Here is a 42,852-nt window from a genome sequence, read left to right as displayed (position 1 = left end):
TTGCGCTCATCATCAACACCTGTAGATTTGCGTTTAGTGTAACGCTACCAGGCGTCTACCGTATCGGGGGCTTGCCAGTCTTTTTTCTTCCAATAAGTATTAATATGATAAAAACAATACCTAGCCCAAAAAGTGGCGCCAGTAAAAGTCCAATAATGTATCCACCAAGCTCGTTATAGTGGGATGGATTTCCTGTCCATACCGTTTGCTCAAACTCTTGCTCTACACGATTTGAAGGCTCTCGAAATTGATTCGTAGCTTGGCTCCCATCAAGAAACTCTCCGCAGTGCTTGCACTTGAGTGCAACCGCAAGAATCATCTCTCCACAAAATGGACACCTTTTTTGGTCCTCCATTAAAAACTCCCTACCGGCATCATATACATCGCTCTTGTACGCACCATTTTGTACTTTAGGAGAGTACGTAATGGCATGACTACCTCTATCTCAAATTGTTGTGTCATGCAAAGTGCTCAAATTGACTTGTAAAATGTCCGACTACCTGATTTCTTGAAGGCTATGGCACTTTTGTCTTCTAGGTGCCTAGCAAGCGTTGAAAATAGCCAGCCCGTTTTGTTGTCTATCCTGTTGCCCTTAGGGTAAGCCGATTTTTTCAGCTCAAGCTGTTCCTTGATAAAGGTAGCTGGAACCCATCCGTCGGAAAATTCGTTTTCTGACTCCCTGATAAACAGGAGTAACTCCTCCGCCATTGCGTCGAATAGCTCATGAATTCTAAATTTACGGTTCATAGATTTCTCAATTTGCATAACGCCAGCGCACAACGGCGCCCTTGTAATGGAGGCGCAGCCGCAATGAAAAGGGCGTCCGGCGGCCGTAGGCCGCGAATTGCTGCGCCTTGTTAGCTGAGTAGCACCGGCGGGCGACAAACCCCGATCTTTGGCAACCAGCATGACCGCCTGCTCCGTTGCTTTATGTACAGGCCTTGGCCGATGCACCCCAATTAAAAACACCGCCGACGATGCGGCGAATGAACCTGAACCTCAGAGTAGCAAGTAAGCAAGGAACCAGGTTTTGCTGGACAGCCCCGCAACCCAAACACCTACTTTTATACCAACACCGAAACCCTGTTGAGCTACCAGCAAAACGACGAATTTTGACGGCCTTGGCGGAACACCCGAACTGCCGGGTTTGCTACCAAGTAACGGCCAAGGCCCGATGCCACCGGGCCAACCAACAGGAACAACGAACTACCCAGCTAACGCCCAGGCTTTGCGGCGTGCCGGAGCGCCAGCGCAGGCGCGTCCGACAACAGCCATTGGTTAAGCTGCCTCAAAGTCCAGGGGATGGATTCCATCCAGGTTGACCGTGTGGCGGGCCACCCATAGATCGTACATATCTTGCATCGCCAACCAACTCTCAGGAGAACGTCCGAGAACCTTGGATAGCCGAAGCGACATTTCCGGGCTAATACCACTATCCCCTTTGAGCAGCCGAGACAAAGTCGAGGGAGAGACCCCCAGACTGGAAGCAAGCTGACGGGAACTGATACCGAAAGGCTCCAGGTACACCTCCCGAATGAATTCACCGGGATGCGGCGGATTATGCATAGTCATCAGTGATAATCCTCATAATCAAGAATGTAGGCGTTGCCGTCCTGAAATTCGAACGTCATGCGTCAATTTCCGTTAACACGAATCGACCACCGCCCTTTGTCTCGCCCCTTCAATGGGTGAAGCCGAAAACCAGGGATATCCATATCATCCACCGAAGTGGCGGCATCCAGAGCTGCTAACTGCATGCGCAGTTTCTCTGCATGATCGGGTTGTATGCCAGACGTGCTGCCGGTCGAGTAGAACCGCTTCAATCCTTTGTGACGGAATGATTTAATCATGAGGTAATTCTAGCATGTTGCGCACCACGCAACAACCAAGCTTAACGCCTTGTTTAGCGGCGGCTTTTGCGTATCGGCGCGAAGAAAAAGCCGTCCGGTGGAGGGCCATCGGCCCGGAACGTACTACAACTACTGGTTAAATGCGCCTTGCTATGAACTTGACGACCAGACCACTCAATACACTCGGTACAAAAAACATCGACACCACAACGAAGAAAATTCCCTCAAGGCCCTGCTCTGCACCAGGTTTTGCTAAGAGTGACATTCCAATCGTAACTATCAGTGGCAATACAACAGCCAGCACGAGAGCCATCGCCAAAGATAAAAAGAATGTCAGTACAAAACCAACGGCGCATAGGACACCGACCAGCAACCAAGGGTTGACGCTCTGATTAGGAAGCAGATGGTCCAGGAGCCCCAGCGTCAAGACCAACGCGACAGAGGAACCAAATACAATTAAGGCCTGCTTACTCAGAGGTATATGGCTTACCATTTAACGCTCGCCATCAATGGTGACAAAACCGCAGCGAAGCGGAGGTTTTGGCATCCGTTGCATGGCCTGGTTACACCTCACTCTGGTCAGTGAAGCTGATTGAAAACTTCCGGGTGTTGCTCAGCAATGCGCAGAAGCGCAACCGCAGGTCCCTGCGGCTCCCGCCGACCCTGCTCCCAATCCTGAAGGGTTCGCACACTCACGCCCATAAGACCGGCAAACGCAGATTGCGACATGTTCAACTTCAGCCTGATCACTTTAGGCGGTGAGGGCTCTGATAGCTCATGGGTTCGTAGAGCCAATTTGCCCTTCTTGAACTGCTTGATTTCATTGATGCCATCGAGGATTTCTGCCCCAAGGTCTCTGTCACCCATTTTTGATTGCCTCCGCTATCTGCTTGAGCGTATGGCCAGGAATGCTGGCGCGCTCTGATTTACTGTACAGCGTGAGCATCCATATCTCGTGGTCAGATTTCTTCCAGTAGTAAATAGCTCTGATACCACCGCTCTTTCCCGAACCCGCTGGTGCCCATCGAACTTTACGAACGCCACCCGAGCCCTTGATTAGATCCCCGACATCCGGCTTCTGCAAAAGGTAGGTTTGCAGCCCACGGTATTCCTCATCCGTGAGGTAGTTCGGCAATAGCTTGGTGAACGTTGAGGTTTCGATGAACAGCATTGCCAAAATATACGGCGTTGCCGTACATTCGTCAAGGCAGGATCAGTGAGGTGTAACGCTGGCATCAGCCGTGCGCTTTAGCGCGTCGGCTGCATGCCTTGGTTAAAAGATCCATTTCTCTCAAGCATAACAGCAGAAGCTGCCAACACTGCCATTAGGACCTCAGCTCCCAGGAGAAGATACATCATCGCATTCGCTGAGCCGTCTACGATGATCCCGAACAGCCTGGACAGAGATAGAAATATCATTAGCCCCAGCACTCCGCGAACGCCGATGTAAACAGCATGGCTACCCTTCGTACTGAGCCAGAATAGTGAGGCTAGGCCAAGGGCCATACCCCCGTAGGTGGCGCGCATATCGATAACTGCAGATGACGACGCTGGTTCTGAACCGGTCACAATTGAGGCCAAGAGTTCAGGCGCAAAGGTGAAGCCAAGCCCAAAAACAGCGAAAAGACCGCAATTAATCCAAACAAGGTACCTAGAAAATTGCATAGTTACTCCTCATCCATGGAGTGGATTTTTAACAGTTTATTCTACGACAAAACCGATGAATATCCGGTAGATATCCGAGAAAAACGTCAAAACCCGCCCACAAATGAGACACTAATCACGCGCTCTGCCTTGGCGGCTACTGTCCAAAACAAAAAACCCGGATAACCAAACGGCATCCGGGCAAAGGACTGTCACTGTGAACAGTGCAACCGAGGGGGGTTAATCAGCACACGGTAGTGCCGCCATCAATGGCGATGTTCTGGCCGGTGATGTGGCGGCCGGCTTCGGTGGCCAGCAGGGCGATCAGGCCCTTCATGTCTTCCTCGCCGCCGAAGCGATTCAGGGGGATGCGCTCGAGCATCTTCTCGCCCATGGCGTCCAGCAGGCCGTTGGCCATCTTGGAGGGGAAGAAGCCGGGGCAGATGCTGTTCACGTTGATGTTGTACTTGCCCCATTCGGAGGCCAGTGCCCGGGTGAAGTTGACGTTGGCGCCCTTGGAGGTGTTGTAGGCGATGGTGCTCATGCCTTCCGGGTTACCAGACAGGCCGGCGATGGAGGCAGTGGTGATCACCTTGCCGGACTTGCGGGGGATCATGCAGCGTTTGCCTACTTCCCGGGTGAGGAAGAAGGTGGCGTCCACGTTCAGGTTCATGACCTTGTCCCAGGCTTCGTCCGGATGATCTTCCGCCGGAGCGCCCCAGGTGGCGCCGGCGTTGTTGACCAGGATGTCGATGGTGCCGAAGCGCTCAATGACCTGGTCCACAAAGCCGGGGATCGTCTCCCGTTTGGACATGTCGGCGGCGATGGTCATCACTTCGATGCCCTGGCCTTCCAGGTGCTTCTGGGCGTCGTCCAGTTCGTGCTGTTTGCGGGCGCTGATCACCAGCTTGGCACCCAGCTCACCCAGGGCTTCGGCCATTTGCAGGCCCAGGCCGCGGGAACCGCCTGTAATAACGGCGACTTTTCCGGTCAGGTCGAACAGTTGTTTCAGACTCATTGGGGGCTCCTGTAGTTGTTGTGATCTGCCCGGCTGACTCGTTATTTAACGAGCAGGGCCGGGCATTGGCAGGGGGATCAGGCGATCTTTTGCAGCAGCGCGTCGCTGACCTTGCCCAGGTGGTAGTCGGCGTCGCCGAACAGCAGGTTGATCAGGGTCAGACGCTTGAAGATGTGGGCGGCCCACATCTCGTCGGTCACGCCCATGCCGCCGTGCAGCTGTACGCCGGCCTGGCCCACTTCCCGGGTGCCCTGGCCGATCAGCAGCTTGGCCTGGGAGATGGCTTCGCGACGGGCCTCACGGTCGTCGGAGTCGGCACTGTCTGCCGCCAGGATAGCCATGGAACGGCCCTGCTGGGCGTGAATGAACATGTCCGCCATGCGGTGCTGCAGCACCTGGAACTTGGAGATGGGCACGCCAAACTGCTTGCGGGTCTGGGTGTATTCCAGGGTGGCTTCGGTCATGGCATCCATGGCGCCCACGGCTTCGGCGCACAGGGCGGCAATGCCCTGGTCGATGGCCTTTTCCAGAGCCGGTAAGCCCTGGTTGGCTTCGCCAATGATGGCGTCGGCACCCACTTTCACATCCTTCAGGGTCACTTCGGCGGTGCGGAAACCGTCGTGGGTGGCGAAGTCGGTGACGGTGACACCACTGGCATCGGCATCCACCAGGAACAGGGTAATGCCGTCTTCACTACGGGCATCGCCGCTGGTGCGGGCGGATACGATCAGCTGGTTGGCCTGGCCGCCGTGGATAACGGCGGTCTTGCTGCCGTTGAGCACGTAGTCGCTGCCGTCGCCCTTGGCCACGGTGTTGATGTGGGCCAGGTTGTAGCGGGCGCCGTGCTCGTAGGTGGCAAGTGCCATCAGCTTCTCGCCGCTGGCGATGGCCGGCAGGATGGCCTGCTTCTGGGCGTCGGAGCCGGCGTCACGTACCAGCCCACCGGCCAGTACCACAGTGGCCAGGTAAGGCTCGGTCACCAGGGCGCGGCCGAAGGATTCCATTACCAGCATGGTGTCGATGCCGTTGCCGCCCAGGCCGTTGTAGTCCTCGGGGAAGGTGAAGGCCAGCAGGCCCATTTCCGCCAGGGCATTCCAGATACCTGCGTCGGTACCCTTGCCGGATTCGATGATCTCGCGGCGTTTCTCGAAAGTGTACTCGTTGGCCAGGAAGCGGCGCAGCGAGTCCTGCAGCATTTGCTGTTCTTCTGTCAGTTCGAAGTTCATGGTCCGCTCCTTACAGCCCCAGCACCAGTTTGGAAATGATGTTGCGCTGGATCTCGTTGGATCCGCCGAAGATGGACAGCTTGCGCATGTTGAAGTAGTCACCCGCCGCCGGCACGGCGTTCATGCCGCCAACCATGGGGCCGTTGTAGTCCGGCTCCAGGGCATCCGGGATGTGGGCGAGGGCGTCCTGGCCGGTGGCTTCCATGGCCAGTTCAAACAGACGCTGACCAATCTCGGTACCGCGGATCTTGAGGATGGAGGCCTCGGGCCCTGGGCCAGTGGCGTTGGTCAGTACCCGCAGCACGGTCAGTTCCAGCGCACGCAGCTCGGCGTCCAGCTGGGCCAGGCGGTCGCGGAAACGGGGGTTCTCGATGATGGCGTGGCCGTCATCCTGTTCTTCCCGGGCGATTTCCTTCAGCCGGCGCATCATGGCTTTCCACTGGCCGACGTTGGCCAGGCCGGTACGCTCGTGGCCCAGCAGGTACTTGGCGTAGGTCCAGCCCTTGTCCTCTTCGCCCACCAGGTTTTCCACCGGCACCTTGACGTTCTCGAAGAACACGTCGTTAATCTCGTGCTCACCATCCAGCATGATGATGGGCTTCACGTCGATGCCCGGGGTCTTCATGTCGATCAGCAGGAAGGAGATACCTTCCTGGGCCTTCACGTCCTTGTTGGTGCGGACCAGGCAGAAGATCCAGTCGCCGTGCTGACCCAGGGTGGTCCAGGTTTTCTGGCCGTTGACGATGTAGTAGTCACCGTCCCGCTCGGCGGTGGTGCGCAGGGAGGCCAGGTCGGAACCGGAGCCCGGCTCGGAATAACCCTGGGACCACCAGACGTCACCGCTGACGATACCGGGCAGGTGCTTGTCTTTCTGCTCCTGGTTGCCGAACTTCATGATCACCGGGGCCACCATGCGCAGACCGAAGTCCAGCTGGCGGGGTGCGCCGGCGAGGGCACACTCTTCCTCGAAGATCAGCTGTTCCACTTCGCTCCAGCCCGGGCCACCGAATTCCTTCGGCCAGGTGCTGGCGCCCCAGCCCTGCTTGTACAGAATCTGTTGCCAGCGGACGATCATGTCCTTGGTGAAGCGCAGGCGCTTCTGAACCCGCTCGCGGATGTCATCCGGCAGGTTGTCCTGCAGGAACTGGCGGACTTCCTGGCGGAAGGCCTCCTGTTCTGGGGTGTAGTTCAGATCCATGGTTGTCTCTCTTTATCGTCAGTTGCAACGGGGCCCCTGAGTCATTCCAGGGGCCCCGGTTTGTCATGCAATAGCGTTATTCGTAAGAAAGGTCCGATCAGGCCACTTCAAACAGGCCTGCAGCACCCATACCGGTACCCACGCACATGGTAACCACCACGTATTTCACGCCGCGGCGCTTGCCTTCGATCAGGGCGTGGCCCACCAGGCGGGAGCCGGTGGTGCCGTAGGGGTGGCCCACAGCAATGGCACCGCCGTTAACGTTCAGGCGGTCCATGGGGATGCCCAGCTCACGCTGACAGTACAGTACCTGGACGGCGAAGGCCTCGTTCAGTTCCCACAGGCCGATGTCGTCCACGGTCAGGCCGGCACGCTTGAGCAGCTTGGGTACCGCGTAGACCGGGCCGATGCCCATTTCGTCCGGCTCACAGCCGGCTACGGCGAAACCACGGAAGATGCCCAGCGGCTGCAGGCCACGCTGTTCGGCCAGCTTGCCATCCATCAGTACACAGGCGGAGGCGCCGTCGGAGAACTGGCTGGCGTTACCGGCGGTGACCACGCCGCCTTCCATGGCGGAGCGGATCTTGCTCACGCCTTCCAGGTTGGTGTCCGGGCGGATGCCTTCGTCCTGGGAGACAGTCACTTCCTTGCTCATCAGCTGGCCGGTGGCCTTGTCGGCAACGCCGGCGGTGGTGGTGATGGGCACGATCTCGTCGTCGAACTTGCCTTCCTCACGGGCCTTGGCGGCCAGGGTCTGGCTGCGTACGCCGTACTCGTCCATGTCCTCTTTCCTGATCTTGTAGCGCTGGGCTACGGTCTCGGCGGTCTGCAGCATGGACCAGTACAGCTCCGGCTTGTTCTGCATCAGCCAGGGCTCGGCCAGGTAGTTCTGGTTCACGGTAGCCTGTACGGTGGAGATGGACTCCACACCGCCGGCAACCATCACCGGCACCTTGTCCACGGCAATGTGCTGGGCGGCCATGGCGATGGCCTGCAGGCCGGAGGAGCAGAACCGGTTGATGGTGGCGCCGGCCACAGACACCGGCAGGCCGGCACGGATCGCACCCATGCGGGCGACGTCGTTACCGGTGGAACCTTCCGGCAGGGCACAGCCCATCAGTACGTCTTCAATCTCGGCGGGATCCACCTTTGAACGCTCAACCGCGTGCTGGATAGCGTGGCCGGCCAGGGTGGCGCCATGGGTCATGTTCAGGCCGCCGCGCCAGGACTTGGCCAGGGGCGTGCGGGCGGTGGATACGATGACAACATCATTCATAATCTTTCTCCTGTGTGCCGGAGCCCGCGCGGGCCCCGGCGATCGATTCGTTGGTGGCCTTACTGATCAAAACCCTTGCCTTCCTGCGCGCATTTCACGAGCAGGGGAGCCGGCTCCCAGAAGCCTGGCTGGGTGTTGGGGTTCTCGGCGAAGGGCTCCATGTCGCGGACCACGTTGGCCAGGCCAACCTGCTCGGCGTAGTGCATGGGGCCACCACGGAAGACCGGGAATCCGTAGCCGGTCAGGTACACCATGTCGATATCGGAGGCACGCTGGGCAATGCCTTCCTCCAGGATGCGGGCACCCTCATTCACCAGGGCGTAGACGCAACGCTGGACGATTTCCTGGTTGCTGATCTTGCGCGGGGTGATGCCCATTTCCTTGCGGCACTCTTCCACCACCTTGTCCACTTCCGGGTCGCGCAGGGCCTTGCGGTTGCCCGGTTCATACTTGTAGAAGCCGGAGCCGGTCTTCTGGCCATAGCGGCCCATCTCACACAGGCGATCGGCGATCAGGTTCTTCTTCATGTCCGGGTTTTCCGCGTACAGGCGCTTGCGGATGGCCCAGCCGATATCGCCGCCGGCCAGGTCGGCCATGCGCAGCGGTCCCATGGCAAAGCCGAACTTCTCGATGGCCTTGTCGATCTGCTGCACGCTGGCGCCTTCCTCCAGCATGGTCAGGGCCTCACGGGAGTACTGGTTGATCATGCGGTTGCCGATAAAGCCATCGCAGACACCGGAAACCACCGCTGTCTTGCGGATGGTCTTGGCGAGCTTCATGGCGGTGGCCAGGACGTCCTTGGCCGTCTTGTCACCGCGCACCACTTCCAGCAGCTTCATGATATTGGCTGGGCTGAAGAAGTGCAGGCCGATGACGTCTTCCGGGCGCTTGGTGAAGCTGGCGATCTTGTTCACGTCCAGGGTGGAGGTGTTGGAGGCCAGGATGGCGCCGGGCTTGCAGATCTCGTCCAGCTTGGTGAACACCTGCTCCTTGACGCCCATTTCCTCGAACACCGCCTCGATCACCAGGTCCGCGTCCTTCAGGTCGTCATAGCTCAGGGACGGTGTCAGCAGGTCCATCTTCGCCTTGGCCTTGTCCTCGGTCATGCGGCCTTTCTTCACCTGGCCTTCGTAGACCTTGCGGATGGCTTCCACGCCACGGTCGAGGCCTTCCTGCTTCATCTCGACGATGGTGACCGGAATGCCGGCGTTCAGGAAGTTGATGGAAATACCGGTGCCCATGGTGCCCGCACCAATTACGCCAACCTTGCTGATGTCGCGGGTGGGGGTGTCAGAGGGTACGTCGGAGATCTTGCTGGTCTTGCGCTCGGCAAAGAAGGCGTGGCGCAGGGCGGCGGATTCCGGGGTCTGCATCAGGTACTTGATGCCGTCACGTTCAACCTTCATGCCCTCGTCGAAGGGCTTGGTGGCAGCGGCTTCCACCGCTTCCAGGCACTTCAGCGGAGCGGGGTAGTTCTTCGCCATAGCGCCGATGGTGTTGCGGGCGAACATGAAGAAGCCTTCCGGGTTGGGGTGCTTCACCTTCAGGTCACGGACCTTCTTCAGTGGCATCTTGTCGGCAACCACCTTGCGGGCGAAGGCCAGGGCGCCTTCCATCAGGTCGCCTTCGATGATTTCGTCCAGCAGCGGGGTGCCTTCGAATTTCTTCGCGGGCACCACAGAGCCGGAGACGATCATGTTCAGGGCGTGTTCCACGCCGATCACCCGTGGCAGACGCTGGGTGCCGCCGGCGCCCGGCAGGATGCCCAGTTTCACTTCCGGCAGTGCCATGGTGGCGTCCGGCTTTGACACGCGGTAGTTACAGCCCAGGGCCAGTTCCAGGCCGCCGCCCATGCAGTTGCCGCTGATGGCCGCAATCACCGGCTTCGTGGCGGTTTCCACATAGTGGATGGCAGTGGTGAGGATGGGCTCCTGCATCACCTTCGGGGTGCCGAACTCGGTGATGTCGGCGCCGCCGGAAAAGGCCCGGTCGGAACCGGTGATGATGATGGCCTCGATGGCGCTGTCCTGTTCGGCTTTCCGGATGCCGTCGACAATACCCTGACGCAGTTCCAGGCTGAGGCCGTTGACCGGCGGATTGTCCAGGCGGATAACGGCCACATTGCCGTTGGTGTCGTAGTGTGCGGTGCTCATGCTCGCTCCTTATTGGCGGTGGCAACAGGTGCCGGATAGCTCTTGCGGCTCTTGCCGGGGCAGGTCGGTGCCCGGTTCGGCGCCTTTCGGGTTATGGAATGGGGGAGTTTTATTCCATACACTGGTGTCTGGAGAGTCCGTACAGTAATGTATGTTGGCGCAAAAGGTCAACGGGGTTGTACACTCCGCGCCCCGTAGCCTTAATGGACTCCGCTCCGGCCACCCGATACAGGCAGATTATGGCATCCAAATCCCGGCGTTCTCCCAGCACTATTGAAAAGCCCGGCAAGGTTCAGTTGACCCGCGACGACTGGCTCGATGCCGCCGCCGGTGAAGTGGCCAGTGGTGGCTTCGGAAGCCTGCGGGTGCTCACGCTGGCGAAGAAGCTGGGGGTAACCCGGGGCAGCTTTTACTGGCACTTCCGGGACCATGAAGACTTGGTGGACAGCTTCCTGGACCGCTGGCGGGACCGGCGGTTCGTCGAGCTGGACTACATGCGGCCTAAAGGGGAAAACCCGGAGGAAGAGCTGCACCAGTTGTTGCAACTGTTGCTGACCGACGCCTCCCGCAACGTGCGCCGGTTACAGGTGGAACTGGCCGTGCGGGACTTTGCCCGTCGTAACCGCCATGCCGCTGAGATTGTCGAGGAAGTGGACCAGGCCCGTGTGGAGCAAAACAAATTGCTGTTCCGCAACCTGGGCAGCGCCGACAGCGAAACCGAGGACCTGGCGATGCTGATGTATGTGGCGTCCGTGGGGTCCCAGGTGGTGCTTTCAGGTCGTAAGGGTAACGAGGAGGCCGTGGCGAGGGTGGAGAACCTGATGGCCCGGCTGGCGCTGGGACAGGGCGGTGCTGTGCGCGGGAAAAGTGAAGAAGAGTAGTCCTTGCAAGGCGCTCACCAGGAGCGCCCCTTGTTACGATCGTGGTCAGTGGGCATCGAAAAAGCTGTTCATGTGACCCGCCACTTCTTCCGGTTTTTCTTCCTGCAGGAAATGTCCCGCATCCACCTGTTCCACCCGGATCTCTTCAAAGCAATCCTCGATGTGGTTCAGGTACTCCGGAATGATCACCTTGTCCTTGTTGCCGTAGATATAGAGGCTCGGTATTTTCCATTTATGGCCTGACAGGGTGGCCCAGCGCTTGGCATCCTCCTTGAACGCGCGGTAATAGCTGGCGCCCGCGCCCGGGGTGCCGGGGATGCTGTACATGCGCACGTATTCGGCCACGGCGTCCTCCGGAATCGGCTTCACCACGCCGTTAACGAAGAAGCGGATCCAGGTGTCCTCGTTGCCGGGGATCATGGCTTCGGCCAGTCCCGGCGCCTGCTGGAAGTGCTGATACCAGTAGGCCTTGCCGCTGCCGGAGCGGACCTTTTCGATCACTTCCATGTTGCCCTTGAGGTTGTTGATGATGGCGATGTTCATGATCACCATCTTCCGGATGCGATCCGGGACCGCCAGGGCCACTTCCTGGGCCACGATGCCGCCCCAGTCATGACCCACCAGCTGGAACTCCCCGATGCCCAGCTCATCCAGCATGCTGACCACGTCTTCCGCCAGGGCCTGCTTGGAGTAATGTTGCTGGCCTTCGGTGCGTTCGCTGTCGCCCAGGCCACGCAGGTCCGGTGCGATTACCCGCAGCCCTTCTTTGAGATGGCGACCGGTGTGCTCCCAGCAGTAGGAGCTTTCCGGCCAGCCGTGAATCATGACCACCGGGGCGCCGGAGGGATCGCCGCCTTCCCGCCAGGTGAATTGGCCACGGGGAGTTGAGAGGGTTTTCGGTTCGCTGAGAAACATGGTGGGGCTCCTGCCTGTTGTTCTGTCGTTAATGTCTGGAATCAGGTTGCAAAACAAAACCTGATCCTAGACAGCCCGGTGGTGGCTTGTCCAGTGCGGACCCGCAATAAGGGCAATCAGACTCCTGGTGTCCCGTCTGGCTAATTCCTTAATCTACTGCTTGCCTCAGAGTCCTCAGAGGCAAGCCCTTCGGGAGCTCCTGAAAAGCCGAACAGCGTCGTTGCGCTGCCTCGATTTGGAACCACCAAACCTTCGCCACCGCGCCTAGCTCTCAAGGCTCTCAGTGGCTCAGTAGATCAGCGAATTAACCAAACGGGACACTAGCTCTTCGGCTTTTCAGAAGCTCAGTAGGTTAAGGAATTAGCCAGACGGGACACTAGCCGGTGAGCGCCGGTTATACTTCCTGGGCTTCGGTGCCCGGTCTTCTGTGAATCAGGCGCCGCTTGCGGCGCTGGTTCAGGCCGATCAGCACCAGGGGCACGATAATCATCAGGCTGCCGGTGAGGAACCACAGGTCCGGTATTTCGTCAAAAGCCAGCCAGCCCACGGCGATGGCCCAGATCAGGCCGGTGTATTCGGCGCTGGTAACCTGGTTGGCATCCACGTGTTTGTAGCCCTTCAGCACACTGGCGTTGTAGCCGAGGATAAACACCGCTGAACCAACGGCACTGGCAATGATCTCCCACCGCCAGGGTGCACCCTCCCACAGGGCCAGGGCGAAGCTGGCCGGAATGGCCAGCAACGAGTTCAGAAACAGCTTGTGCAGCGTGGACTGGCCGGAAGGCAGCCGGCGTACCATCAGTGCCGCTACCGCCAGGCAGAAGGCGGTCCCCAATGCTGACAGGGCAGAGAAATCCAGCGCTGTCGGCCGCAGGATCACCAGCACCCCGGCAAAGCCACTGATGACCGCCAGTACACTCAGGGGCGACAACCGTTCACCGAATATCAGCACCGACAATACCATCAGGATTACCGGCGCCGCGTAGAACACCGCATTGGCGGTGGCCAGGGGCAGGGTGGTCAGGGCTACGACCATGCACAGTAACCCGGCCAGCAACACGTGGGAGCGGATGGCATGGACAACAAATCCCTCGAACAGGTGGCGGTACTCCGCCCGCTTGAGCAGGGGCATGAGCAGGAGAACGGTAATCAGGTTACGCAGGAAGGCGAACTGGAACACCGGGGCTTGCGGCTCCATCAGCTTGATAAAGACATCGGACACAATGGCCATGGCATTGCCGATGATCAGCAGCAGAATGGCGCTGTTGACGGTCTTGCCTGACATGGTGCTTCCTCCGATTGGCAGCTGGACGCTGACGAAAAGTAGAAAGTATAGGGAGGCAAGAATATCCGATAAAATGATATTTATTGCTCATCTATGAGAAAATTCGATAATGAAGCTGCCACCCCTGAAATCCCTGCCAGTATTTGAAGCGGTTGCCCGGCTGAACAGCTTTTCCCGGGCGGCGGAAGAACTCAATGTCAGCCAGAGCGCGGTCAGCCACCAGATCAAGCAGCTGGAAACCTTCCTGGGTGAACCGCTGTTCGAGCGCCATGGCCGCAGCCTGGCCCTGACCCGGGAGGGCCAGGACTACCTGGAGGGCATCTCCTCAGCGCTGGTGCAGATCGACCGGGCGACTGGCCAGTTACTGGGCCGTCAGGACAGCAGCCTGCGGCTGGCGGTGTTCAGCTCCTTTGCGGTGCGATGGCTGGTGCCACGACTGCCGGACCTGCACCGTCAGCATCCGGAAATCCAGCTGATCCTCGAGATGACCGGTGAGCACCCGGTGCTGTCCGGTCGGGTCGCAGACAGCTTCATTACCATCAATACGGATTCACCCGCCTACCACTATGATCTGTTATACAGGGAGCGGTTGTTCCCGGTTTGCAGCCGCCAGTACTGGCAGGCGCTGGAGGGGGCATCGCTGAGCCCTGAGACCCTGGCGGAGCATCCGCTGCTGTCCACCTTCAGCATCTACAACCGCACCTGCGGTGACTGGGAGGCCTGGTTCAGGGAAGCTGGTATGGGGGTGCCGGAAACGGCCCAGGTCCAGCATTTCAGTCACATGCTGCTGGCGCTGGAGGCGGCCCGTTACCACCAGGGTATCGCCCTGACCAACGACTATATGCTGAGCAATCGGGACGATGCCGGCGACTTCGTGCGCTTGCCCCTGCACAGTGTGGTCACAGGGGACAGCTTCTATTTCGCCATCAAGGCCAGCCGCCGACAGGAGCCGGGGTTGCGCTCCCTTCGCAACTGGCTACTGGCCCGGGCCGTTGACAGTGGCCTGCTGGGGGAGCAGTCAGGAGACAGGGCAGGTCTGAAGGAGTCTGAATGAGCCAACCGAATTCATCAGCCAATACCGAGAAAGCCAGCCATGACAGCCTGGAGGGCTTGCTGGACCGGATCCGCGATACCGACGGGGACGGCCACCGGGTAACGGTGCGTGAAATCCTGGATGCGGCGGGTACCCGCAGTTTTGGCCCCGTGGCAGTCGTGGCCGGCCTGGTCGTGCTGGCGCCCCTGATCGGCGACCTGCCGGGGGTGCCCACGCTGATGGGCATGCTGGTCATCCTCACGGTGGGCCAGCAGCTGTTCCGCCGGGACTATATCTGGCTGCCCGACTGGCTGAGCAAGCGTCAGGTGCCCAGGGAAAAGCTGCACAAGGGCCTGGGCTGGATGCACAAACCGGCGCGCTTCCTGGATCGGTTTACCGCGCCCCGGCTGACCTTGCTGATGACCGGCGGTGGCAACCTGCTGCTGGCGCTGGCCTGCTTGGTGGTCGCCCTGGCCCTGCCGTTGATGGAGTTCGTGCCTTTCAGTGCCAATGGCGGCGGCCTGGCCCTGATGGCCTTCGGCCTGGCCATGATCGCCCGGGATGGCGTGGTGGCGGTACTGGCCCTGGTGCTCAGTGGCGCGACCCTTGGTTTTATTGGCTGGCAGCTGGCCAACACTTTCTGAACCGGTCGACTGGTCAATTCATGGTGGCTGAGGCAGGATGAGGCTTTTGCAGTCACACACAGGTAGTACATATCCCATGGCAAAACTCTTTATCGTCCGACACGGGCAGGCCTCTTTTGGCGAAGCAAACTACGACAAACTTTCCGAGCTTGGCTGGCAGCAGGCCCGCTGGCTGGGGGAATACTTCGGCGAGCGTGAGCTGAATTTTCACAGGGTGGTGGCCGGCGACCTGCAACGTCAGCAGGATACCGCCAGGGGCGTGCTCGAAGGCATGGCCCATGCGGGTGCCGAAGTCTCCACCCACCCGGGACTGAATGAATACGACGGCGAGATGATGTACCGGGCGTTTACCGGCCAGGGGGACCAGCACCTGCACCAGAAACGGGACTTCAAGGACTACTGGCGCACCTTCCGTTCCGCCTACGAGGCCTGGATTGACGACCGTCTGACCGACATCCCGGAAACCTGGGGTGACTTCGGCCAGCGCATCGAGAGCGCCATCAGCCACGCCTGTGACGGAGCGGGCCGGGATGATGCGGTGCTGGTGGTCACTTCAGGTGGTGTCATAGGCAGTGCCCTGACCCAGTTGATTGAAGGTCCCCAGAAGGGCGCCATCCACTTCAATTTCCAGTTCCGCAACGCGGCGTTCTGTGAAGTGATTGTGGGCCGCAGCGCCCGTCGGGTGCTGAGCTTCAACAACGTACCCCACCTGGACCGGCCAGGGCGCCGGCACGCCCTGACCCACGTCTGATGGCTGGCTGACGGCCGGAAGGCTATGCTTTCCGGCCGTTGGTCTTGCTGCTGGCACCCTTGCGGGTCTTTGTCGCACCGGTGGCAGAGTTCCCGCTGGTGGCTGGCTTCTCAGGCAGGACTGACTCAGTGTCCTGGTCGTCGCTGGCCGGCCGCTCCACCACCTTGCGCTTGCCCTTGGCGCAGCGGGACAGGGCCTTGAGGCCGTCCGCATCAAAGGCATCCACCCGGATCACGTCGTAAAGGGCGGTCAGTGCCTCCCGCAGCTTGTCGCATTCCTCATCACGGATAACGCCTTCCTTGCAGGCCCAGTCCACCAGTTCCTTGCGCTGATGCCCCAGCAGCATGTCGATGCCGCCCAGTTCTTCCGGGTCACGGTTGCGGATGGCGTCGTGCAGACGCGCCCGCAGTTCCACGGTTTCATTGGCGAGGCGATAGGCATTGAGCACCCGGCCCAGGGCATCATCGGGCTTGTCGTTGAAGTAGGCACCCCGGCTGATGCGCTGTCGCAGCGGTGTGTCTTTCACAATGGTCGCCGCCACTTCCGTACCCAGGCGGTCATCCGGGCCATTGAGGCCGGTGGCGCCCAGCGGGAAAACCAGGATCCGCAGTGGCCAGCGCAGCGCCGGCACCGGGAAGTTGATCACCGCCTCCCGCATGGACGCCTGGAGGTCCTTCAGGCAGGTTTGCAGGCACCACTCCACCAGGGGCCGCTGATCGTCCGGGTACCCTTCCTCGTGCCACTGTTTGATCACGGCTGACGCGTAATAGAGCTGTACCAGGCAGTCTGCCATGCGCCCGGACAGCCGCTGGCGAGCCTTCAGGCCACCACCGACGGTCAGCAGGGTAACGTCGGTCATCAGCGCGAAACCGGCGGAGAACCGGGCCAGTTGCCGGTAGTACTTGCCAATATTGCCCTCACGGGGGGCGGGCTCTGCCAGCCCGTGGGTGAGCCCGAGCACCAGGGCCCGCAGTGCGTTCCGGGTGGTGTGGGCGATGTGCCGGTAAAAGGTGTCATCGAACTTGCGCACCGCCTCCCGCTCATCGTCCATGCCCGCAGCCTCGATTTCGTCCACGATAAACGGGTGGCAGCGAATCGCGCCCTGGCCGAAGACCATCAGGCTGCGGGTCAGGATATTGGCCCCTTCCACGGTGATGCCAATGGGGACCGCCTGGTAGGCCCGGGCCAGGAAGTTACGGGGGCCGGTGATGACACCGCGGCCGGCGACCACATCCATGGCGTTGTTGATCACTACCCGCATCAGGTCGGTGTTGCGGTATTTCAGCACCGCCGAGGGTACCGAGGGCCGTACGCCCCGGTCCAGCATGCCAGCGGTCAGTAAGCGTGCGGAGTCCATCATCCAGGTGTAGCCGGCGATGGGTTCGAGGGCTTCCTGCACCCCTTCAAACTGGCTGATGGAACGACCGAATTGCTCGCGTACCAGCGCATAGGAACCGGTGGCCAGGCTGGCGACCTTGCCGGCCCCGGTACCCAGGGCGGGCAGGGAAATGGACCGGCCAATGGACAGGCATTCCAGCAGCATGGTCCAGCCCTTGCCAAGCATGTCCTGGCCGCCGATCACCTGCTCCATGGGGATAAAGACGTCATTGCCCCAGGTGGGGCCGTTCATGAAGACGGTATTCATGGGCAGGTGGCGGGCACCGGCATGGACGCCTTCGGTTTCCCGGGGCACCAGCACACAGGTCACGCCAATGTTGTCGTCGCCGCCGAGCAGTTTGTCCGGGTCGTAGACCTTGATGGCCAGGCCGATCAGGGTCGCTACCGGGGCCAGGGTGATGTAGCGCTTGTTCCAGGTGACCTTGAGGCCCAGCACTTCCTTGCCGTTCCACTGGCCCTTGCAGACAATGCCCTTGTCGGGAATGGCGCCGGCGTCCGAGCCCGCCACCGGTGAGGTGAGGGCGAAGCAGGGAATCTCCTCACCACTGGCGAGGCGGGGCAAGTAATGTTGCTTCTGGTCATCGGTGCCGTATTCCATCAGCAGTTCGCCGGGGCCCAGGGAGTTGGGCACCATCACGGTTACAGCGGCGGATACGCTTCGGGTGGAAATCTTCATCACGATTTCCGAGTGGGCGGTATGGGAAAAGCCCTTGCCGCCTTGCTCCTTCGGAATCATCAGGCCGAAGAAACCGTTCTCGCGGATGAACTTCCACACCTTGTCCGGCAGGTCGTAGTCCTCGTGGGTAATCTTCCAGTCGTCCAACATGGCGCAAAGCTTTTCCACCGGGCCATCGAGGAACGCCTGCTCTTCGCTGGAGAGGTGGGCAGGCTTGGCATCCAGCAGCTTTGACCATTCCGGCTGTCCGGAGAACAGCTCACCATCCCAGTCCACGGAGCCAGACTTGAGGGCTTCCTGCTCGGTATCGGAGAGTTTGGGGAGCTGGCCGCGCACCCAGCCCAGCAGGGGCTTGCTGAGCTTGTCCCGGCGCAGTTCGTCGGCGTGCAGGATAATCAGCGCCAGGGCCAGCAGTCCGCCGCCCAGCAGAATGCTGAGCACATGCCAGCCATCCTGGGCCATGCCCGCGAGGGTGGCGGCCACCAGAACCACCGTGGCTACTGTACCGCCAAGGCCAAGATAGATCAGCACCAGGGCACTGATGATCAGGAACAGAACGCTCATTGACAGACCTCCGTATCGGAAATGGAATGCACCATGACTGTGTTTACCATCGGTCAAAGCCGCCGGGCTTGCAAGTGGTGCCCGTTCAGGAAAGGCTGCCAGTACCGCTCACTGAAGACACTTTGACGCATATCACCCGTTAGCTTGCGATGGGCAGGCTATACTGGAGGTCCCTGCAGCATCAGAGCCGTCAACGGGAAGTGAGTTATGCCTACGCCAACGCCGGACAAGCGCACGCAATTTTCCATCTGGTACTTCGTGGGGGTATTGCTGCTGCTTTTCCTGCTGCCGGACTGGCTTTCCACCCAGCCCCAGACCATCCGCTACAGTGAGTTCCGCACCCTGGCCCTGTCCGGCGAACTGCAGGACGTGACCGTGGCCGCCGAAGAGGTGAAGGCCTCGGTGCCCCGTAACCAGCTCTCGCCGTTCCTGACGTCGGACGAGCTGAGCCGATTGCGCTCCTCCGACGGTGACCTGGTGAACATCCGCGCCACCCGGGTGGACGACCCGGACCTGGTGCAGGTCCTGGAAGACGCCGGGGTGGATTATACCGGCGTGCGGGAAAACACCTGGTTCACGTCCCTGCTGTCATGGCTGTTGCCCTTTGCGTTGCTGGTGCTGCTGTGGAGCTTCCTGTTGCGCCGGATGGGTGGCATGGGCGGCGGTGGCAGCAGCATGATGTCCATCGGCAAGAGCAAGGCCAAGGTCTACATGGAGAAGGACACAAAGGTGACCTTCGACGACGTCGCCGGGGTCGACGAGGCCAAGGCGGAACTGCAGGAGGTGGTGGACTTCCTCCGTGACCCGGACAAGTACAGCCGACTGGGGGCGCATATCCCGAAAGGGGTTTTACTGGTGGGCCCGCCGGGCACCGGCAAGACCCTGATGGCCCGGGCGGTGGCCGGCCAGGCAGGCGTGCCTTTCCTGTCTATCAGTGGCTCGGAGTTCGTGGAGATGTTTGTCGGTGTGGGTGCCGCCCGGGTAAGGGATCTGTTCAACCAGGCCCGCGGCATGGCCCCGGCCATTATCTTTATCGATGAGCTGGACGCGCTGGGCCGGGCCCGGGGTGCCAACCCGATGATGGCCAACGATGAAAAGGAGCAGACCCTCAACCAGTTGCTGGTCGAGCTGGATGGCTTTGACCCGTCCAGCGGGCTGATCCTGCTGGCGGCCACCAACCGCCCGGAGATCCTGGACCAGGCCCTGCTGCGGGCCGGCCGGTTTGACCGGCAGGTGCTGGTGGACCGGCCGGATCGTATTGGCCGGGCCCAGATCCTGAAGGTGCATATCCGCAAGATCAAGCTGGATGCGGACACCGACCTGGATCATATTGCCGCCCTGACACCGGGCTTTACCGGCGCCGACCTGGCCAACCTGGTGAACGAGGCAGCCCTGCTCGCCACCCGCCGCGATGCCGACGTGGTCACCTTGGACGATTTCAATGCGGCCATCGAGCGTATCGTCGCCGGCCTGGAGAAGAAAAACCGGATTCTCAGCGAGAAGGAACGTCGCACCGTGGCCTACCACGAGTTGGGCCACGCCCTGGTGGCCATGTCCCTGGAAGGCGTGGATCCGGTGCAGAAGGTTTCCATTATCCCCCGGGGTATCAGCGCCCTCGGCTATACCCTGCAACGCCCCACCGAGGACCGCTTCCTGCTGTCGGAGCAGGAACTGCGTAATCGTATGACCGTTCTGCTCGGTGGTCGTGCCGCCGAAAGCCTGGTGTTCAAGGCCACCTCCACCGGCGCTGCCGACGACCTGGAAAAGGCCACCGATATTGCCCGGGATATGGTCACCCGCTTTGGCATGATCCCGGCCCTGGGACAGGTGACCTATGAAAAGGCCGGTCAGAGCCATCTCCAGCAGCGGTGGCTGGAAAGCTCGCGGCAATACAGTGAAGCCACGGCCGAAGCCATCGACCAGGCTATTCGTGAACTGATTGACCAGGCCTTCAACGAGGCGACGTCCATTCTCGAGTCCCATCGGCAAACACTTGAGAGTGGTGCCCGCAAACTGCTGGAGGTGGAAGTGCTCAGTGGTGACGCCCTGCAAAACCTGCTGCGACAGGAAGGCCAGAAAGGAGCCTGACTGACCCGGCTTATCAGGTCGCATTGCAAACCAATGTAAAAAGTATCGAATCCGACGGGAAAACATTGATCCAATCTTCGAGTTTCAGAGAACTCATAGGCTCGATCAATAAATTTTCGGTGTCGGAGTATTGCCATGTTCGGTCGGCTGACGGTTGCGGGGCGCCTGGGTCTCGGTTTTGGAGTAGTTCTTTCCCTGATGGTGCTGGTCAGTGTGGTGGGCAACCTGCGGGTCGGTTTCATGGACCGCACACTGATGGAGGTGCGCGAAGGCGCGTCGGTCAAGCAGCGCCATGCCATCAACTTCCGCGGTAGTGTCCACGACCGCGCCATTGCCATTCGCGATGCCGTACTGGTCCGTAACGACACGGACCTGCGGACCCACCTGCAGAATATCGAGCAGCTCAAAGCGTTCTATCAGAAGTCAGCCGTTGCGATGGATGGCCTGTTCGACGAACTCGGCACCAGTGGCGAGGAGACCCGGCTGCTTGGCGATATCGAGGCGATCGAGCGCCGCACCCTGGCGTTGACGGAGCAGCTGGTGACCCTTCGCCAGAGTGAGGGCCCGGATGCGGCCCGTGCCTTCCTGTTGGGAGAGGTGTCTCCGGCCTACACGGAGTGGCTCGCCCGGGTAAACGCGTTTATTGATCACCAGGAAGACATCATTGCAGGGGATATCGATCGGGTCCAGGGGGCGGCCTCGGGGTTCCAGGTGCTGATCTTTATCGTCACCGGGCTGGCCATACTGGTCGGGATTGTCGTGGTGGTTCTGATTATTCGCAACCTCAAGGCGACTCTCGGTGCTGAACCGGAAGACGTGGCCGAGGCAATCCGTGCACTGGCAGACGGTCAGCTGGACCAGGCGATCGACACCCGGTATCCCAACAGTGTGATGGGTGCCCTGAAGGAAACCACCACCCGTTTGTCGGCCACCATGGCGCGGGTCCGCCAGGCGTCCACCCAGCTGGCCGAGGCGGCTACTGAGCTGATGGACACCGCCGGTAACAACCGGGAGCAGATTCGCCTGCAGTCCGAAGAGGCCCAGCAGATGGCGGCGGCCGTCAACCAGATGGCGGCCACCGTCAACGAAGTGGCCGGCTTTGCCGGCAATGCTGCCTCGGCCACCCGTACAGCCGACGAGGAAGTGGAGAACGGCAACCGGGTCGTAGCCGACACAGCAACGGCCATCGGTAACCTGGCCGACACCCTGGAAGGTGCGACGGAAACTGTCCGCCAGGTCAGCCAGGACAGCGCCAATATCGAATCCATTATTGAAGTCATCAACGGCATCGCCGAACAGACCAACCTGCTGGCCCTGAACGCGGCCATTGAGGCGGCGCGAGCCGGGGAGCAGGGCCGTGGCTTCGCCGTGGTGGCCGATGAGGTGCGTTCGCTGGCGACCCGCACCCAGGATTCCACCCGGGAAATCCAGGAGATGATCGGCAAGCTGCAGACCGGTGCCGGCCAGGCCGTCTCGGTGATGGAGACCAGCCGCGAACTGGCCCGGGAGACGGTAGCCCAGACTGGTTCTGCCCAGGAGGCCCTGGGTCGGATCCGCCACGAGGTGGGTGCCATCAATGACATGAACGCCCAGATTGCCAGCGCTGCAGAACAGCAAAGCTCCGTGGCGGAGGAAGTAAACCGCAACATCAGCCGGATCCACGACGCCACGGTAGAGACTGCCGCCGGCTCCGAGCAGGTGGCTTCCTCAAGCCGTGAGCTGGATACCCTGGCGGATCAGCTGCGCAAGGAGGTTTCCTTCTTCCGCGCTGGCCAGGCCTGAGACGTCCACGGCGCCGGTTATGCTCAGAGGTAACCGGCGCTGAATACCAGGCCCAGTACAATGGGCATCACCACCAGGCTACCCAGGTTGCTGATCAGTACCAGCGAGGCCACCTTGTGGGGCTCCTGCCGGTACTGTTCGGCAACCATGTAGTTCAGCACCGCCGGCGGTAACGCGGCAAATACCCACAGGCTGGCCACCTGGATGCCTGGCAGGTCCAGTACCGCAATCATCGGCCAGGCCAGGATTAGCCCGCTGGCGGGGCAGGCGATGGCACCGAGCAGGCCCAGTTTCCAGTCACTGAAGTCCACCTCCAGCATGCGGATACCCAGGGTGAACAGCATCAGCGGAATGCAGATGCCGCCCAGCATGTTCAGGGCTTCCATCAGCCATCCCGGCAGGGCCACACCACCGATGTTCACCGCCAGGCCGGCAATGGTGGCCAGCACCACCGGCACCCGCAGGCGCCGGATCATGGAGGTGTGCGGGTCCAGCATGTACAGGCCCACCGAGAAATGCAGGATCATCTCGACGATAAACAGCACCACGGCGGCAGGCAGGGCCGCCTCGCCAAAGGCCAGCACGATCAGCGGAATGCCCATGTTGCCGGAGTTGTTGAACATCATCGGCGGCAGGAAGGTTTTCAGGTTCAGCCGCAACATCTTTGCCACTGGCCACAACAGCAGGCCGGAACCCAGCACCACGACCACGCCGGCGGTGGCAAGCCAGGCATAATCCGCCAGTGGGGCTTCCTGGTCCGCCAGTACGGCGAACACCAGCATCGGCACGAACAGCTCCATGTTGACAGTGTTCATGCTCTGGATGTCGGGTGATCGATAGCGACCGTAGAGGGCTCCGCACCCGGCAATGAGGAAGACGGGCAACATCGTTGAAACAATCTGGCCTATCATGGATTCTCCGGGAATGGAACAGCAAGCGGGGTAAAGGGTAGGGTGGCAATTGTAGTGTTTCCTGGCCGGGCCGTCATGGGTGCGGCGCACGGAGCCACCTCTTTTGATGGTCCGAAAGCCATGCCGAACAGTATCAGCAAGGACAGTAATTGTAGGAGCGTGCGTGATGAGTATGTTGGAGAGCGTTGAAGACACCACCCACAGCCGGTTGTTCGAGCGTACGCCTGACCTGGCTTCCGGCGACCCGGAGTCCAGGCGGGACGAGATCAGGGAGTATTTCCTGGCCACCTGGGCCCGTTACGAGTCCCTTTTCCGCACCCTTGCCCGGGATGAGGCCTATTTCGAAAAATCCATTCCACTGCGGCATCCACTGATCTTCTATCTCGGCCATACCGCGACCTTTTTCGTCAACAAACTGGTCCTGGCCAAGCTATTGCCGCATCGCATCGATTCCCGCATGGAATCAACGTTTGCCGTTGGCGTTGACGAAATGAGCTGGGATGACCTGGATGATGATCACTACGACTGGCCCTCGGTAACGGAAGTCATGGCGTACCGGAATAAGGTCCGACATGCGGTCCTCGACCTCATCGATACCCTGCCGCTGACCCTGCCGATCAACTGGCGCAGTGACTGGTGGCCGATCATGATGGGTATCGAGCATGAGCGGATTCACCTGGAAACCTCGTCTGTCCTTATTCGCCAGCACAAGCTGGACTATGTCAGGAGAGACCCGGACTGGCGGCCATGCCCGAAAACCGGTGAGGCGCCCGAAAACACCCTGGTGGCAGTGCCCGGTGGCGAGGTCGTCCTGGGGAAACCGTTCGATGCCCCTTTCTATGGCTGGGATAACGAATACGGTGAACACCGTGGCGACGTGCCGGCGTTTGAGGCGAGCCAGTACCTGGTGAGCAATAGCGAGTTCCTGAAGTTTGTGGAAGCCGGCGGTTACCAGGATGACGAGGTATGGGAAGAGGAGGGCCGCAAATGGCGGGACTTTGCCGAAGCTCGCCATCCGACCTTCTGGGTCTGGAGCAATCAGTGGTATTTGCGGTTGATGACAGAGCAAGTCGAGATGCCGTGGGACTGGCCGGCAGAGGTCAACTACCACGAAGCCAAGGCATTCTGTAACTGGATGGCCCGGCAGACCGGTAAATCAGTGCGCTTGCCGACGGAAGACGAGTGGTACCGCCTCTACGATGTCGCTGGCGTTGAAGAGGTGCCACGGAACACGCCTGCCGGGGCCAACCTGCACCTGGATCACTGGGCGTCATCGTGTCCGGTCACCTGGTTCCGTCATGGTGACTTCTTTGATGTTGTGGGCAACGTCTGGCAGTGGGTGGAGACGCCCACCTATCCATTTGATGGCTTTGAAGTGCATCCGCTCTACGATGACTTCACGACCCCGACTTTCGATAATCAGCATAACCTGATCAAGGGCGGGTCCTGGATTTCCTGTGGCAACGAGACCCTGCGCTCGGCCCGCTATGCGTTCCGCCGTCACTTCTTCCAGCATGCTGGTTTCCGGTATGTGGTCTCCGAAGCCGAGGTGCGGCCGCCGGCCACCCAGTATGAAACCGACAAACTGCTGTCGGAATATGCCGAGTTTCATTTCGGGGATGAACACCTGGGTGTGACCAACTACCCTAAAGCCATTGCGGAACTGGCGATCAGTGCCATGGGGGATCGACCCGCGATTGCCGCGCTGGATATTGGTTGTGCCTCCGGCCGCTCAACATTCGAACTGGCCAGGCATTTTGACCATGTCACCGGGGTGGATTTCTCGGCCCGTTTTATTGCCCAGGGCGTGTCCATGGCGGACCAGGGTGCGCTACGTTATACCCTGGTGGATGAGGCAGAGCTGGTTGGCTACCGCACCCGCTACCTGGATCAGTTAGGCCTGGCTGAGGTTTCCGGAAAGGTTCAGTTCTGGCAGGGGGATGCCTGCAACCTCAAACCCCAGTTCACCGGCTATGACCTTGTGCTGGCGAGTAACCTGCTGGATCGGCTCTATGACCCGGAACGCTTCCTCGCGGAAATTCACAGTCGGATTAATGCTGGCGGTTTGTTGGTGCTGGCCTCCCCCTATACCTGGCAGGAGGAGCATACTCCCCGTGATAAATGGCTCGGTGGTTTCAAGAAAGATGGTGAAAACTACACGACCCGTGATGCGCTGGATGAGCTGTTGGGCGAGCATTTCTCTCTGGTTGGCGAACCCGGACGGATGCCCTTTGTCATTCGTGAGACGGCCAATAAATACCAGTACAATTTCACTGACATTACGATCTGGGAGCGTAGGGCTTGAGTAATCCGTTTGACCAGGTGTTCTCGCGAGAGAGCACCTGCGCCGTAAAGTTTGATGCCCGCAAGGCAGTGTTCGGGCGGGAGGATGTGATTCCCCTGTGGGTGGCGGATACGGATTTTGCTGCACCGCAGGCGGTCACCGATGCCCTGGTGGCCCGGGCCCGCCATCCGGCTTATGGCTACACGCTGTTTCCAGACAGCCTGTACGAGTCCATGATCCACTGGTTCCGGGAGCACCATGACTGGACCATTCAGCGGGAGTGGGTTCGCATGGCCCCCGGGGTGGTGCCGACCCTGCATGCGGCGGCCATGGCGTTTGCGGAGGCAGGCGAGGGCGTCATCATCCAGCCGCCGGTGTACCCGCCGTTTTTCAGCAGCATTCGCAAGGCCGGTCGCCGGGTGGTGGAGAATCCCCTGGTAGAACGGGATGGTTGTTATGAGATGGACCTGGAACACCTGGAAAGCTGTGCTTCCGATCCATCCAGCAAGGTACTGTTCCTTTGTTCGCCCCATAACCCGGTCGGCCGGGTCTGGCGTCGTGCGGAGCTGGAGGGCGTGATGGCGATTGCCCGCCGCCATGACCTGGTAGTGATTTCCGATGAAATACACGCCGACCTGGTGTACCGGGACCGGCAAGCGCACACGATGCTGGCAACGGTCTGTGAGCCGGGTGATCCACTGCTGACGACGGTTGCGCCCAGCAAGACGTTCAATATCCCGGGCATGGGGTTGTCTGCGGTGGTGTCGGAGCGGGCGGACCTGCTGGGGCAGCTCAACGGGGTGTTTGATTCGCTGCATATGGTGCAGTGCAATCCGTTCAGTGTGACGGCCTTTGAGGCGGGCTATCGTCACGGTGGCAAGTGGCTGGCGGAGATGATGGACTATGTTCGCGGCAACCGGGATTTTGTGCTTGGCTTTGTGGAACAGCGGTTGCCGGAGATAAAGGTGACGGACCCGGAGGGGACCTATCTGCTGTGGCTGGATTGCCGGGGTCTTGGGCTGGATGACCCGGAGCTGAAGCGGTTTATGGTGGAGCAGGCCGGGGTGGGGATGAATCCTGGCATTACCTTCGGGGAGCAGGGCAGCGGGTTTATGCGGCTGAACCTTGGGTCGCCTTTGGCGGTGATCCAGGCTGCGATGGAGCAGATTGAGGTGGCGGTGGCTGGGCTGCGATCTTAGAGATTGGGGCGTGCGAGCTGCGGTGGTGACCTGAGTCAGGCAAGTCTCAGAATTGGACGTTTTTGAAATTCGACTCATATTTTTAACGCCAACCTGATATGGTTTGCGGCTCCCATGACAAAAGGAGCCAGACCATGAAGCGTCCCGTGCGTATTGCTGTAACCGGTGCTGCCGGCAGCATCAGCCATTCCCTGCTGTTCCGTATTGCTGCCGGTGAGATGGTAGGCCGTGACCAGCCGGTGATTCTGCAGCTTATCGAGATGCCCCAGGCTATGGAGCCGCTGCGGGGTATCGCCATGGAGCTGGAGGATTGTGCCTTCCCGTTACTGCACAGCATCAGCATGCATGACCGCTTCGAGGACGGTGTGGTCGGAGCCCATTATGTACTGCTGATTGGTGCCCGCCCCCGTGGGCCCGGTATGGAACGCAGTGAGCTGATTACCGCCAATGCGCCCATCTTTGCCGGCCAGGGCCGGGCCATTAACGAGTTTGCCAATCGGGATGTGAAGGTGCTGGTGGTGGGTAACCCGGCCAATACCAATGCGCTGATAGCCAGCCGCAACGCTCCGGACCTGAGCCCGGCCCAGTTCACTGCGCTGACAAGGCTGGACCACAACCGCACGCGGGGCATCCTCGCCAACCATACCGGCGCCAACCCGAAAGGTATCCGTCGTATTACCGTTTGGGGCAACCACTCCTCAACCCAGTTCCCGGACCTGGGCCATGCCACCATCTATGGCGAACCGGCGCTGGCCCAGGTGGATGAGTGCTGGTACCGGGAGCACTTTATCAACAAGATCCAGAAGCGGGGGGCAGCCATTATCGAGGCCCGTGGGCATTCCAGCGCGGCCTCGGCCGCCCAGGCCATCCTCAATCACATGCACGACTGGATCAACGGCACCCCGGAGAACGACTGGGTCAGCATGGGAATCGTCAGTGACGGCAGCTACGGCATCGAGAAGGGTATTTTCTACTCGTTCCCGGTGCGCTGTGATTACGGCCGCTACCAGATTGTACAGGGCCTGGAGATCAGCGATTTTGCCCAGGACCGCATGCGGGAAACCGAGCGCGAATTGCTGGAGGAGATGCAGACGGTGGCGGAACTGCTGCCGACAGACACAGAGGCCTCCCACCGCAACCTGTCGGTATGCCTGCGCTCGGGTATCACCCTCTACGATGACGGTATTTCGTTGCCGGAGCAGTACCTGCAGACTGACCGGGTCTTGTAACGGCTGTCATGATGGGGTTTTCCGGGCCGGGGCGATGGGCGGGTTGCGTGTGGTGAGCCAGAGGCCCGCCAGGATCAGCCCGCCGCCGGCCAGGTGGTACCAGCCCAGGACTTCCCCGAGGAACACCCAGGCCAGCACGGCGGCGAACACCGGCGTCAGGTACATGAACATGGCGGACTTTGCCGGGCCGACGTTGAGCACACCGTAGTTCCAGAATGCATAGGCGAGAATGCCCGGGAAAATGGCGACGTACACCAGCGGTGGCAGGGTCGTCCGGGACAGCTCGAAACCACCGGAGAAGAACACCAGGTCCACCAGGTAGATCGGTGCCAGCACCGCCGTGCCCAGGGCGATCTGCATGGTGAGGAAGGTCAGGCTTTTCACGGGTACGGACAGGCGTCTCAACAGCACGGAGAAGACGCCCCAACTGGCTACTGCCGTCACCATGACCAGGTCGCCGACGGAGAACGACAGCCCCACCAACCGCCCCAGGGTGCCCTGGCCGATCACCAGCAACATGCCGGCCAGGGCCACGGCAATGCCCAGACCCTGGATGGCCCGGGTGCGTTCGCCGAGCAGCAGGAAGGCCAACAACGCCACCATGATCGGAATGGTGGAATTGATCAGGGCGATATTGATGGCGGTTGTCGTGGTGGCGGCAAGGTAGAGCAGGGTGTTAAAGGCGGTAACGCTGAACAGGGCCAGCACCAGGATGCGGTGCCAGTGGTCGCGAATCACCGCCCACTCCCGCCTGACGCCGCGTATTCCGAAAGGCAGGATAATCACCAGCGCCAGCACCCAGCGCCAGAAGGCGAGGGAGGTGGGTGGAATCTCGTCCACCACGCCGCGGGCAACGACGGCGTTGCCGGCCCAGAACAGTGGTGTCAGGACCAGTCCGATATAGGCCAGTGCCAGGGGATGCTTTGCATATCGAGCCACGGTACTGCTCCATCACGATTCTATAAGGCGAACACCGGGCCCGACAGTCTACTCCACTTCTTCTTCAGTTTCCGCCCGCGACCCCAGGTGATAGGCGGCAAATCCCGCCATCACTACCTGGTCCACGGCCATGCCGATAATACGGCCATCGGCATCCGCGCGGATGTCCGACTGTTCATTGGTGATGGGGTCGGAGACGGTGCCCAATACCGTGCCCTCTGTTACATAGGCCCCCAGTTTGACGTCGCTGAACAGGATGCCGCCCTGGTTGGCACGGATCCAGTGAGACTGGTAATAGACCGGCTCGGGGGCACCCCACTGGAACAGACGGGCGGTCATGCCCTGCTTCTCCATCAGACTGATCAGGCTGTTGACCCCGGCGTCAATATGCGCCTCCTGGATGCGCATGGATTCACCCACTTCCATGGTGACCGCCGGTATGCCCGCCTCGGTGGCGGCCTTGCGGAGCATGCCGGAGCCACCGCTGCTGTGAACCACCACCATGGAATCAAAGCCCTTGCTCAACTCGACCACATCCGGGTTGTCCATGTCGGCCCGCAACTGGGGCAGGTTGGTGCGCTTGAGTGAACCCGTGTGGATGTCCACCAGCATGTCACAGTTGAGGATGACCTGCTCGAACAGGCTGTGGGCGATGCGATGGGCCAGGCTGCCGTCTTCGCTTCCGGGGAAGTAGCGGTTAAGGTCCCGGCGGTCCGCCAGGTAGCGGCTACCCTGCTGGAAACCCTGCAGGTTAACGATGGGAATGCCGACTACGGTGCCGGAGAGTGCCTCCGGGTCCAGCTCATAGATTACCCGGCGGATGATCTCGATACCGTTGAGTTCGTCACCATGGACGGCGCCGGTCATACACAGTACCGGGCCCGGTTTGTCACCGTTGACCACAAGCACCGGGGTGGGCTGTGACAGGCCAGCAATCTGGATGCCGGGTGACCAGGCCAGGCGTGCCGTAGTGCCGGGCAGTACCTCGCCGCTGAGGAGGGGGAACGGCTTTGCCTGGGCCGGGCGAGTCTCGGGAATAACTTCGACACTGCCTTCTCGGTCGCCTGTGACGGTATTGCCATCAGGTATGTCAGCCGCATCACTGGGGGCTACCATGTCGTCTGAGCTTGCCGGAGCATCCTCCCCGGCGGGGCTGTTCTGGCTCTCAGCTGCGATATCCTCCACAGACTCGTCTTCCGGTAACTCGATGACAGCGGGGGCCTCGCTGTCTTCGCTTTCACCGCTGGCGGTGTCGGCGGCTTCCACTGAAGCCATGGTGGGAGGGTCGATAACCCCTGTCCCCTCATCACGGACCTGGACCGGTTGAGTGGGTTCCTCCTTCGGTGCGTTTTCCGGAGGCTGACTCCAGGCCACCGGGGCGAGGGGCAGGCTCGCCAGCAAAGGTGGTAACAAGCATTGAGTCAGTCGGTTGCGCATCGGGTCTCCCATGGGTGGACGGTCGCTGAATCCGGCAACGGCGTAGGCTAACCGAAAGCGAAAACAGCGGTACAGGGGTCTGACCAAGGTTTAACTGTACGGTCATTCGCTGTCGGATTTTTGATCACCCTATCCATACCCCGTCCCGATGTAAATTGGGGTATGAATTTGCAACGAATTGTCAGGTTCCATGAACCGCCCGGACGGGTGAACGGTCGCTTGCCCGCCGGGTTACCCTGCCAGGGAGGTCCACACCTCGCCGTCTTCCTTTGCCTTGCCTTCCTTGCGCAACTTGATCAGGTGGGCAAGCAGCGAGCGGGTCGCCAGGCCATGAATGCTGGGCGGTACGTCGTCGTAGGCATGCTTTACCAGCTCCTTGAGGGTGCCCGGTCCATGCTCTGCCAGGGCGGTAGCGATCTTCTTTTCCCGGGTCAGGCGGTGGGTGATCAGCCAGTCCACTACCGATTCCACCTTGCCGATCAGAAAGCCGTGGGCCGGGGCGAACCAGCGTATTTCTTCGATCAGCAGTCGGTCGAGGGACTCCAGGTAATCCTTCATGTCGCCATCGGGAGGATTAATGACCACCGTCGAGCCCTGCATGATGTGGTCGCCGGCAAACAGCATGTGTTCATTTTCCAGCAGGAAGCACAGGTGGTTGGAGGCGTGGCCCGGTGTGAATAACACCTTCAATGTGCCAGCGGCGGTTTCGATCCGGTCACCATCCACCGGCACCGAGTCGGGCCGGAAGTCGTGGTCCTGTATCGGATCGTCCGGCGGTGCCGTCATACCTCGCAGTGGCGCGCCTGTCCGCTCCCGCAGCCAGCTTGCCCCCGGGGAATGGTCCGGGTGGGTATGGGTGGTCAGTACCTGGCCAATACGGCCCCCGGTCACTTCCAGGATGCGCTCCATATGGGACTCGTCCGCCGGTCCCGGGTCGATCACGGTCCAGTCTTCACCCGGGTGGCCCAGCAGGTAACTGTTGGTGCCGGGGCCGGTCATGGCTCCGGGATTGGGGCAGGTTAACCGGATGACACCATCTGCCAGCTGGACCGCCTCGCCAGGGACGATTTCCGCCAGCGCGTGGCCATGGCCCTCGGGGTCAATCTTGTGGACTTCATCGAAGGCCGGGGTGCCGGGTTCCACGGATACTGGCTTGCCTTGTTGCATGGCGGGCCAGGGCTTGTCCGGTGCTGGCGAAGGTGGTTGTGAATGGGCGTAGCGAAGCAGGTCGGAGGTGGTATCGAAGCCCGCCAGTATGCGCAGGGTCCGCAGGGTGGGGGAGGCAAACAGCCGGGTGCCCTGGCGGTGCTCGTCCATGGCCTGTTCCGGGGTCAGCCAGACGTGGTCAATCGTTTCTACCCGGTCATGGGCCGGGGTCTGGCCGTCCGGCATCACGGCGACAAAGAAGCGGGTATCAAAGCGCCGGGGCGGCCCCGGGGGTGTGATCCAGTGAGCGAGGTAGGCCAGCCGGTCCATGGGCAGGCTGAGCGTGTGCTGGTGACAGAGACCCGCGAGGGTCTGGTCGCCGGCAATCATGGCGTCGCGGTCGGCAAACACCGGGTGGTCCTGGGGCAGGAAGTCACCATTGTCGTCCAGGGCCAGGAGGACGCCAGCCTCTTCGAAACTCTCCCGGATGGCAGCGATCATATAGTGACTGCCACCGGCGTCGAGGCCGAGGTCGTGGCTTACCGAGCGGTCGTCACCGCCGGTCAGGTACTCGGCGCAACGCTGGTCGGCTTCGTCCACCGCGCCTCCGGGGAATACGTAGAAGCCGGGCATGAAGCTGGCGTCCCAGGTGCGCTGGAGCAGTAATACCTGGATACCGTCAGAAGAGTCCCGGGTCAGGGCCAGGGTGGCGGCAGGGCGGATTTGCATGGGCGTTACCTTGATCGTTTTCAAACTTGGGGGTGCATCGTTTTTATTAAGTAGGTCCTAACATAACGGAAGTTGCGGGAAGGCTCCAGATGATTTGCCGGCGTCATGGCGGTATCATGCGCAACCCTTTTTTCGATCCATCTGCCCGGTTACTGTGTCATGGCCCGTATCAAGCTGTCCTTTCCCGACGAGGTTTTCCTCTTTTCCACCACCATGCCGGTGCGTATTACCGATATCAATGGCGCCAACCACCTGGGTAATGATGCGCTGATCTCCATGCTGTCCGAGGCGCGGGCACAGTTCATGGTGAAGATGGGGCTGCAGGAGCAGATCTCGGACGGCGTGGGTATCGTGGTGACCGACCTGGCGACCATGTACCAGTCCGAGTCGTTCTTCCCCGAGATCCTGCGCTTTGAGGTGGGTGTGACCGACCTGAACAAGTACGGCGGTGACTATGTGTTCCGGGTTACCAAGGAAGCCAGTGGCCAGCCGGTGGCCCTGGCCAAGTACGGGTTTGTGTTCTTCAGCTTTCGCCAGAAGAAGGTGGTTGAACTGCCGGAGTACTTCCGCGAGCGGTTCTCCTGAGGCCGCCTAAGCACTGGCTTGCCTGAGGCGGGCAATGCCCTGGCGGTAAAGCAGGTAAGCCATTGTGCCGGCCATCAGGTTGCCGGCAAGGGCCCCGGTCATCAGCCCCGGCAGGCCACCCAGCTGGCCGCCCAGCCACAGCATCGGCAGGTAACAGGCGAACAGGCGTAAAGTGGAAATCAGCAGCGCCCGCATCGGTAGCCCCAGGGCGTTGTTGACCGATACCATCAGCATACAGACTCCAAGCCCGCTGTAACTCAGGGGCACCCGCAGCAGATAATCCCCCAGTACGTCACTGACCTCCCGGTCGGCGGTGAACAGCTCGGACACCAGTCCCGAGGCGGCCAGCCATACCAGGGCAATGCCCAGTTGCCAGATGACCACGAACCTGACGGCCAGCCGCACCAGTTTGCGGATGGTGCCAATGTCCCCCTGCCCCAGCAGGCGACCCACCATGGGTGGCATGGACATGGTCAGTGCCAGTACCACCACGATGGAAAAGAACTCCAGCCGCGTGCCCAGCCCCCAGGCGGCGACGGCGGCGGAGCCAAACCCGGCCACCAGCGCGGTGGCCAGCATGGCCGACAGCGGGGGCATCAGCTGGCTGACCATGGCCGGGGCCATGATGCCGCCCAGTTGCCGGATCGATTGCCCCAGCTTCAGTGCGCCCAGGTTAAAGCTCAGCCAGCCCCGTTTCAGCAGGGCCGGGTAGATCACCAGGCAGCCGACACCGAATGACGTAATGGTGGCCAGTGGTGCCCCCGGCAAGCCCCAGCCGAACACGAAGATGTACAGTGGATCCAGGGCGATGTTGAGCAGGCTGGCCACCACCATCATCAGCCCCGGCAGCTTGGTATCCCCGTGGGACCGGCAGATACTGTAGCCGAAGTAGAGCACCGCTCCGGTCCAGGCCGCCACCAGCCAGGGCATCCAGTACAGGCGGATCATGGGCAGCAGGGACTCCTCTGCTCCCAGCAGGGTCATGATGGTGTCCCGTAACAGCCACATGACCAGGGCCAGTACCAGGACCAGGGTGGCGCCCGTTGTCACCACCAGGCCGGCGAGCCGGAAGGCCCGCTGTTCATCCCCGGCACCCAGGGTGCGTGAAATGATCGCCGTGGTGGCGATGCCCAGCCCCACCTGCAGCCCGGTGACCAGCTGCTGCATGGGCACGGTGAAGCCCAGCGCCGCCAGCGGGTCGCGGCCCAGCTGGCCGATGAAGATGCTGTCTGCCAGTTGGAAGGTCATCAGCGACAACACGCCGAACAGCATCGGCCAGGTCATGGCATAGAGTTGTCGGGGCAGGCTGGTCTGGGGATCGGTGGGGTTCACGGGTGCGGGTACGGCTCCGGCTGGTGAAAGGGAGCGGGGAATTCTAGCAGCTTTGTGGTGGTTGCAATAAAAAGAGGCGACCCTGGGTGGTCGCCTCTTCGGAATGCCCGGTGTATGGACTTACTTCTTCTGGTTCGCCCAGTAGGGCTCCCGCAGTTCCCTCTTGAGTACCTTGCCGATGGTGGAGCGGGGCAGCTCGTCCCGGAACTCCACGCCGGCCAGGCGCTGGGTCTTGCCCAGTTTTTCGTTGGCAAACGCCAGGATTTCCTCTTCGGAGGCCGACGAGCCGGGCTTGCGGACCACCAGGCCCAGTGGTGTTTCGCCCCAGTGTTCACTGGGAATGCCGATCACGGCGACGTCGGCGACCGCGGAATGCTCCAGCAGGACTTTCTCCAGGTCCACCGCATAGATGTTGAAACCACCGGAGATGATCATGTCCTTGCGACGGTCAAGGATATAAAGGAAGCCATCCTCATCCAGCCGGCCCATGTCGCCACTGCGGTAGAAGGTATGACCCTCCGGGCTGGTCCAGAGCATCTCTTGCGTCTGCTGCTCCCGGTGATAGTAACCACGCATCATGGAAATGGCGCGGCCCACGATTTCGCCGATTTCGCCCTGGGGTAGCTCATTGCCATTGTCATCGATGATACGGATTTCCGCGCCTTCGGTGGGTACGCCAACGGAATCCCACTTGGTGGGATTGGCTGCGCAGTCCAGGGTGGTGGAGATACCGCCCTCGGTGAGACCGTAAACCTCGCGGATATTGCCCGGCCAGCGTTTCATGGCCTCGGCAATGACGTCCGAGCGCAGCGGGGCGCTGGTGCACAGCTTGAGCTTGAAGCTGGACAGGTCAAACTGGTCAAAGTCGGGTTCGGCCATGATGCGACTGTACTGGACCGGCACCAGCATGGCGTGGGTGACCCGATGTTCTTCCGCCAGTTCCAGGAAGCGATGGGCATTGAACTTGCCCATCAGCACCAGGGTGCCTCCGTGGTACAGGGTAGGCAGCGCCGACACCAGGGTGGTGTTGGAATACAGTGGTGTGGACACAAGGTTGATGGCGTCACCGTCCAGGCCGAAGTTGGCCAGACGGATCAGTTGACGCTGGCGGAACCGGTAATCGTGCAGTATACCTTTGGGAGTTCCGGTGGTGCCGGAGCTGTAGATAATATTGAAGGGGTCGTCCATGGTGACTTCTGCCGGCTGGGCTTCGTCGCCGGTGTTTCCCAGCCAGGTGTCCAGGTCCTGGCCACTGTCGACGTCACTGGTATCGAGCCCGATGCGCTGGGCTGGCTGGACCCGCTTGAGCTGGTCGCGGATTTCGTTGAATAGCGGGAGGTTTTTCTCTGATACGAAGAGGAAGCGGGTGTCGCAGTCTTCCACCATCAGCGCCAGGGCTTCGCCACTGGCCATGCCGGACAGGGGCACCATGCAGCCACCGGCAATCAGGGTGCCCAGGTACAGGCACATATAATCGTTGCTGTTTTCTGACAGGCCTGCGACCGTGTCCCCGGTTTGCAGGCCATCGGCCCGCAGGCGGTTGGCAATGCGGTTGGCGCGGCTGACCATCTGGGCCCAGGTGAGGGTGCCCTTTTCATCGGTGAGGGCTCTCTTCTCTCCCTGTGAGCGGGCGAAACCCTGGATATAGTGACCGATGGGGTCCATGGTTTCGTGGTCCAGCGCTGGAGCGTAGTTGGGCATCGCTGCAACGGTTTGTCTCATTTTGGAGGCCTCTGTGGTTGTTGTGTTTTGTCTAGTGAAATTTATTTCCGAATATATTGACTCAAAACTGGAAGGCGTGACAAATTAAACGCCCTGTTCAAGCTTTTGAAAAGCACCCTAATCAATTTTTGTGGTTTGTTTTTCAAGCGATTTTCCGGGATTATGTTTCGAATCAGGCGATTAAGCATCGGAATTTACAATCATAAAAGCATGGTAAGGTTTAAGGAGCACAGACTATGACGCGTTTCACTGGGCGAGTCGCCATTGTTACCGGTGCTGGCAGCGGTATTGGCCGCGCTACCGCCCTGAGGCTCGCGAGCGAAGGTGCCCGCGTGGTGCTGGCAGACTGGTCCGAAGAGGGTCTGCTGGAAACCGCCTCCCTCATGCCCTCCGAAGCGGTCCACGTTGAGCGGAAGCTGGACGTATCCGACGAAGACGCCGTCAGTTCACTGGTGTCGGAAGTCAAGGAACAGTTCGGGCAAATTGATATCCTCGTCAACAACGCCGGCATCTCCGGTGGCAGCTACCCCCCGGTCACCGAGAACGAAAAGGCCGACTGGGAGAAAATCCTGGGCGTAAACCTGATTGGTGCCATGCTGATGATCAAGCATGTGGCGCCCCATATGCAGGAGCGCCAGCAGGGTGCCATCGTTAATACCGCGTCTGTAGCGGGCATTCGCTCCGGCGCCGGTGGCAATCCGTACAGCGCTTCCAAGGCTGGGGTCATCAACCTGACCCAGACCGCGGCCTGTGACCTGGGTGGTTTCAATGTGCGGGTCAACGCGGTTTGCCCCGGCCTGGTGGAAACCGGAATGACCAAGGTAGTGTTCGACTACGCCCGCGCCAACGAGAAAGAACACAAACTCGGCGCCCGTTGCGAACTGCGGCGGTATGGCCGGCCGGAAGAGCTGGCAGCTGCCATCTGCTTCCTGGCGTCTGACGATGCCAGCTATATCACAGGACAGGCCCTGCCGGTCGATGGCGGCAATACGGCGTCCCTGAACATGCCCGGAATGAAAGTGTAATGAGCGAAGCAACACAGAACCTCCACATCACCGGTGGCAAGGATCTGCCCGGCTTTCACAACATGCTGGGGTACCGGCAGGTTTCCTGGGAGGAAGACAAGGCGGTGATCGCCCTGGACCTGAAACCGGAGCACCTGAACCTGGGCGGGGTTATCCACGGCGGTGTGCTCACCTCCCTGCTGGATATCGTGCTGGCAGAGGCCGGCACCTACTGCCCCTATCCGGGTCGCATGCGCAAGGCCATTACCCTGACCCTGACAACCACGTTTACCGGCCAGTGTTCCGCTGGCACTATTACCGTCACTGGCATCAAACGCGCCGGCGGTACCCGAATTTTTAACAGCACCGGTGAAGTTCGCGACGACAAGGGCAACCTGCTTGCCATTGCCGAGGGTACGTTCCGAATCCGGTCCGGTAGTGAGAAACCTGAGGGCGTTCCCATCTGAACGCACCCCCTCCTAGATCAAATAAATAATAGAGAGGCACAACAATGTTGTATGAACCGTCTGACAGAGCAAAGAAGCTGCTAAATGAACTTAACGAGTTCATGGACGCCTATGTCTATCCGAACGAGCACAAGCATCACGAGCAGGTAGAGCAGGCCGAGAATCGCTGGGCTCCGACTCCGATCATGGAGGAGCTGAAGGCCAAGGCCAAGAGCGCCGGCCTGTGGAACCTGTTCCTGCCGGAAAGTGAGCGTGGCGCGGGCCTGACCAACCTGGAGTATGCCCACCTGTGCGAAGTCATGGGTCGCTCTCACATGGCGCCGGAAGTGTTCAACTGCTCCGCGCCGGACACCGGCAACATGGAAACCATCGAGCGCTATGGTAATGAAGAGCAGAAAGAGAAGTGGCTGAAGCCGCTGCTGGAAGGCGAGATCCGTTCCTGCTTCTCCATGACCGAGCCGAACGTAGCCTCCTCCGACGCTACCAACATTGGTACTGAGATCCGCCGTGAAGGCGACGAGTACGTCATCAACGGCAAGAAGTGGTGGTCCTCCGGTGCCATGACCACCACCACCAAGATTGCCATTGTCATGGGCAAGACTGACCCGACCGCTGAGAAGCACAAGCAGCAGTCCATGATCCTGGTTCCGCTGGATGCGCCGGGCGTGGAAATTGTCCGTGCCCTGCACGTGTTCGGCTATGACCACGCGCCCCACGGCCACGCCGAGGTTCACTACAATAACGTACGGGTGCCGGTTTCCAACATCCTGCTGGGTGAAGGTCGCGGCTTTGAAATTGCCCAGGGTCGCCTTGGGCCAGGCCGTATCCACCACTGCATGCGTACTATCGGTGTTGCCGAGCGCGCCCTGGAACTGATGTGTGAACGCGCCAACGCCCGTGAAGCCTTTGGTCGTCCGTTGGTGGAATTCGACTCCATCCGCAAGGACATCGCCCGCTCACGCCTGGAAATCGAGCAGGCCCGTCTGATGACCCTGAAGGCCGCTCACATGATGGATACCGTGGGTAACAAGGTCGCCCGCCAGGAGATCGCCATGATCAAGGTGATTGCGCCGAACATGGCCCTGAAGGTTCTGGACCGTGCCATCCAGGTTCACGGCGGTGCCGGCGTCAGCCAGGACACCTTCCTGGCCGCAGCCTGGGCCAGCGTCCGCACCCTGCGCCTGGCTGACGGCCCGGACGAGGTGCACCTGGATTCCATCGCCAAGATGGAACTGAAGAACTACCCGCGCACCCATTAATCCCGGAGCTGTCATGACAAACCCGTTGTTTGATATGACCGGCAAGGTGGCCCTGATCACAGGGTCCACCAAGGGTATCGGCCGGTCCATCGCAGAAGAGATGGCCCGGCTCGGTGCGAAGGTGGTGATCTCCAGCCGCAAGGCCGATGCCTGTGAGCAGGTGGCCGGTGAGCTCAAGTCCCAGGGCTTTGAGGCCATCGCCATCCCCTGCCACGTGGGCAAGAAGGATGACCTGCAGAACCTGGTGGACAAGACCCTGGAAGCCTGGGGCAAGATCGACGTGCTGGTGTGCAATGCCGCCACCAACCCGGTCTATGGCCCCACGTCGGAAATGACCGACGAGGCCTGGGACAAGATCATGGACACCAACGTCAAGGGCACCTTCTGGCTCACCAACATGGTGCTGCCGGGCATGGCCGAACGTGGTGAGGGGGCGGTGGTTCTGCTGTCCTCCATCGCCGGTATCCGTGGCAATACCACCATTGGTACCTACGGGGTTTCCAAGGCCGCGGAAGCTGCCCTGGCCCGTAACCTGGCCGTGGAGTGGGGTCCGAAGGGCATCCGCATCAACAGCATTGCGCCGGGACTGATCAAGACCGATTTTGCCAAGGCCCTGTGGGAAGACCCGGTGCGCGTCAAACGTGCCGAGGAAAAGACACCCCTGCGCCGTATCGGCGATCCGGTCGATATCGCCGGGCTGGCGGTGTTCCTGTCCACCAAGGCCAGCGCCTATATCACCGGTCAGGTGATTGTGGCGGATGGCGGCGAAACCATTTGCTGAGGTTCTTATGAGTACTGGACCCAACCTGGTGGACGTCCTCGACGCCCACCGGTTTGACGAAGCAGCCCTGCTGAAGTGGCTGCAGAAGGAGATTCCCGAATTCGGTGGCGACCTCGAGGTCAAGCAGTTCCAGGGTGGGCAGTCCAACCCCACCTTCCTGCTGACCTCTGGCGGCAAGCGCTATGTGTTGCGCAAGAAACCGCCCGGGAAAACCCTCCCCTCTGCGCATATGGTGGAGCGGGAATACAAGGTGATCCGGGCCCTGTCTGACAATACCGATGTACCTGTGCCCAAAGCCCGGGTGCTGTGTGAAGACAGCGATCTGATCGGCACGCCGTTCTATGTCATGGACTTTATGGAAGGCCGGGTGCTCAGCCATCCCGCCTTGCCGGAGCTTGACAAGGCTGAGCGCCGACCGGTTCACTACGCTGCCATAGACACGATGGCGAAGATGCACTCGGTCGATGTCAACAAGGTTGGCCTGGGTGACTTTGGCCGTCCGGAAGGCTACGTGGCCCGTCAGGTTGCGCGCTGGTCCAAGCAGTATGAGGCGTCGAAGACCGACGACATGCCGTCCATGGACAAGCTGATGAAATGGCTGCCGGAGAACCTGCCGGCGAACGATGAATGCGCGATTGCCCATGGTGACTACCGCCTGGGCAACCTGATGCTGCATCCGGACAAGTCTGAAGTCATCGCTATCCTCGACTGGGAGCTGTCCACCCTTGGCCATCCGCTGGCGGACCTGGCGTACTACTGCCTGCACTACCACCTGAGCTCCAGCTTTGAAGGTATGCGTGGCGTGGTGGGTGAGGACCTGGTTGAACTGGGTATTCCCGACGAGCAGGAAACCATTGAGCGTTACTGCAAGGCGACCGGCCGTGATGGCATCGACGACTGGCACGTCTTCGTATCGTTCTCCCTGTTCCGGCTGGCAGCCATCGTCCAGGGCGTCTACGCTCGCGCCCTGGCAGGCAATGCCAGTAATGCCGATGCGCTGGAAGTGGGTAAGCGTGCCCATATCCTGGCCGACGCTGGCTGGGCCGTTGCCCAGAAGGGCAGCAAGGGCGCAGGCTTATGAGCGACCAGGCAGCGGCGGACCCCATGGTTCGCCGTATACTCATTACCAATGACGACGGCGTGGCAGCCCCTGGCCTGAAGATCCTGGTGGATATTGCCAACCGCTTGGCGGAGGAAGTCTGGATCGTTGCCCCGGAGCATGACCGCAGTGGCGCAGGGCAGAGTATCTCCCTGCATGATCCGCTGAGAGTTTACCAGCACGGGGAGCGGCACTTCGCGGTCTCCGGTACGCCGGCAGACTGTGTGCTCTACGCCCTGGCTGAATGGTTTGGTGAAACGCCACCGGATCTGGTGCTCTCCGGCATCAACGCCGGTGCCAACATTGGCGATTCCGTGCAATACTCCGGCACCGTGGGCGCCGTACTCAGTGCCGAACACCTGGGTATACCCGCCATCGCATTGAGTCAGTCCTTTGTAAACCGGGAGCAGATTGACTGGACGCCGGTGGCCGAACTGGGTGAGGCGGCCATCCGGGCACTCTGGCCCTCTGCCAAGGATGACAAGTGCTGCTGGAACGTGAATTTCCCGGCGTGTGCGGCCAGTGACATCACCACCATGGAATACGCTTCCCAGTCCGCCGGTTCCATTGCCAGGCCGCAACTGCTGCCGGGGCAGGACAGCCGTGGCTTGTCCTACTGGTGGCTGGGTTTTGACCGGAACACAGAACACCAGGTAGCGGATGATTCCGATGTGGCCGTTCTGCGCCGCCGTGGTGTGGCGGCCTCGCCCTTACGGGGTGAGCACAGGATGCCTGGCGACGGGGCATCCATCGCACTACGAAAGACCTGACAGAGCCGCTCCGGGCGGAATCGGCGTTACTATCCGGGCATGGCCCGGCAATCGCTGGTTCGGCCCGGGGCGGCTGCCGTCTGCAAGCTAGATAACCGGAGACAACTGAATGTTTACACGACACCACAAGGTCTGGCCGAGAGAGCTGCCCAAGACCATGACCCTGCCGCAGACCAGCCTGTTTACCAACCTGGAAATCTCGGCTCTGCGGTACCCGGACCACACCGCCATCGTCTACTACGATACAAAGATCACCTATCGTGAGCTCCTGGACGAAGTGGAAGCACTGGCGGGATGGCTGCAGCAGAACGGCGTCAAGAAAGGCGACCGGGTGCTCCTGTACATGCAGAACTCTCCCCAGTATGTGATTGGCTACTACGCCATCCTGCGGGCCGACGCTGCGGTAATCCCGGTGAACCCCATGAACCGGGCCGCTGAGCTGGAGCACTATGTCTCGGATACCCAGGCAACCATCTGCCTGGCCGGGATGGAGCTGGCGGAGTTTATCGCCCCGCTGGTAGGAAATACCTACCTGGAGCGTGTGGTCGTGGCGGCCTACAGCAGCTATGTGCGTCAGCCGACCGACCTGAAAATGCCGGCGGAAGTGGCGGCCGAGCCCCGTGAACTGACCGCCCCCGGCCTGATCTCCTGGGAAGATGCCCTGAACGCCGGCGACAAGCCAGGCGAGCACACCGCAGGTCCGGATGACCTGGCCGTGATTCCCTACAGCTCCGGTACCACCGGGCAGCCCAAGGGTTGTATGCATGTGCACCGTGGTCCCATGGCGACGGCGGTACAGCGGTCATTCTGGAACATCACCACGTCGGACTCCGTCCAGCTGTGCACCCTGCCGTTCTTCCATGTGACCGGTATGACCGGCTCCATGAACAGCCCTATCTACTCCGGCTCTACCATGGTCATCATGACCCGCTGGGACCGGGATGTTGCTGGCACACTGATTGAACGCTACAAGGTCACCGGCTGGACCAACATCGTCACCATGGCGGTGGACTTCCTGTCGAATCCTGACCTGGGCAAGTACGACATCAGCTCCCTGGTGACCATTGGCGGGGGCGGTGCAGCCATGCCCCAGGCGGTGGCAAAGAAGCTCAAGGACCTGACCGGGCTGGAATACATTGAAGGGTACGGCCTGTCCGAAACCATGGCGGCCACCCACATCAACCCGCCCAATGCGCCCAAGGCCCAGTGCCTGGGTATCCCGGTGTTTGATGTGGATTCCCGTATCATCGATGTCGATACCCTGGAAGAGAAGGGCCCTGGTGAAGTGGGCGAGATCGTTTCCAACGGCTACCAGGTGACCGTGGGTTACTGGAACCGCCCGGCTGAGACCGACGCCGCGTTTGTGGAAATCGACGGCAAGAAGTTCTTCCGTACCGGTGACCTGGCCTATTACGATGAAGACGGTTACTTCTTCATGGTTGACCGGGTCAAGCGGATGATCAACGCCTCCGGCTTCAAGGTCTGGCCGTCAGAGGTGGAGAGCATGATGTACCAGCACCCCTCCATCCACGAGGTTTGCATCATCTCCGCTCCCCACGAAAAGCGGGGCGAAACCG

37 protein-coding genes and 1 pseudogene (1 of these 38 running past the window's edge) are annotated in these 42,852 nt (G+C 60.7%); 17 read left to right on the top strand and 21 right to left on the bottom strand.

The genetic code is table 11. The features are described 5' to 3' along the window. Positions 1-471: 471 nt before the first annotated feature. From MLC59_RS09545 to MLC59_RS09490, 12 genes and pseudogenes are all read right to left on the bottom strand, one after another. On the bottom strand, positions 472-909 hold the full coding sequence (locus tag MLC59_RS09545; RefSeq protein ID WP_248233726.1) for a hypothetical protein: 438 nt from the start codon (positions 907-909) through the stop codon (positions 472-474). A gap of 369 nt (positions 910-1,278) precedes the next feature. Next, positions 1,279-1,572: a HigA family addiction module antitoxin gene (locus MLC59_RS09540; protein ID WP_172515563.1), complete on the bottom strand. Its 294-nt coding sequence runs from the start codon at positions 1,570-1,572 to the stop codon at positions 1,279-1,281. Beyond that, positions 1,572-1,850, bottom strand: a pseudogene (locus MLC59_RS09535) (type II toxin-antitoxin system RelE/ParE family toxin). Before MLC59_RS09535 ends, MLC59_RS09540 begins: the two are co-directional and overlap by 1 nt. Positions 1,851-1,986: 136 nt before the next feature. Continuing rightward, positions 1,987-2,343, bottom strand: a complete 357-nt coding sequence (locus MLC59_RS09530) for a hypothetical protein (RefSeq protein ID WP_248233724.1) — start codon at positions 2,341-2,343, stop codon at positions 1,987-1,989. Between the two features lie 86 nt (positions 2,344-2,429). After that, positions 2,430-2,717 carry a helix-turn-helix domain-containing protein gene (locus MLC59_RS09525; RefSeq protein WP_248233722.1) on the bottom strand — a complete coding sequence of 96 codons (288 nt, stop codon included), beginning with the start codon at positions 2,715-2,717 and terminating at the stop codon, positions 2,430-2,432. Further along, a complete protein-coding gene (locus MLC59_RS09520; protein ID WP_248233720.1) occupies positions 2,710-3,021 on the bottom strand; it encodes a type II toxin-antitoxin system RelE/ParE family toxin in 312 nt (103 codons plus the stop codon). The genes MLC59_RS09525 and MLC59_RS09520 overlap by 8 nt, the downstream gene beginning before the upstream one ends. 77 nt (positions 3,022-3,098) lie before the next feature. Then, complete coding sequence (locus tag MLC59_RS09515; protein WP_248233719.1) at positions 3,099-3,515, bottom strand: DUF4345 family protein; 417 nt, start codon at positions 3,513-3,515, stop codon at positions 3,099-3,101. Positions 3,516-3,738: 223 nt separating this feature from the next. Next, positions 3,739-4,512: an SDR family oxidoreductase gene (locus tag MLC59_RS09510; protein ID WP_248233717.1), complete on the bottom strand. Its 774-nt coding sequence runs from the start codon at positions 4,510-4,512 to the stop codon at positions 3,739-3,741. A gap of 77 nt (positions 4,513-4,589) precedes the next feature. Next, positions 4,590-5,738, bottom strand: coding sequence for an acyl-CoA dehydrogenase family protein (locus tag MLC59_RS09505; RefSeq protein ID WP_248233716.1), 1,149 nt, complete (start codon positions 5,736-5,738; stop codon positions 4,590-4,592). A 10-nt stretch (positions 5,739-5,748) separates the two neighbouring features. Beyond that, positions 5,749-6,936, bottom strand: a complete 1,188-nt coding sequence (locus tag MLC59_RS09500; RefSeq protein WP_248233714.1) for an acyl-CoA dehydrogenase family protein — start codon at positions 6,934-6,936, stop codon at positions 5,749-5,751. Positions 6,937-7,033: 97 nt separating this feature from the next. Next, positions 7,034-8,212 (bottom strand): acetyl-CoA C-acyltransferase, encoded by a 1,179-nt coding sequence (locus MLC59_RS09495; protein ID WP_248233713.1) that lies wholly within the window; start codon positions 8,210-8,212, stop codon positions 7,034-7,036. Between the two features lie 59 nt (positions 8,213-8,271). Next, entirely contained in the window at positions 8,272-10,365 is a 2,094-nt protein-coding gene (locus MLC59_RS09490; protein WP_248233711.1) for a 3-hydroxyacyl-CoA dehydrogenase NAD-binding domain-containing protein, read from the bottom strand. A 239-nt stretch (positions 10,366-10,604) separates the two neighbouring features. Here MLC59_RS09490 and MLC59_RS09485 point away from each other — a divergent pair, with 239 nt between their 5' ends. Continuing rightward, a complete protein-coding gene (locus MLC59_RS09485; protein WP_248233709.1) occupies positions 10,605-11,246 on the top strand; it encodes a TetR/AcrR family transcriptional regulator in 642 nt (213 codons plus the stop codon). 45 nt (positions 11,247-11,291) lie between these two features. Here MLC59_RS09485 and MLC59_RS09480 read toward each other — a convergent pair whose 3' ends face one another. Next, positions 11,292-12,161, bottom strand: a complete 870-nt coding sequence (locus tag MLC59_RS09480) for an alpha/beta fold hydrolase (protein ID WP_248233708.1) — start codon at positions 12,159-12,161, stop codon at positions 11,292-11,294. A 394-nt stretch (positions 12,162-12,555) separates the two neighbouring features. Then, positions 12,556-13,446 carry a DMT family transporter gene (locus MLC59_RS09475; protein ID WP_248233706.1) on the bottom strand — a complete coding sequence of 297 codons (891 nt, stop codon included), beginning with the start codon at positions 13,444-13,446 and terminating at the stop codon, positions 12,556-12,558. Between the two features lie 109 nt (positions 13,447-13,555). Here MLC59_RS09475 and MLC59_RS09470 point away from each other — a divergent pair, with 109 nt between their 5' ends. The 3 genes from MLC59_RS09470 to MLC59_RS09460 all read left to right on the top strand — a co-directional run bounded on the left by MLC59_RS09470 (position 13,556) and on the right by MLC59_RS09460 (position 15,874). Beyond that, positions 13,556-14,500, top strand: a complete 945-nt coding sequence (locus MLC59_RS09470; RefSeq protein WP_248233701.1) for a LysR substrate-binding domain-containing protein — start codon at positions 13,556-13,558, stop codon at positions 14,498-14,500. Next, a complete protein-coding gene (locus MLC59_RS09465; RefSeq protein ID WP_248233699.1) occupies positions 14,497-15,123 on the top strand; it encodes an exopolysaccharide biosynthesis protein in 627 nt (208 codons plus the stop codon). Before MLC59_RS09470 ends, MLC59_RS09465 begins: the two co-directional genes overlap by 4 nt. Before the next feature lie 76 nt (positions 15,124-15,199). Continuing rightward, complete coding sequence (locus MLC59_RS09460; RefSeq protein ID WP_248233696.1) at positions 15,200-15,874, top strand: histidine phosphatase family protein; 675 nt, start codon at positions 15,200-15,202, stop codon at positions 15,872-15,874. Between the two features lie 22 nt (positions 15,875-15,896). Here the strand turns inward: MLC59_RS09460 and MLC59_RS09455 are convergent, their stop codons facing one another. After that, complete coding sequence (locus tag MLC59_RS09455; RefSeq protein WP_248233694.1) at positions 15,897-18,512, bottom strand: acyl-CoA dehydrogenase; 2,616 nt, start codon at positions 18,510-18,512, stop codon at positions 15,897-15,899. Between the two features lie 207 nt (positions 18,513-18,719). Between MLC59_RS09455 and ftsH the strand changes: the two genes are divergently transcribed. Together ftsH and MLC59_RS09445 are read left to right on the top strand one after the other, a co-directional pair. After that, complete coding sequence (ftsH, locus tag MLC59_RS09450) at positions 18,720-20,600, top strand: ATP-dependent zinc metalloprotease FtsH (protein ID WP_248233692.1); 1,881 nt, start codon at positions 18,720-18,722, stop codon at positions 20,598-20,600. A gap of 135 nt (positions 20,601-20,735) precedes the next feature. Beyond that, positions 20,736-22,382, top strand: coding sequence for a methyl-accepting chemotaxis protein (locus MLC59_RS09445; RefSeq protein WP_248233690.1), 1,647 nt, complete (start codon positions 20,736-20,738; stop codon positions 22,380-22,382). Positions 22,383-22,405: 23 nt separating this feature from the next. Here the strand turns inward: MLC59_RS09445 and MLC59_RS09440 are convergent, their stop codons facing one another. Beyond that, positions 22,406-23,293 (bottom strand): AEC family transporter, encoded by an 888-nt coding sequence (locus MLC59_RS09440; protein WP_248233686.1) that lies wholly within the window; start codon positions 23,291-23,293, stop codon positions 22,406-22,408. 166 nt (positions 23,294-23,459) lie between these two features. On the opposite strand from MLC59_RS09440, the gene ovoA reads away from it, so the two are divergent. The 3 genes from ovoA (at position 23,460) to MLC59_RS09425 (ending at position 28,005) form a co-directional block, all read left to right on the top strand. Then, a complete protein-coding gene (gene ovoA / locus MLC59_RS09435; RefSeq protein ID WP_248233685.1) occupies positions 23,460-25,598 on the top strand; it encodes a 5-histidylcysteine sulfoxide synthase in 2,139 nt (712 codons plus the stop codon). Beyond that, positions 25,595-26,776 (top strand): MalY/PatB family protein, encoded by a 1,182-nt coding sequence (locus MLC59_RS09430; protein WP_248233682.1) that lies wholly within the window; start codon positions 25,595-25,597, stop codon positions 26,774-26,776. Before ovoA ends, MLC59_RS09430 begins: the two co-directional genes overlap by 4 nt. A 134-nt stretch (positions 26,777-26,910) precedes the next feature. Further along, a complete protein-coding gene (locus tag MLC59_RS09425; RefSeq protein WP_248233679.1) occupies positions 26,911-28,005 on the top strand; it encodes a malate dehydrogenase in 1,095 nt (364 codons plus the stop codon). Between the two features lie 6 nt (positions 28,006-28,011). Here MLC59_RS09425 and MLC59_RS09420 read toward each other — a convergent pair whose 3' ends face one another. The 3 genes from MLC59_RS09420 to MLC59_RS09410 form a co-directional block, all read right to left on the bottom strand. Then, positions 28,012-28,944, bottom strand: coding sequence for a DMT family transporter (locus tag MLC59_RS09420; protein WP_248233676.1), 933 nt, complete (start codon positions 28,942-28,944; stop codon positions 28,012-28,014). Positions 28,945-28,992: 48 nt separating this feature from the next. Next, positions 28,993-30,381 carry a succinylglutamate desuccinylase/aspartoacylase family protein gene (locus MLC59_RS09415; protein ID WP_248233674.1) on the bottom strand — a complete coding sequence of 463 codons (1,389 nt, stop codon included), beginning with the start codon at positions 30,379-30,381 and terminating at the stop codon, positions 28,993-28,995. 231 nt (positions 30,382-30,612) lie between these two features. Continuing rightward, positions 30,613-32,256 carry an MBL fold metallo-hydrolase gene (locus MLC59_RS09410; RefSeq protein WP_248233672.1) on the bottom strand — a complete coding sequence of 548 codons (1,644 nt, stop codon included), beginning with the start codon at positions 32,254-32,256 and terminating at the stop codon, positions 30,613-30,615. A gap of 159 nt (positions 32,257-32,415) precedes the next feature. Here MLC59_RS09410 and MLC59_RS09405 point away from each other — a divergent pair, with 159 nt between their 5' ends. Further along, positions 32,416-32,841, top strand: a complete 426-nt coding sequence (locus tag MLC59_RS09405; RefSeq protein WP_248233671.1) for an acyl-CoA thioesterase — start codon at positions 32,416-32,418, stop codon at positions 32,839-32,841. A gap of 6 nt (positions 32,842-32,847) precedes the next feature. Here the strand turns inward: MLC59_RS09405 and MLC59_RS09400 are convergent, their stop codons facing one another. After that, positions 32,848-34,125, bottom strand: a complete 1,278-nt coding sequence (locus tag MLC59_RS09400; RefSeq protein WP_248233734.1) for an MATE family efflux transporter — start codon at positions 34,123-34,125, stop codon at positions 32,848-32,850. Between the two features lie 168 nt (positions 34,126-34,293). Next, on the bottom strand, positions 34,294-35,895 hold the full coding sequence (locus MLC59_RS09395) for a class I adenylate-forming enzyme family protein (protein WP_248233670.1): 1,602 nt from the start codon (positions 35,893-35,895) through the stop codon (positions 34,294-34,296). 236 nt (positions 35,896-36,131) lie between these two features. Between MLC59_RS09395 and MLC59_RS09390 the strand changes: the two genes are divergently transcribed. From MLC59_RS09390 to MLC59_RS09360, 7 genes are all read left to right on the top strand, one after another. Beyond that, positions 36,132-36,920, top strand: coding sequence for an SDR family NAD(P)-dependent oxidoreductase (locus MLC59_RS09390; protein ID WP_248233669.1), 789 nt, complete (start codon positions 36,132-36,134; stop codon positions 36,918-36,920). Beyond that, on the top strand, positions 36,920-37,366 hold the full coding sequence (locus MLC59_RS09385) for a PaaI family thioesterase (protein ID WP_248233668.1): 447 nt from the start codon (positions 36,920-36,922) through the stop codon (positions 37,364-37,366). Before MLC59_RS09390 ends, MLC59_RS09385 begins: the two co-directional genes overlap by 1 nt. A gap of 44 nt (positions 37,367-37,410) precedes the next feature. Beyond that, complete coding sequence (locus MLC59_RS09380; protein ID WP_248233667.1) at positions 37,411-38,625, top strand: acyl-CoA dehydrogenase family protein; 1,215 nt, start codon at positions 37,411-37,413, stop codon at positions 38,623-38,625. A 13-nt stretch (positions 38,626-38,638) separates the two neighbouring features. Continuing rightward, complete coding sequence (locus tag MLC59_RS09375) at positions 38,639-39,406, top strand: SDR family NAD(P)-dependent oxidoreductase (RefSeq protein WP_248233666.1); 768 nt, start codon at positions 38,639-38,641, stop codon at positions 39,404-39,406. Between the two features lie 7 nt (positions 39,407-39,413). Beyond that, the gene (locus tag MLC59_RS09370; RefSeq protein ID WP_248233665.1) at positions 39,414-40,487 is read left to right on the top strand and encodes a phosphotransferase; all 1,074 of its coding nucleotides are present in this window, start codon (positions 39,414-39,416) and stop codon (positions 40,485-40,487) included. Next, positions 40,484-41,275 (top strand): 5'/3'-nucleotidase SurE, encoded by a 792-nt coding sequence (gene surE / locus MLC59_RS09365; RefSeq protein ID WP_248233664.1) that lies wholly within the window; start codon positions 40,484-40,486, stop codon positions 41,273-41,275. Before MLC59_RS09370 ends, surE begins: the two co-directional genes overlap by 4 nt. Positions 41,276-41,384: 109 nt before the next feature. Next, positions 41,385-42,852 carry the 5' portion of a long-chain fatty acid--CoA ligase gene (locus tag MLC59_RS09360; protein WP_248233663.1) on the top strand. Its footprint extends 191 nt past the window's final position, so 1,468 of the gene's 1,659 nt are visible here — the first part of the coding sequence; the start codon lies at positions 41,385-41,387; the stop codon falls past the right edge of the window.

Origin of the sequence: Marinobacter bryozoorum, assembly GCF_023156245.1 — a bacterium.
GTDB lineage: Bacteria > Pseudomonadota > Gammaproteobacteria > Pseudomonadales > Oleiphilaceae > Marinobacter > Marinobacter bryozoorum.
Note: the sequence above shows the minus strand (reverse complement) of the source record. Positions and strands in the feature narration are given on the sequence as shown.

Excerpts from the sequence above, each read along its gene's own strand:
- MLC59_RS09545 (WP_248233726.1), bottom strand. The coding sequence starts at position 909 with ATGCTGGTTGCCAAAGATCGGGGTTTGTCGCCCGCCGGTGCTACTCAG.
- MLC59_RS09540 (WP_172515563.1), bottom strand. The coding sequence starts at position 1,572 with ATGACTATGCATAATCCGCCGCATCCCGGTGAATTCATTCGGGAGGTG.
- MLC59_RS09530 (WP_248233724.1), bottom strand. The coding sequence starts at position 2,343 with ATGGTAAGCCATATACCTCTGAGTAAGCAGGCCTTAATTGTATTTGGT.
- MLC59_RS09525 (WP_248233722.1), bottom strand. The coding sequence starts at position 2,717 with ATGGGTGACAGAGACCTTGGGGCAGAAATCCTCGATGGCATCAATGAA.
- MLC59_RS09520 (WP_248233720.1), bottom strand. The coding sequence starts at position 3,021 with ATGCTGTTCATCGAAACCTCAACGTTCACCAAGCTATTGCCGAACTAC.
- MLC59_RS09515 (WP_248233719.1), bottom strand. The coding sequence starts at position 3,515 with ATGCAATTTTCTAGGTACCTTGTTTGGATTAATTGCGGTCTTTTCGCT.
- MLC59_RS09510 (WP_248233717.1), bottom strand. The coding sequence starts at position 4,512 with ATGAGTCTGAAACAACTGTTCGACCTGACCGGAAAAGTCGCCGTTATT.
- MLC59_RS09505 (WP_248233716.1), bottom strand. The coding sequence starts at position 5,738 with ATGAACTTCGAACTGACAGAAGAACAGCAAATGCTGCAGGACTCGCTG.
- MLC59_RS09500 (WP_248233714.1), bottom strand. The coding sequence starts at position 6,936 with ATGGATCTGAACTACACCCCAGAACAGGAGGCCTTCCGCCAGGAAGTC.
- MLC59_RS09495 (WP_248233713.1), bottom strand. The coding sequence starts at position 8,212 with ATGAATGATGTTGTCATCGTATCCACCGCCCGCACGCCCCTGGCCAAG.
- MLC59_RS09490 (WP_248233711.1), bottom strand. The coding sequence starts at position 10,365 with ATGAGCACCGCACACTACGACACCAACGGCAATGTGGCCGTTATCCGC.
- MLC59_RS09485 (WP_248233709.1), top strand. The coding sequence starts at position 10,605 with ATGGCATCCAAATCCCGGCGTTCTCCCAGCACTATTGAAAAGCCCGGC.
- MLC59_RS09480 (WP_248233708.1), bottom strand. The coding sequence starts at position 12,161 with ATGTTTCTCAGCGAACCGAAAACCCTCTCAACTCCCCGTGGCCAATTC.
- MLC59_RS09475 (WP_248233706.1), bottom strand. The coding sequence starts at position 13,446 with ATGTCAGGCAAGACCGTCAACAGCGCCATTCTGCTGCTGATCATCGGC.
- MLC59_RS09470 (WP_248233701.1), top strand. The coding sequence starts at position 13,556 with ATGAAGCTGCCACCCCTGAAATCCCTGCCAGTATTTGAAGCGGTTGCC.
- MLC59_RS09465 (WP_248233699.1), top strand. The coding sequence starts at position 14,497 with ATGAGCCAACCGAATTCATCAGCCAATACCGAGAAAGCCAGCCATGAC.
- MLC59_RS09460 (WP_248233696.1), top strand. The coding sequence starts at position 15,200 with ATGGCAAAACTCTTTATCGTCCGACACGGGCAGGCCTCTTTTGGCGAA.
- MLC59_RS09455 (WP_248233694.1), bottom strand. The coding sequence starts at position 18,512 with ATGAGCGTTCTGTTCCTGATCATCAGTGCCCTGGTGCTGATCTATCTT.
- ftsH (WP_248233692.1), top strand. The coding sequence starts at position 18,720 with ATGCCTACGCCAACGCCGGACAAGCGCACGCAATTTTCCATCTGGTAC.
- MLC59_RS09445 (WP_248233690.1), top strand. The coding sequence starts at position 20,736 with ATGTTCGGTCGGCTGACGGTTGCGGGGCGCCTGGGTCTCGGTTTTGGA.
- MLC59_RS09440 (WP_248233686.1), bottom strand. The coding sequence starts at position 23,293 with ATGATAGGCCAGATTGTTTCAACGATGTTGCCCGTCTTCCTCATTGCC.
- ovoA (WP_248233685.1), top strand. The coding sequence starts at position 23,460 with ATGAGTATGTTGGAGAGCGTTGAAGACACCACCCACAGCCGGTTGTTC.
- MLC59_RS09425 (WP_248233679.1), top strand. The coding sequence starts at position 26,911 with ATGAAGCGTCCCGTGCGTATTGCTGTAACCGGTGCTGCCGGCAGCATC.
- MLC59_RS09415 (WP_248233674.1), bottom strand. The coding sequence starts at position 30,381 with ATGCGCAACCGACTGACTCAATGCTTGTTACCACCTTTGCTGGCGAGC.
- MLC59_RS09410 (WP_248233672.1), bottom strand. The coding sequence starts at position 32,256 with ATGCAAATCCGCCCTGCCGCCACCCTGGCCCTGACCCGGGACTCTTCT.
- MLC59_RS09405 (WP_248233671.1), top strand. The coding sequence starts at position 32,416 with ATGGCCCGTATCAAGCTGTCCTTTCCCGACGAGGTTTTCCTCTTTTCC.
- MLC59_RS09400 (WP_248233734.1), bottom strand. The coding sequence starts at position 34,125 with ATGACCTGGCCGATGCTGTTCGGCGTGTTGTCGCTGATGACCTTCCAA.
- MLC59_RS09395 (WP_248233670.1), bottom strand. The coding sequence starts at position 35,895 with ATGAGACAAACCGTTGCAGCGATGCCCAACTACGCTCCAGCGCTGGAC.
- MLC59_RS09390 (WP_248233669.1), top strand. The coding sequence starts at position 36,132 with ATGACGCGTTTCACTGGGCGAGTCGCCATTGTTACCGGTGCTGGCAGC.
- MLC59_RS09385 (WP_248233668.1), top strand. The coding sequence starts at position 36,920 with ATGAGCGAAGCAACACAGAACCTCCACATCACCGGTGGCAAGGATCTG.
- MLC59_RS09380 (WP_248233667.1), top strand. The coding sequence starts at position 37,411 with ATGTTGTATGAACCGTCTGACAGAGCAAAGAAGCTGCTAAATGAACTT.
- MLC59_RS09375 (WP_248233666.1), top strand. The coding sequence starts at position 38,639 with ATGACAAACCCGTTGTTTGATATGACCGGCAAGGTGGCCCTGATCACA.
- MLC59_RS09370 (WP_248233665.1), top strand. The coding sequence starts at position 39,414 with ATGAGTACTGGACCCAACCTGGTGGACGTCCTCGACGCCCACCGGTTT.
- surE (WP_248233664.1), top strand. The coding sequence starts at position 40,484 with ATGAGCGACCAGGCAGCGGCGGACCCCATGGTTCGCCGTATACTCATT.